Below are 55,611 nucleotides of genomic sequence, written 5' to 3' on the forward strand. Positions count from 1 at the left end.
GGGGGGTTGCCTGGAGGTTCGGTGGGTGGTCATGACTTCCTCCGCTCGCGGAACTCCAGGGCGGCTGCCACGTGGTCCGCGGTGGGGTGGCTCTCCTCCGACAGGTCGGCCAGGGTCCAGGCCACGCGGAGGCAGCGGTCGGCGCCCCGGCCCGTCAGGCTGCCCCTGGACAGGGCCCGGTCGAGGATGGATGTCGTGGGGCGGGGCAGGGCGAACTCCCTGCGCAGGGCCGGGCCGGGGACCTCGGCGTTGGTGAGCCAGCCGTGGTCGGCCCAGCGTTCCGCCGCCCTGGTCCTTGCCTTGTGGACCCTCGCGCGGACCGCCGCTGTGGGTTCCGGTGGCACGTCCACGGCGCCCATCGCGGTCAGGGGGCGCATCGGCACCCGCAGGTCGACCCGGTCCAGGAGCGGGCCGGAGAGCCTGGCCCGGTAGCGGCGGCGGGCTGCCGGCGGGCAGACGCAGTCGATCTCCTTCGGTGGCGCGCACGGGCAGGGGTTGGTGGCCATCACCAACTGGAAGCGCGCCGGGTAGCGGGCTATGCCGTCGCGCCTGGCCAGGCGCACCTCGCCCTCCTCCAGGACCGTGCGCAGCGCCTCCAGCTTCGCGGCGCCGAACTCGCACGCCTCGTCCAGGAACAGCACGCCCCGGTGGGCCCGGCTCACCGCTCCCGGTTTGGCCAGGCCCGCCCCGCCCCCGACCAGGGCCGCCGGGGAGGTGGAGTGGTGCAGGGAGATGAACGGCGGGGTGGAGACCAGCGGGGTCTCCGGGGTGAGCAGGCCGGCGATCGAGTGGACCGCGGTCACGCCCAGGGCCTCCTCCGGGGACAGCGGCGGGAGCAGGCCGGCCAGCCGCTGGGCCAGCATGGTCTTGCCGGTGCCCGGCGGGCCGGTGAGCAGGACGTGGTGACCGCCCGCCGCCGCCACTTCGAGGGCCCACCTCGCCTCCGGTTGCCCGATGACGTCGGCCAGGTCCGGGCCCGGCGGTGGCTCGATCGCCTCGGGCACGCCCGCCACCGGCAGGCAACCCTGGTTCGCGAGCCAGGCCAGCACCTCGGTGAGGGTCTCCGCCCCGTGCACGGCCAGGCCGGACACCAGGCCCGCCTCCGGTAGGCACGGGGTGGGGACGACGACGCGGGTGAGGTTCGCCCGGCGGGCGGCCAGCAGGGCGGGGAGCACTCCCCTGATGGCGCGGACGCGGCCGTCCAGGGCCAGTTCGCCCAGCAGGACCGTGCCGGCCAGGGCCTCGCCCGGGATGACCCTCGCCGCCGCCAGCACCACGCAGGCGATGGCCAGGTCGTAGCCCGAGCCGTTCTTCGGCAGGGTGGCCGGGGACAGGCCCAGGGTCACGCGCTGGCTCGGCCAGGCGTGGCCGCTGTTGCGCACGGCCGCCTTGACGCGGTCCTTCGACTCGTGCAGGGCGGCGTCCGGCAGGCCCAGCAGCTGGGTGTTCACCACGCCCACGCCCACGTCGGCCTCGATCTCGACGGGGACGCCGTCCACACCGAACAGGGCGACCGACCACGCTCGCGCGAGCGCCATCACACACCCCGCACGTGGCGCAGGTGGACCCGCCCGGTGGGCGGCCACTCGATGGCGACCACGTCGTAGCGGACCTCCACGCGGCCGATCCGCTGCACGGCCAGCCAGCGCAGGGCCGCCCGGCGGACGCGGGCCAGCTTGGTCTCCCCCACCGCCTCCAGCGGCGCGCCCCGGGATGTGCCGGAGCGGCACTTGACCTCGACCACCACCAGGCGGTCGCCGTCGGTGGCGATGATGTCCAGTTCGCCCTCGGGGCAGCGCCAGTTGCGCGCCAGGACGGACAGGCCCTGCCCCTCCAGGTAGCGGCAGGCCGCTTCCTCACCCCGTTTGCCCAGCTCCGTCGCGGTGCTCATGGTTCCTCCCCGGTTGTCGGTCGTGGGATCGACCTTGCCGGGGTGGGTGGGGGTGGGCCATGGGGGATTCGTGAACTGTGGACAACTCGCGGTGGGGGTGATGGATAAACCGGAATTGTCGGGGTGGTGGGGTAATGGGGCGCAACGCCGGAACGCGCCAGAGCGGTGGTAACGGGCCAGAGCAGCGGGCCGGGGTGGTGGATCGGGAGAGGGCGGGCAGGGGTGAGGTGGTGGAGATGCGACGGACTGGCGCAAATGCGGCAGAACCGGCCGGGGCGAACCGGCCGGACCACCGCGAACACGCCTCAACGCCGCGCAGGGGCCCACCGAACGGCGGACCCCTGCGACGTGACCGGTGTCAGGAGTTGAACGGACCGTCCTCGGGCAAGCGGAGGTCGGGCTTGTCCAGCTCCTCGACGTTGACGTCCTTGAAGGTGATGACCCGGACGTTCTTCACGAACCGGGCCGGGCGGTACATGTCCCAGACCCAGGCGTCGGACATCCGCACCTCGAAGTAGACCTCGCCGTCCGCGTTGCGGACCTGCACGTCCACCGAGTTGGCCAGGTAGAACCGCCGCTCGGTCTCCACGACGAACGAGAACTGGCTGACGATGTCGCGGTACTCCTTGTACAGCGACAGCTCCATCTCGGTCTCGTACTTCTCGAGATCCTCTGCACTCATTACGCCTCCGCGCGGGTGTTCATCTGATCCGCGCCCCTCCTCGTCGCGAGCCTGCCACCGCCGGACCGCGGGGGTGCTCCATTCTGGACCACACCGGCGGTCACGGCGCCGCGCGCCACCGGGTGCGGCGGCTCCAGCCCGTGCTTGCGAGCCGCAGCCGCCACATTCGCATACGACCAGCGGTGTTGCGCACTCGGCCCGTGCTCCAGCAGCGCCGCCGTGTGGTCGGCGGTGCTGTAACCCTTGTGCACGTCGAACCCGTAGACCGGCAATTCCCCGTGCAGCTCCGCCATGATCCGGTCGCGCGTCACCTTGGCCAGCACCGACGCGGCGGCCACGCACGCGGCCACCCGGTCGCCCTTGACCACCGGCACGTTCGGCGCGGTGAGCCCAGGCACGGGGAAGCCGTCGGTCAGCACGTACCCGGGATGTGCACCCAATCGGGCGACAGCCCGGCGCATCCCCTCGATGTTCGCCACGTGCACGCCGATGAGGTCGACCTCCGCGGCGGGGACCACGATCACCGAGTAGTCCAGCGCCCGGTCCAGCAGCAGGTCGTACATCCGGTCGCGGGCGGGCGCGGTGAGGAGCTTGGAGTCGGTCAGGCCCTCGAACCTCGCCGCGTCACCGGTCCTGAGCACGCACGACGCCACGACCAGGGGGCCCGCGCAGGCACCGCGGCCGGCCTCGTCCACGCCCGCGACGGGACCGAGGCCGCGCCGGTCCAGCGCGGCCTGGAAGGCCCACATGCCCGCGGCCTGCCGAACCTGCGCGCGGGGCGGCTTGCGGATCACCCCCCGACCCTATCCCAGCCCGGAGCGCCTCAGCCGCGCCCTCACCCGCCTGCCGACCAGCAGGACGGGCCACGCGGCCGCCAGGCCCGCACCGGCCGGCAGGGCGTCCTGCCACTCGGGCGCGCCGAGCACGACCGCCTGCGGGTCGTGGTCGCCCACGCCCTGCCAGCGCGACGGCGGCAGCACGACCACCCGCGCCTTGCCCACCACGTTGTCCACCGGCACCAGCCCGGCCTCGCCGCCACCGCCCTGGCACCGCGAGTCGCACGAGTCGTTGCGGTTGTCGCCCAGCACGAACAGGAACCCTTCAGGTACCCTGACCTCGGCGAACGACTCCTGCGCGGTGCTGCGGCCGGGCGCCCGGTACACGTACGGCTCGTCCAGCGGCCGGCCGTCCACCAGCACGCGGTTCTGGTCGTCGCAGCACTTCACGGTCTGCCCGCCGACCGCGACGACCCGCTTGACGAAGTCCTCCTCGTTCGCCGTGGGGAACCCCAGCAGCGAACCCGCGAACCGGACCGCCCTGGACACCGGGTCGGTGGGCTCCGGGGCGGTGAACTCCTGGTTGATCCAGCTGTCCGGCCCGTGGAAGACCACCACGTCACCCGGCTCGGGCTCGGTGAAGTCGTAGGTGAGCTTGTCGACCAGCACGCGGTCGCCGAAGCACTCGCCCGTGCAGCCGTGCAGCGTCTGCTCCATCGACTCCGACGGGATCATGTAGACCTTCGCCAGGAACGCCTGGATCAGCACCGCCAGCAGGACCGCCACACCGACGAGGATGGGCAGCTCCTTCCAGAAGGAGCCCTTCTTCGCGGCCTTGCGGCGGGTGCTCGCGCGCCAGCGCTCGACCTTCTCCTCGTGCTCGGGGTCCTCCCCGTCGGAGGGACCCCGGCCCGGTGCGACGTCTACCACCCGCCCAGCGTACCGATCAGGGCTGTGTGGCCCTGGTCAACCGCCTGCGCACCTTCCGGGTGAAGAACAGGAGCGGCCACGCCGCGGCCAGCCCCGCGCCCGCCGGGACGGCGCTCTGCCACGCGGGCGCGCCGATCGCCGCGGCCTGCGCGTTGTGGTCGCCGATGCCCTGCCAGCGCGACGGCGGCAGCACGATCACGCGCGCCTTGCCGATCACGTTGTCCTCGGGCACGGTGCCCGCCAGGCCGCCACCGCCCTGCTTGCGGGAGTCGGTGGAGTTGGTGCGGTTGTCACCCATCACCCAGAGCTGGCCCTCGGGCACCTCGACCGGCGCGAACGGCTCGTGGTTCTCGGGCGAGGTGCCGGGCTGCCAGTAGACGTACGGCTCGTCCAGCGGCTTGCCGTCGACCTTGACCCGGTGCTGGTCGTCGCAGCACTCCACGGTCTGCCCGCCGACGGCGATGACCCGCTTGACGAAGTCGCGCTCGTTCGGCGGCGCCAGGCCGACCAGGGACGCCACCGAGTGCAGCCCCCGGACCACCGGGTTGGCCGACTCCTCGGTGGTGAAGTCGTTCTGGCCCCACGACTCGGGGCCGCGGAACACCACGACCTCGCCCGGCTCGATGTCGGTGAAGTCGTAGACCAGCTTGTCCACCAGCACCCGGTCGTTGTTGCAGCCGGGACAGCCGTGGAGGGTCTCCTCCATCGACTGCGACGGGATCACGTACACCCGCGCCAGGAAGGTCTGGATCAGGACGGTGAGCACGAGGGCCGTCGCGCCGAGCACGAGGAGCTCGCGCCACAGCGGCGGCTTCTTCTTGCCCTCCGCGGTCTTGCCTCCCGCAGCCGCGTCCGGAGTGGACTCGACTGCGGGATCCTGACCGTCTTCGTCAGCGGAGCGGTGCACGGGATCTGCCACGTGGGCAGGCTACTGGTTCCGCGTGAACCTGCCGTCAGGAGGCCGGCTTGGGGTCGCGCTTCTCGCGGATCTTGGCCGCCTTGCCGCGCAGCTCGCGCAGGTAGTACAGCTTCGCCCGGCGGACGTCGCCGCGGGTGGCGACCTCGACCTCGGCGATGTTCGGGGAGTGCACCGGGAAGGTGCGCTCGACGCCGACACCGAAGGAGACCTTGCGGACGGTGAAGGTCTCGCGGATGCCACCGCCCTGGCGGCGGATCACGACGCCCTGGAACACCTGGACCCGCTCGCGGGAGCCCTCGATGACGCGGACGTGGACCTTCAGCGTGTCGCCCGGCCGGAAGTCCGGGATGTCGGAGCGCAGCGACTGGGCGTCAAGAGCGTCCAGGGTGTTCATCGGTGGTCCGTCCTCGTCCTCACGTGTATTGCGTACTCCCCCGGGGCGCGGTCCAGCCAACGTTTTCACACGCGCGGGGGCGGGCTCGGCGCACGCCGGATGAGTGAACCGGGTGCAGCAACCTGTCCAGTGTGCCAGACGCGGCCGGTCAGGACGAAATCGCCCCTGACCTGAGCTCGTCGAGCAGCTTGCGGTCGTGCTTGTCCAGGGCTTCGTCGGGCAGCGCGTCGACCAGCTCGGGGCGGCGCTCCCAGGTGCGGCGCAGCGCCTGGTCACGACGCCAGCGGTCGATCAGCCGGTGGTTGCCCGAGCGCAGCACCTCCGGCACGGCCAGCTCGCGCCAGACCTCCGGGCGGGTGTAGCTGGGGCCCTCCAGCAGGCCGTCGGAGAACGAGTCCTCGGCGGCGGAGCGCGGGTTGCCCAGCACGCCGGGCAGCAGCCGGGCCACGGCCTCGACCACGACCAGCACCGCCACCTCGCCGCCGACCAGCACGTAGTCGCCGATGGAGACCTCGTCCACGCGCATCCGGCGGGACGCGTCGTCGACCACCCGCTGGTCGATGCCCTCGTACCGCCCGCAGGCGAACACCAGGTGCTCCTCGCCGGCCAGCTCGCGGGCCATCGCCTGGGTGAAGGGCCGCCCGGCGGGCGTGGGCACGACCAGCCGGGTCCGCTCGGTGCAGACGGCGTCCAGCGCCGCGCCCCACACCTGCGGCTTCATCACCATGCCGGGACCACCGCCGTACGGGCTGTCGTCCACGGCCTTGTGCACGTCGTGCGTCCAGTCGCGCAGGTCGTGCACGCCGACCGAGATCAGGCCCCGGTCGACCGCCTTGCCGAGCAGCGCGGCCCGCAGCGGGTCGAGGTACTCGGGGAAGATCGTGACGACGTCAACGCGCATCGAGCAGGCCCTCGGGGGGGTCGAGCACCACCCGGCCGCCCGCGACGTCGACCGCGGGGACGATCTCCCGGACGAACGGGACCAGGGTCTCGTCGCCGGTCTCGCGCACGATCACCAGCAGCTCGCCCCCCGGCCCGTGCACGATCTCGCGGACGGTGCCGACGCGCGTGCCGTCGGCCAGCTCGGCGACCAGGCCCTCCAGCTCGTGGTCGTAGAACTCGTCCGGGTCGCCGGTGGGCGGCAGGTCCTCCGTCCCGGCCAGCAGCAGCGTGCCGCGCAACGTCTCGGCGACGTCGCGGGTCAGGACCTCCGCGAAACGCACCAGCAGCCGCCCGGAGTGGTTCCGGGCGGCTGCGACGGTGAGGTTGCGGGACGTCCCGTCACGCAGTTTGGCGGCCAGCACCGAGCCCGGCGCGAACCGGGTCTCGGGCAGGTCGGTGCGCAGGTCGACGGCCAGTTCGCCGCCGATGCCGTGCGCCTTGGCCACGCGGCCGACGACGACGTCCATCAGCGCGCTCAGCGATCGGTGTCGACCACGTCGACCCGCACGCCGCGACCGCCGATACCGGCCATCACGGTGCGCAGCGCGGTCGCGGTGCGGCCGGACCGGCCGATCACCTTGCCGAGGTCGTCCGGGTGGACGTGGACCTCCAGCGTGCGCCCGCGCCGGGTCGTGACCAGGTTGACCCGGACGTCGTCCGGGTGGTCGACGATGCCCCGAACGAGGTGTTCGAGGGCGTCAGCCAACAAGCTCACGCCTCGTCCTTGGCGGCCTCGGCGGCGGGCTCGGCGTCCGCCTTCTTCGCGTCGTCCCGCTTGGCGGACTTCTTCTTCGGCGTGGTGGCCTCGGTCGTCGGCGCGTCACCGGCGGCGGCCAGCGCCGCGGCGAACAGGTCCGCCTTGTTCGGCTTCGGCTCCTTGACCTTCAGCGTGCCCTCGGCGCCCGGCAGGCCCTTGAACTTCTGCCAGTCACCGGTGATCTCCAGCAGGCGCTGCACCGGCTCGGTCGGCAGCGCGCCGACGCCCAGCCAGTACTGCGCCCGATCGGTGTTGACCTCGATCAGCGAGGGCTCGTCCTTCGGGTGGTACTTGCCGATCGTCTCGATGGCCTTGCCGCTGCGGCGGGTGCGGGCGTCGGCGACGACGATGCGGTAGTACGGCTGACGGATCTTGCCAAGCCGCTGAAGCTTGATCTTGACGGCCACGGGTGTGGGTGCTCCTCGTGCTCTGATGTGCGTCAGGTTGGGCAGTCCTCACCCGAGTGGGGCACGGGTGGTGAAAGCCCAGGTGTCTGGGGCGCCACGGCACGGTGAGAGGGACCGACCTCGGCGAACAACCGTCAATTGTGCCAGACGACCCTAGCCGGCGGCGAACCGGCCCACCGGTGTGCCGCGCGACTCCAGTTCGGCGCGGATCCGCCGGGCGTGCTCGACCGCCCCCGGCGTGTCGCCGTGGACGCAGACGGACTCGACCTCGGCCCGCACGACGGTGCCGTCGACGGCCACCAGCTCGCCGTGCTCGGCCAGCCTGAGCACCTGCGCCAGGACGGCGTCCGTGCCGCTCAGGACGGCGCCGGGCGACCGGCGGGGCACGAGCGCGCCCTCCGGGGTGTAGGCGCGGTCCGCGAACGCCTCGCGCACGGGGCGCAGGCCGGCCCGCTCGGCGTGGTGCAGCAGCCGGGAGCCGGGCAGGCCCAGGACCGGCAGGTCCCCGAACGCCCGCACGCCGTCCACCACGGCCCGCGCCTGCTCCTCGTGGCGCACGGTGGCGTTGTAGAGCGCGCCGTGCGGCTTGACGTAGGACACCCGGGTGCCCGCCGCGCGGGCGCACGCGTCGAGCGCGCCCACCTGGTACAGCACCTCGTCGGCCAGCTCGGCCGGGTCGACGTCGATGAAGCGGCGGCCGAAGCCGGCCAGGTCGCGGTAGGACACCTGGGCGCCGACGGCCACGCCGCGCGCGGCGGCCGACCGGCACACCCGCCGCATGGTCGACGGGTCGCCCGCGTGGAAGCCGCAGGCCACGTTCGCGCTGGTGACGACGTCCAGCAGGGCGTCGTCGTCGCCCAGGCGCCAGATGCCGAAGCCCTCGCCCAGGTCGCTGTTCAGGTCGATCACGCGGGCATCACCCCGACGGAGACGAGCAGGAGGGTCAGGCCGGGCAGGAAGTTGTTGATCACGTGCGCGACCACGCTGGCGGTCAGCCCGCGGGTGATCAGCCTGGCGATGCCGATCGGGATCGCGATGACGATCAGCAGCGAGGTGCGCAGGGGCTCCAGGTGGCTGGCGGCGAAGATCAGGGTGGTCAGCGTGAACGCCGCCCAGCGGCTCCAGCGCTGCCGCTCGATCGCGCCCCAGAGCAGGCCGCGGTAGATGATCTCCTCGCAGACCGGGCCCAGGAAGCAGACGTAGCAGAACATCACCACGGCGGCCGTCACCGGCAGGCCCGCGCCGTCCACCAGCTCGCCGATGGCCGAGGTCGCGTTGTCGTCGCCCACCAGCCGCGACCAGACCACCGCGGCGACGTAGGTCATGACCAGGCCGAGCGCGCCCAGCTTCAGGCCGATCTTGACGTCGTCGCGGTTCCAGTCCAGGCGCAGGTCCTGCCACGGGCCGTTGCCGCGCACGTAGGTGACGACCACGGCGGCGGTCGCCGCGAGGACGGTGGGCACCATCGAGCCGACCAGGATGAACGCCACCGACGAGCCGAGGTCCGTGCCCGAGGTGCGGGCCAGCGCCGTGATGAACACGGCGCTGAGGATGAAGATCGCCTCGACCAGCAGGAAGGCGCCGAAGCCCCAGCGCTGGCCGGCGCGCTCCGGCGCCGGTTCCCGCCCGACCGCGCGGACGCTCGCGATCAGTCCCGTCGGGGGTTCGTCCGGTGGTTCCACAGCCATCCACCCTAGTCAGCCGGTGTACAGGTACACGGCGGGCAGCAGGTTGTTCGTCGCGTGGGCCACCACGCTGGACGCTGCCCGTCCGGTGATCATCCGGGCCGCGCCGATGGCGAGCCCCTGGGCGAAGAGGCCGAGCATCCGCCAGCTCTCCTCGTGGAGGAAGGCGAAGACCAGGGCGGTGAGGGCCAGGATCACGCCTTTCGGGATCCGGTGGTGCGCCAGGGCGTGCCACAGCGCGCCCCGGGTGAGCAGCTCCTCGGTCAGCGGCGCGCCGAGGAAGACGAACAGGGCGGCGGCGGCCAGCCAGACCGTGCGCCCGCCCGACAGCGCCCCGATCCGCTCCACCGAGGTGGTCGGGTCGGGGTTGATGCGCAGCAGGATCGTGCCCAGCAGCCAGGCGGCCAGCAGCGCCGCGCCGCCCATGGCCAGGCCCACCCTGAGATCGCGGGCGGTGGGCCACAGGCCGAAGTCGCGGTTCGGGCCGCGGCCCAGGCGCCACGACACCACGGCCGGCCCGAGGCCGAGCAGGACGTTGGGCAGGAAGATCAGCAGCAGCAGCGGGCCGAGCACCGGCGGGTCGGTGACGTCCACCTCGGCGAAGCGGTCGGCGGTCGCGGCGGTGAGGACCAGGGTGGCGAGGTAGTAGCCGCCCAGGCCGGTGAAGAACGCCAGGAACGCCCAGTGCCCGCGCCCGGTGTCCTGGATGTCCTGTTCCGCCACTCGTCCGAAATTACTGGTCCAGGGGCAGGAGGTGCCGCCCGAGTTCGGTCAAGATCACCCTGACGGCGGCACGCGCTCGTTCGGGGTGCCCACGCGAGCGGGAAGAATTCCACCGGAAGTGCGGTTTCGCCGGACGGTCGGCACCCGGCCGGAACCCGGTCGACCACGGCGGGCGACAGGGCCGGTCACCCGACCGTTCAGACGTGGATCCGACCCCGCAGCACCACCAGGCTCGGCCGGCGCAGCACGGCGAGGTCCTCGCGCGGGTCCGACCCGTAGACCACGACGTCGGCCGCGGCGCCCTCGGTGAGCGAGGGGAAGCCCAGCCACTCGCGGGCCGCCCAGGAGGCCGCGCCCAGGGCCCGCTCGGTCGTCATGCCGACCCGGTGCAGCGCCTCGACCTCGTCGGCGATCCGGCCGTGCGCGATGCCGCCGCCCGCGTCGGTGCCCGCGAACACCGGCACCCCCGCCTCCACGGCCTTGGCCACGGTTCGGGAAACGCGCGCGTGCAGGTCCCGCATGTGGGCCTGGTAGGCCGGGAACCGGTCCGCGCCCCCCGCGATCGACGGGAAGTTCTCCACCACGTTGATCAGCGTGGGCACCAGGGCGGTGCCGTTGCGCGCCATCAGCTCGATCGTGTCGTCGGTCAGGCCGGTGCCGTGCTCGATGCAGTCGATGCCCGCGGCGAGCAGCGCCGGGAGGGCGTCCTCGCCGAACACGTGCGCGGTGACCCGGGCCTTGCCCTCGTGGGCGACCTTGATCGCCTCGGTGAGCACGTCCTCGGTCCACAGCGGCGCCAGGTCGCCGGTGTCCCGGTCGATCCAGTCGCCGACGAGCTTGACCCAGCCGTCGCCGTCGGCGACCTGCTCGGCCACCGCGGCGGGCAGGTCGGCCGGGTCCTCCAGCTCGTGGCCCAGGTACCGGAGGTAGCGCTTGGGCCGGGCCAGGTGGCGGCCCGCCCGCAGGACGCGCGGCAGGTCCAGGCGCTCCTGGAGCGGCCGGGTGTCCAGGGGTGAGCCGCAGTCGCGCAGCAGCAGTGCGCCCGCGTCCCGGTTGGCCAGCGCCTGGTCCACGGCCTCGGGCAGGTCGACCGCGCCGCGCGGCCCGAGGCCGACGTGGCAGTGCGCGTCCACCAGGCCGGGCACGAGGTAGCCGCCGTCGGACACCGTGGTCGCGCCGGGCACCGGGCGGGTGCGGATGCGGCCGTTGACCACCCAGAGGTCGCGCGGCGCGCCGCCCTCGGGCAGCACCACGCCCCGCAGGTGCAGACCGGTCACTTGCCGAACTTCAACTTCGAGGGGTCGAAGCCGGGCGGGAGCTGGTCGAGCCCGCCGAGACCGGGCGGGAGCTCGGGCGCGCCGCCGGGGGGCACCATGCCGGGCGGCATCATCCCCGGGGGCATCATCCCGGGCACCATGCCGGGGAAGCCGCCGCGCACCTTCGGCGGCGTCGGGCCGCGCCCCTTGCCCTTCTTCCCCTTCTTGCCCTTGCCCTTGCGGTTGTTCCGGTTGCCGGCGCCGCCCGGCAGGCCGAACCGGCCCGCCATCTGGCTCATCATCTTGCGCGCCTCGAAGAAGCGGTTGACCAGGTCGTTGACGTCGCTGACCTTGACGCCCGAGCCGTTGGCGATGCGCAGCCGGCGGGAGGCGTTGATCATCTTGGGGTCGTCGCGCTCGGCCGGGGTCATGCCGCGGATGATCGCCTGGACCCGGTCGAGGTGCTTCTCGTCGAAGTTGGCGAGCTGGTCCTTCATCTGGTTCGCGCCGGGCAGCATCCCCAGCAGGTTCGCGATGGGCCCCATCTTGCGCAGGGCCAGCATCTGCTCCAGGAAGTCCTCCAGGGTCAGCTGGCCGGAGCCGAGCTTGACCGCGGCGGCCTCGGCCTGCTCGGCGTCGAACGCCTGCTCGGCCTGCTCGATGAGGGTGAGCATGTCACCCATGCCGAGGATGCGGCTCGCCATCCGGTCCGGGTGGAAGACGTCGAAGTCCTCCAGCTTCTCGCCGTTGGAGGCGAACAGGATCGGCCGGCCGGTGACCTCGCGGACGCTGAGCGCGGCGCCGCCGCGGGCGTCGCCGTCGAGCTTGGTGAGCACCACGCCGGTGAAGCCCACGCCGTCGCTGAACGCGGTGGCCGTGTTGACCGCGTCCTGACCGATCATCGCGTCGACCACGAACAGCACCTCGTCGGGCTGCACGGCGGCGCGGATGTCGATCGCCTGGCGCATCATCTCCTCGTCGACGCCCAGGCGGCCCGCGGTGTCGACTACGACGACGTCGTGCTGGGCCCGCTTGGCCTCCTCGACGCCGCGGCGGGACACGGCGACCGGGTCGCCGACGCCGTTGCCGGGCTCCGGCGCGAACACGGGCACGCCCGCTCGCTGGCCGACCACCTGGAGCTGGGTCACCGCGTTGGGGCGCTGGAGGTCGCACGCCACGAGCAGCGGCGTGTGGCCCTGGGCCTTGAGCCAGCGGGCGAGCTTGCCGGCCAGGGTCGTCTTGCCCGCGCCCTGGAGGCCGGCGAGCATGATCACCGTCGGCGGGGTCTTGGCCAGGTTCAGCCGGCGGGTCTCACCGCCGAGGATGCCGACGAGCTCCTCGTTGACGATCTTGATGACCTGCTGGGCCGGGTTCAGCGCCTGCGAGACCTCGGAGCCCTTGGCCCGCTCCTTGATGCTGGCGATGAACGAGCGCACCACGGGGAGCGCGACGTCGGCCTCCAGCAGCGCGACCCGGATCTCGCGCGCGGTGGCGTCGATGTCGGCGTCGGAGAGCCGCCCCTTGCCCCGCAGGTTCTGCAGGACCGAGGTGAGCCGGTCGGAGAGGGTGTTGAACACGGTGCCGCCAGACCTCGCACGTCGGATTCCGCCACTGGTCACCCGCCAGGGTAGCCGCTCACCCTTCGGCCACGGAAAGCCGCAGGCGGTCACGGCGGGTGAGCACGCTCAGGCCCTGCCAGCCGCGCGGCGGGGGGCCCGAGGTGAAGCGGGCGCGCAGCCGGGCGGCGCGGCGCACGTGCCGGGTGAACGACCGGGAGTTCAGCAGCCTGCCCCGCTCCACCTGGCCCGCCAGGGCCTCCTCGGGGCTCGCGTCGAGCCAGACGAAGTGCCGGGGCCGGTGGGTGAGCAGGCCGACCGCGACCAGGCCGGCCCGGGTGGTGGGGCGGGTGGACGGCTCGTGCACCAGCAGCAGGCTGCGGGAGGCGGTGATCGCGTACCAGAGGATGCGGCCGCGGTGCACGAGGTGCACCAGCGGGCGGTAGAAGCGGTAGGGGACGGCTTTCGGGAACAGCGCGACGAGGCGGTTCCGGACCTGGTCGGAGTCCAGCACGACCGCGGGCGCGCCGCCGGTGTCGGCGGCGGCGAGCAGCGTCGTCTTGCCCGCTCCGGGCAGGCCGGCCAGCACGACGAGGGAGCGCGGCCCCACGGCGACAGCGGTCATCGCATCCATACTAAAAAGACGTTTCGGACGCCGCCGAGTTCCGCGCCGACGCTTTCCGTGATCCACGTCCCGCGCGACCGGGTTCGCGCGGGGTGCTCCGGGAGCGGCCCAACCCCTCGATGAGCCGCTCCCGGACCACCCGGTGACGACACCCCCCGCCCCCCGGGGAGGAACCCCCACGTCGTCACGGCACCAAGCCTGCCCTGCCGGCGGGGTACCCGGCAGCGTGAGCACCCGCGGGGGTTGTGCGTAGACCTACGCAACCCACCCGGCGAAGACCCACCCGACGAGGACCCGGCGGGCGGTTCACCGGAGTGGTTCACCGGGTCGGTCCACCGGGACGGTTCACCGGGCGGCGAGCACCACCGCGCGTTCGACCTCCCGCCGGCGGGTCGCGTCCAGGCCGTCCGCCGCGGCGAGCGCGAAGGAGTCCACGACCGTGGAGCCCAGCGTGGACACCCGCGCCCACACCACGTCCACCCCGCACCGCTCCAGGGCGTCGGCGACGCGGTGCAGCAGCCCGATCCGGTCGGCCGCCCGCAGCTCCAGCACCACCGCGCCGGTCGACTCGTCGTCGAACCACAGCACCCTCGGCGGCGGCGGGTCCTGCGGCGGCCCGCCGTAGTCGCGCTCCTTGGCGGCGAGCTTGTCGGCCAGCGCCAGCGAGCCGTCCACGGCCCTGGTCAGCTGCTCGCGCAGCAGGGTCACGTCCGGCAGCGAGCCGAACCGCGGCGAGACGGTGAACACGTCCACCGCCGCCGCCCCGGTGGCGGGGTCGCCGTAGGAGCGCAGCGCGGCCGCGTGCACCTCCAGCGAGTTCAGCGCCAGCACCCCGGCGGCCCGGGACAGCAGGCCGGGGCGGTCCGGCGCGACGACCGTGACGACCGCGGTGCCGCCGCCGGCGTCCAGCAGCACGTCGGGCCGGCCGGCGGCGACCACCGCCAGGGCCAGGTCCCGCTGCCGCTGGTCGAGCGGTTCCGGCGCGGGCAGGGGGTCGCCCGCCATCGCGGTCCGGCAGCGGCCGACCAGGTCGTTGACCAGCGACGCCTTCCAGTCGGTCCACACGCCCGGACCGGTGGCCAGGGCGTCGGCCTCGGCCAGCGCGTGCAGCAGCTCCAGCAGCACCGGGTCGCCGCCGAGCGTCTCCACCACGCGGCGCACGGTCGCCTCGTCCTCCACGTCCCGGCGGGTCGCGGTGTGCGGCAGCAGCAGGTGGTGGCGCACCAGCGCGGTGAGCGTCGCCACGTCCTGCGGCCACAGCCCGAGGCGTTCGGCGATCTGCGTGGTCAGCGCCGCGCCGACCTCGGAGTGGTCGGCCTGCCTGCCCTTGCCGATGTCGTGCACCAGGGCGCCGAGCAGCAGCAGGTCCGGGCGCGAGACCCGGGTGACCAGCCGGGCGGCGTGCGCCGTGGCCTGCACGAGGTGGCGGTCCACGGTCCAGGTGTGGGCGGCGTCGCGCGGCGGCAGGTCGCGCACCGCGCCCCACTCCGGGAACAGCCGGCCCCACAGCCCGGTGCGGTCCAGCGCCTCCACCACGTCGATCAGGCCGGTGCCGCTGCCCAGCAGCGCCAGCAGCTCGTCGCGGGCCTCCCGGGGCCACGGCTGCCGCAGCTCGGGCGCGGAGTCGGCGAGCTTGGCCAGGGTGCCCGGGGCGATCGGGTGCTTGCTGCGCGCGGCGGCCGTGGCCACCCTGAGCAGCAGCGCCGGGTCGCGGCCGGGCACGGCGTCGCGGGCCAGCGCCACCTCGGCGCCGTGCAGCACGACGCCCTCGTCCAGCGGCCGCCGGGCGGGCGCGCGCCGCAGCGGGGACCGCGCGAACACGCCCAGCCCGCGCTTGGGCACCGCGGCCCGCGCCGTGCGCGTGGCCACGTCCACCGCGTACACGACGGTGCGCGCGGCCGACGACAGCGCCCGCGCCAGGGCGAAGCGGTCCGGCAGGCCCAGGGCCGCGGCCACCTCGTCGCCGTCCTGCGCGCGCAGCACGTCGCGCGGCCGGCCGGCCACCCGGCGCAGCTCCGTGCGCACGTCCAGCAGCAGCTTGCGCGCCTCCTCGACCTCCGCCGACGGCCGGTCGGTCAGCTGCGCGGCGCTCAACGCGTCCAGCAGCGTCACGTCGCGCAGCCCGCCGCGGCCGTGCTTGAGGTCGGGTTCCACGCGGTGCGCGATCTCGCCGCTGCGGGCCCACCGCCGCGAGGCCGACTCCGCCATCTCGTCCAGCCTGCCGCGCACGCCGGAGCGCCACGCCTGGCGCGCGTTGTCGCCCAGGCGCCCGCTGACCTCCTGGTCGCCCGCGAGGTGCCGGACGTCCAGCAGCCCCAGCGCGGTGCGCAGGTCGGACGCCGCGACGCGCAGCGCCTCGCCGACCGTGCGCACCGAGTGGTCGAGGCCGATGCCGGAGTTCCACAGCGGGTACCACAGCTTCTCGGCCACCGCGTCCACGCCCTTGTGCCCGTTGTGCACCAGGACGAGGTCGAGATCGGAGTAGGGCACCAGCTCACGCCTGCCCAGGCCACCCACGGCGGCCAGCGCGACCCCGCTGCCCGGCCCGCCCACACCCGCCTGCGCGGCGTGCGCGGTGAGCCAGAACTCGTGCAGGTCCACCAGCGCCTCGCGCAGCGACTCCCCCGTCAAACGGCGCCGACCCGGCGCGAGCAGCCGATCGCGTGCCCGCACCAGGTCGTCCGCCGTGACGACGGCCGTTCCGGTGTCGTCCATCCGGCCGTCTCCCCTTCCCCTACAGGGCGTCCGAGCCGCGCTCCCCGGTCCGGACCCGGATGACCGTGTCGACGGGGGTCACCCAGACCTTCCCGTCACCGATCTTGCCGGTGCGCGCGGCCTCCACGACGGCGTCGAGGACCTTGTCCACGGCCGCGTCGTCGATCAGCACCTCGATGCGCAGCTTGGGCACGAAGTCCACGGCGTACTCGGCGCCGCGGTAGACCTCGGTGTGACCCTTCTGCCTGCCGTAGCCCTGGACCTCGCTGACGGTCATGCCCAGCACGCCCAACTGCTCCAGCGACGCCTTCACGTCGTCCAGGGTGAAGGGCTTGATGATCGCGGTGACCAGCTTCATGACTTGTTGCTCCCCTCGAGGACAGCGGTGGCGCCGGCGGCGACGCTGGGCTTGCCCGCGCCGCGGGTGCCCAGGCCGCTGCCGAACTCGTAGGCGGTCTCCGCGTGCTCGGCCTCGTCGATGCCGCCGATCTCGGACTCCTCGTCGGCCCGGAAGCCGACGGTGACCTTGACCAGGTAGCCGAGCAGCAGGCTGAGCACGAAGGAGTAGGCGAGCACCGCGATCGCGCCCACGGCCTGGCGCCACAGCTGGTCGACGCCGCCGCCGTAGAAGAGGCCGTTGACGCCCGCCGGGGCGGCGTCGCTGGCGAAGAGGCCGATCAGCAGGGTGCCGGACAGGCCGCCGACCAGGTGCACGCCGACCACGTCGAGCGAGTCGTCGAAGCCGAAGCGGTACTTGAGGCTGACCGCCAGGGCGCACAGCGCGCCGGTGATCGCGCCGATCGCGATGGCGCCGAGCGGGGTGACCGACGAGCAGGCCGGGGTGATGGCGACCAGGCCCGCGACGATGCCGGAGGCGGCGCCGAGGGTGGTGGCGTTGCCGTCGCGGACGCGCTCCACCAGCAGCCAGCCGAGCATCGCGGCGGAGGTGGCGACCAGGGTGTTGACGAAGGTGACACCGGCGGTGGCGTTGGCGGCGACGGCGGAGCCCGCGTTGAAGCCGAACCAGCCGAACCACAGCAGCCCGGCGCCCAGGACGACCAGCGGGAGGCTGTGCGGCTTCATCCGGTCCTTCGGCCAACCGACGCGCTTGCCGAGGACCAGCGCCAGGGCCAGGCCCGCCGCGCCGGCGTTGATGTGCACCGCGGTGCCGCCGGCGAAGTCGATGGCGGCCAGCTGGTTGGCGATCCAGCCGCCCGGGTCGACGACGTTGCCCGCCTCGTCCTTGCCGTCGAAGTCGAAGACCCAGTGGGCGACCGGGAAGTAGACGATGATCGACCACAGGCCCGCGAACAGCAACCAGGGGCCGAAGCGGGCGCGGTCGGCGATCGCGCCCGAGATCAGCGCCACGGTGATGATGGCGAACATCGCCTGGAACGCGACGAACACCGTGGCCGGCAGCGTGCCGGACAGCGCGTCGGGCCCGAGCAGGCCGTCCAGGCCGAAGAACTCGAAGGGCGCGCCCAGCAGGCCGCCGCCGACGTCCTTGCCGAACGCCATCGAGTAGCCGACGAGCACCCAGAGCACACCGACCACGCCGATGGCACCCAGGCTCATCATCATCATGTTGAGCACACTCTTGGACCGGACCATGCCCCCGTAGAAGAAGGCGAGGCCCGGGGTCATCAACAGCACCAGCGCGGCACTGGTGAGCACCCAGGCGGTGTCCCCTGTATCCACTGTCGACCTCCACTGCACGTCGGTTGCAGGGAGCATCGATACGTCCTGTTTCACGCGGTTGCGCCGAAGGTTTCGCGGCGGTGAACTGTCCGGGCCCCGGTGTTACGGCCGCGTTTCGCGCGCTTGAAGGGAACGGTTCCGCCGGTGACCAGTCCGCTCCACCGTGGAATTTCCGGTGACGGATCGTGCGAGGACCCCTCGCTCCCGGGGTGAACCCCCCACCTCCGCCGGTGGCCTCCGCGACGGTGGGTCATGACCGCGCCGGTCGGGCCCGCCGGGCGCGGGTGGGCCGATCGGCGCACCCGCGACGGCACGAGCCGCCCTCGCCGAGGGGCGGCGGGGGCGGCTCGTGGACCCGGGCGCGGGGCTAGCCGAGCCAGCCCGGCACGCCGGGCGCCGGACCCGCCGGGAGCGGCCGCGCGTCGAGCGGCGCGACCGGCTCGGCCGGGGGTTCGACGCCGGGGCAGCGGGCGCCGTCGCGCGGCGTCCTGAGGTTGATCAGGTAGTCGTCCACGGCACCCGTGGTGCAGTCGCTGCGGCCGTAGACGCCGTGGCCCCAGCCCTCGTAGGTGAGCAGCACGGTGGTGTCGCGGCTCTGCCGGTGGGCGTTGGCCGCCCACGCGTACGGGGTGGACGGGTCGTGCAGGGCGTTGGTCATGAGGATCTTGGGCGCGTGGTCGATCCGCAGCCGGTGCTGCGGGTTGTTCACCCGCTCCGGCAGGCCGACGCAGCCCGTCGTCGCGCTGTGGCCCAGGGCCGAGCCGCGCATGTGCGGCGCGAGCCGGTTGTTCCGCTCGACCAGCGCGGAGAGCTCGCGGTGGTCCTTCACGCGGATCGCCCAGTCCTGGCAGAACACCGCGGGGAACGGGTTGTGCGCGGTCTCCTCGGCGGCGAGCGCCGAGGCGGCGGGGGCGCCCGCGCGCAGGTCGACGACCAGCTGGGCGAGGAAGGTCCAGTCCGGGCCGTAGAACGCGCTGAGCGCGATGCGGCTGATCTGCTGGGCGGTCACCTTCAGGCTCGGGTCGCCCGGCTGGCCGATCTCGCCGCGGTCGGCGCGGGCCAGCAGGTCGTCCCAGACCGCGGCCACGTCCTGGCCGTGCAGCGCGCACGACGGGGTGCGGTCGCACCACTCCACGAACTCGTGGAAGGAGTCCTCGGCGCCCACGGCCTCGGTCTCGTTGAACCGCCGGGTGCCGAGGCTGTGGTCCATGTTCGAGTCGAGCACCATGGCGCGGATGTCGCGGCCGAACTCCTCGGCGTACTGCTGGCCGATGAGCGTGCCGTAGGAGATGCCGTAGTAGCTGATCTTCCGCTCGCCGAGGGCCTTGCGCAGCGCGTCGACGTCCTTGACCACGGACAGGGTGTCGGCGTGGTCGTAGATCGGACCGGAGCGCTCGCGGCAGTCGGCGGCCAGCTCGCGGTTGTGGGCGGCCAGCGCGCGGAACCCGGCCTCGTCGGCGGGGTAGGCCGAGGGGGCCGCCCGCAGCAGCTCCAGCGAGCAGCGCACCGGTTGGCTGCGGGCCACGCCGCGCGGGTCGAAGCCGACGACGTCGAAGCGCTCCAGCACGGCCGGGCTGAAGTACCGGTCGGCGCCGAGCGCGAAGTCCACCCCCGAACCGCCCGGTCCGCCGGGGTTGACCACCAGCACCCCGACGCGCTTGGCCGGGTCGGTCGCGGGTCGGCGGGCCACGGCGAGGTCGAACCGCTCGCCGCGCGGGCGCGCCCAGTCGATCGGCAGGCTGAGCGCGCCGCACTCCACCTCGGCCGGTTCCTCGCACGGCGCCCACTCGACGCGTGCCGTGCCCGGCGGGTCCGCGAACGCGGGCGTCGCCGTCCCCAGGACGAGCGCGCAGGCGGCGGCAGCGCCGCCCAGCGCTCGGATGCTCGATCGCACAGGTTCCTCCCTAGTTCCTGTCACCCAATAGGGTGATCGCAGGCTGTCAGGGGCGTTGTGCGTCTCACAAGCAACTCAAGTCGTAGGCAAAATCAGCCCGAAGGCTGACAACGTCAGGACCCCCGGGTAACTGCCTGGTAGCGCTGGGTGAGCCCGTGCAGTCCCGCCGGGGTCAGTGCGCCGATCAGGCGAAGGCGGGCCATGCCGCCGTCCGGGTGGATGTCGAGCCTCGCGTGGGTGACCTCCTCGCCCCGCTCCACGCGGAAGCGGTGGCGGGTGTCGGGCTGCAACCGGGTCAGGGGCAGCAGGTCGACCCACCCGCCGTCGCCGCGCCGGCCCCGCACCGAGGCCCAGCCCGGCGCGTTGCCCTTGAAGTGGGTGGTGTCCAGCTCCGCCAGGCGGACCACGCCGGCCGCGGCGAGCGCGATCTCCACCCAGTCGTTGCCGTCGTCCCGGCGCCGCGCGGTCTCCCAGCCCTCCCCCATCACCCGCGCCTGACCGGGCGCGATCAGGTTGGCCGGCGAGCCGTAGAACATGTCGCTGCACCCGGTGACCGACGCGCCGTTCTCCAGCGCCGCCAGGTCCAGCGCCTCCGGGAGCACCAGCTCCGGGTCGACCACCGGCTCACCGTGCACGCGCAGCCGCGCCACCCCGCCGTCCGGGTGGATGGTCAGGCGGACGTGGGTCCAGCGGCGCCCGTCGGCCACGTCGAAGTGGTGCTTGCGGTCGCCGCCCAGGGGCGACCTCGGCACCAGGGTCTCCCAGCCGGTCAGCTCGTCCGGGGCCGGGTGGCCGCGCACGGCGGTCGCCTCCACCGAGGCGAACGGCGGGTAGTTGCCCGTGAAGAACGCCGTGTCCACCACGACGCCCCGGACCACGCCGGGCAGGCCGAGGCGCACCACCGCGTGGTCCACGCCCGGCTCCCGGCGGCGGCGCGTCTCCCACCCGTCGTAGACCTGCCCCTTGTGGCCGAACGTGTGCGGCCGGTACCCCGGCTCCGCCCGCTCGACCAGGTTCTCCCGCTCGGCGAACGACTCGTCGTTGGCCCACACCACGCCGCCGCCCACCGCCCGGCAGGCCAGGTCGGGCAGCATCGTCCAGGGTGTCCCGGTCATGCGTCTCCTCTGGTCAGCAACCGCCCGCGCGGTCGGTCGTCCACCGGCTGCCCGCGCAGCCACGTGCGCCGCACCACGCCGGACAGCGGCCGGCCGTGGTACGGGGTGACGGGGTTGCGGTGGTGCAGCGCCGCGCGGTCGACCACGAACGCCTCGTCCGGGGCGAACACGGCGAAGTCGGCGTCCGCGCCCGGCGCGATCCGGCCCTTGGCGGTCAACCCCACGAGGTCGGCCGGGTTGGTCGCCATCCACCGCACCACGTCGGTCAGCCCGTGACCGCGCCGCCGGGCCTGGGTCCAGACCGCGGGCAGGCCGAGCTGGAGGCTCGCCACCCCGCCCCACGCACTGGCGAAGTCGCCCCGCTTGAGCTCCGGCGTGCACGGCGAGTGGTCGGTCACCACCAGGTCGACCAGGCCCTCGCCCAACGCGCGCCACAGCTGCTCGCGGTTGGCCGCGTCGCGGATCGGCGGGCAGCACTTGAACTCCGTCGCGCCGTCCGCGATCTCCTCGGCGACGAACGTCAGGTAGTGCGGGCACGTCTCCGCGGTCACCGCCAGCCCGCGCCCCTTCGCCTCCCGCACCCGGTCGAGCGCCTGCCGGCTGGACACGTGCAGCACGTGCAGCCGGGCGCCGGTGCGGGCGGCCAGCTCCACCACCGAATCGACCGCCCTGGCCTCCGCGCGGTGCGGGCGTGAGTCCAGGAACGCCCGGTAGCCGGGACCGGGTTCGGTGATCTCGTGCGGGTCCTCGGCGTGCACGACGGTCAGCGCGCCCAGCGGCGCCAGCCGGTCGAGGGCCCGGCGCAGCTCGTCGGTGCTGACGTGCGGGAACTCGTCCACGCCCGAGTGCACCAGGAAGCACTTGAAGCCGAACGCGCCCGCCTCGTGCAGCGCGACCAGGTCGTCGGCGTTGTCCGGCACGATCCCGCCCCAGAACCCCACGTCCACGTGGACCCGGCCGAGCGCCGCCGCCCGCTTGACCGCCAGCGCCGCCGGCGTCGTGGTCGGCGGCAGGCTGTTCAGCGGCATGTCCACGATCGTGGTGACGCCGCCGGCCGCCGCCGCCCGGGTGGCCGTGGCGAAGCCCTCCCACTCGGCCCGCCCCGGGTCGTTGACGTGCACGTGGGTGTCCACCAGGCCGGGCAGCAGCACCTCGTCCGGCGCCAGCTCCACCACGGTGGCGGCGTCGAGGCGGTCGGCCACCGCGACCACGCGCCCGCCGGCCACGCCGACGTCGGCCGCGCGCTCGCCGTCCGGGGTGATCACTCGCGCCGCCCTCAGCACCAGGTCCATGGACCTCACCTTGGCAGCCGGGCGGGCGCGGCGGCAGCACCCCGGTGTTCCGGGATCGTGTCCGACCGGGGCGTCCCGGCACCGCGACGGCACGTCATTGACACGTCCGGGGGGCGCTCGTACCGTCCCGCCCAGGCGGAAACGCGATTCCGCGAGACGGAAAAGGGAGCGCCCGTGCCCGACCTGCCCGCGTTCAACTCGGCGCCCCCGGACGAACTCCGCCCCCTGCTCGCCGAGTGCCTCGCGGTGCCGCGCTGGGTGGACGCCGTGCTGGCCGGTCGGCCTTACGCGGACGTGGAGGCGCTGCTCGCCGCCGCGGACCGGGCCGCCGAGGAGCTGTCCGACGACGAGGTCCGCGCCGCGATCGCCGGGCACCCGCGCATCGGGGAGCGCGCGACGGGCGGTGGGCCGGGCGCGCGGTGGTCCGCCGACGAGCAGTCGGGCGTCGCCGCGGCCGCGGCCGGTCGGCTGGCCACCGCGAACGCCGCCTACGAGGAGCGCTTCGGGCACATCTACCTCGTGTGCGCGACCGGGTTGAGCGGCGAGCGGGTGCTGATCGACCTCGACGCGCGCCTGGGCAACCCGCCGGACGTCGAGCTGCGCGTGGTGAACCGGGAACTGGCCAGGATCGCCGCGCTGCGGCTGGGGAAGGTGCTGTCGTGACCACGCTGTCCACCCACGTGCTCGACGCGGAGGCCGGCCGGCCCCGGGTCGGCGTGCCGGTCCGGTTGGAGCGCGACGGCGAGGTGCTGGCCGCCGGCCGCACCGACGAGGACGGCCGGCTGCGGTTCGCCGAGGAGCTGTCCCCCGGCGTGCACCGGCTGGTGTTCGAGGTCGACACCCCGTTCTACCCGGAGGTCACCGTCACCTTCCGGGCCGCGGCGGGGCACCTGCACGTCCCGGTCCTGCTCAGCCCGTTCGCCTACACCACCTACCGAGGGAGCTGACCCGTGGCCATCGTCCTGGGGGACAACCAGTACGGGAAGGCGGAGAACCGCCTCGTCGTGGTGTCGCGCGACGGCGCCGTGCACCGGATCAAGGACCTCACGGTCAGCACCTCCCTGCGCGGCGACCTCGCCGACACCCACCTGACCGGCGACAACTCCAAGGTGCTGGCCACCGACACGCAGAAGAACACCGTCCACGCCTTCGCCAAGCAGGCGCCCGTGGGCGAGATCGAGGACTTCGCGCTGCGGCTGGGCAGGCACTTCGTCTCCTCGCAGGAGGCGATCACCGGCGCGCGGGTCCTGGTCGACGAGCACTCGTGGGAGCGGATCGAGGACCACGACCACGCATTCGTGTCGGGCAGCGCCGAGAAGCGCACCACCGCCGTGACCGTCGACGGCGACCGGGCGTGGGTGGTGTCCGGCCTGCGGGACCTCGTGGTGCTCAAGTCCACCGGCTCGGAGTTCCACGGCTTCCCGCGCGACGAGTACACGACGCTGCGGGAGACCGACGACCGCGTGCTGGCCACCTCCGTCACCGCCCGCTGGCGCTACCGGGGCGGTGACGTCGACTGGGCCGGGGCGCACGCCGCGATCAGGCGGCTGCTGCTGACCACCTTCGCCGGCAGGCACAGCCTGTCGTTGCAGCAGACCCTGTACGCGATGGGGGAGGCGGTGCTGCTGGCCCGGCCCGAGGTCGCGGAGGTGCGGCTGTCGATGCCGAACAAGCACCACTTCGCCGTGGACCTGTCCCCGTTCGGGCTGACGAACGACAACGAGGTGTTCCACGCCGCCGACCGGCCGTACGGGCTGATCGAGGGCTCCGTGCTGCGCGACGACGCCGAGGACCCGGGGCTCGCCTGGCACACCCTGCCGACGTTCTAGCGCCTCACCCCCACAGCGCCTCACCCCTCGTAGCGCGCCATCCGCTGGAGCCGCCAGGCGTGGAACAGGTCGGACTCCTCGTACCAGTCCACGGCGGTCGGGCGCCGCGCGGTGGCCAGGAACTCCAGCAGGAGCGCCCGGAACACCGGCAGCGGCACGCCAACGCCCGGCGGGAAGTCCGTGTAGGGCTCGTCCACGAACGGCGCGTCCGGGTCGCCCTTGGGCCAGCCGGTGAACTCGTCGTCGACGTAGTTCAGGTAGCCCCACCCGCCGCGGACGGCGAGCACCAGGTTGTGGTCGCTCTCGCCCTCGTCGTCGACGTCGCGGCCGAAGTGCTCCAGCATCGCGTCGTTGCACCCCGGCCGCGCCAGGGCCTCGACGAGCAGGTCCACGTCCGCCTCGCACGCCACCACCCGGTAGCGGAACTCGGCCCGTTCCAGGTCGGGCAGCCCCGTCCACAGCCCGGCGCGCATGGTCATGCACCCCACGATGGCGGCCGGCCCGCGGATCGGCCCGTCGAGCCCGCAGGATCACCCCATCCGGCGACGGGCCAGCCCGCGCAGCTCGGGCAGGCCCAGGCCGGTGGCTCGGCGGACCTCGTCCTCGGCCAGCGCGCCGCAGTCCAGCGCCCGCAGGAAGGACGCCGACAGCGCCTGGGCGGTGGCGGGCTCGTCCAGCACGGCCCCGCCGGCGCGCTCCACGTACGCCCGCAGCCGGTCGGCGTCGGCCGCCACGCCCTCCAGGTGGAAGGCGTGCACGGCCGCGTACCTGGTCACCAGCTGCGCCGGGTGCAGGTCCCAGCCCTGGTAAAAGCCGTGCGCGAGAGACCGGCGGACGAGGTCGTAGTGGGTGCGCCACCCCTGTTCCACCCGGTCGCCGACCGGCAGCACGTTGGTCGAGCCGTCGGACAGCTCGACGCCAGTGCCCGCCGCGGACACCTGCATGACGTGGCGGGCGAAGTCGCACGCCCCGTGCGCCAGGTGCTGGTGCGCCGCGCCGAGCCCGCAGCCCGCCGTGTAGTCGTAGGTGCCGAAGTGCAGGCCGCTGATCCGGCCCCGGCCCGCCTCGATGAACCCGGGCAGGGCCAGCCGCCCCCGCGGGTCGACGACCGACCGGGTCGTCTCGACCTGGACCTCGAACCGCAGCGGCAGCCCGAACAGGTCCAGCACCTCGCCGAACACCTCGACCTGCGCCACCGACGTGACCTTGGGGAAGGTGATCACCAGCCCGTCGGGCGCGCCGCCGAGCGCGGTCAGGAAGACGTCGAGGGTGCGCAGGCCGCGCTCGCGCAGCGCCGCCGTGTCGAACGACTTCATCCGCAGGCCGAAGCGCGGCGGCGCCACGCCCTCGTCCAGCCAGTCCCGCACCACCAGCGCGGTGCGCTCGGCGTCGGCGTCCTCCTCGTCGTCGGCGCGGGTGCCGTAGCCGTCCTCGAAGTCGATCCGCAGGTCCTCCACCGGCTCGGCGGCGAGCTTGGCCCGCACCCGGTCCGGCACGACCGCCGGCACGCCGAGCAGGCCGACCAGGTCGGGGCGCGCGTCCAGGGCCGCAAGCGCTTGCGCGCCCCAGTCCCGCACGGTCGAGGCGGTGACCCGGTCGGCGGGCGCGTAGCAGGTGTGCACGGGCTGCCTGCCGACCGGCCACCTCGGCTCCACATCGGACAGCCGCGCGGTGAGCGCCCGCACCGCACCCGGGTCGAGCGAGGTCCGGGGCACGTCAGCCGATCCGCTCGTAGGCGGGCAGGGTCAGGAAGTCCACGAACTCGTCGGCCAGCGCGACCTGCTCGAAGAGCTCGACGGCCGGGTCGAGGTGGTCGCCCTCCAGCTTCTCCCGCACCCCGGCCAGCACCTCCCGGACGAGGTCGGCGGTGACCGGCGTGCCGTCGTCGAGCACCACGTCGTTGTGCACCCACTGCCACAGCTGGGAGCGGGAGATCTCGGCCGTGGCGGCGTCCTCCATGAGGTTGTGGATGGCCGCCGCGCCGTTGCCGCCCAGCCACGACATCAGGTAGCGCACCCCGACGTCCACCGCGGACTCCAGGCCCGCGCGGGTCGCCGCGCCGCCGGTCGAGGCGAAGTCCAGCAGCTGCCCGGCGGTCACGGACACCTCGGGCCGCAGCACGTCGAGCTGGTTGGGCCGCTCCCCCAGCACCCCGTCGAAGATCTCCCGGCACACCGGCACGAGGTCGGGGTGCGCGACCCACGAGCCGTCGAACCCGTCGCCCGCCTCGCGGGTCTTGTCCGCGCGCACCTTCGCCAACGCGTTCCCCGTGACCTCGGGGTCGCGCCGGTTCGGGATGAACGCGGCCATGCCGCCGATGGCGAACGCGCCGCGCTTGTGGCACGTGCGCACCAGGAGCTCGGTGTAGGCGCGCATGAACGGCGCGGTCATGGTGATGCTGTCGCGGTCGGGCAGCACGGCGTCCGGGCCCGCGTCGCGGAAGTACTTGATGACGCTGAACAGGTAGTCCCAGCGGCCGGCGTTGAGGCCGGAGGCGTGGTCGCGCAGCTCGTGGAGGATCTCCTCCATCTCGAACGCGGCCGGGATGGTCTCGATCAGCACGGTCGCGCGGATCGTGCCGTGCGGGACGCCGAGCCGCTGCTGCGCGGCGGTGAACACGTCGTTCCACAGCCGGGCTTCGAGGTGGCTCTCCATCTTCGGCAGGTAGTAGTACGGCCGGCCGAGGGACGCGTTGTGGAAGAAGTGCAGGCCGAAGTCGACCAGGGCGCCGACGGCGGGCGCGCCGTCGACCTCCAGGTGCCGCTCGGGCAGGTGCCAGCCGCGCGGGCGGACCACGATCGCGGGGCGCTCCACGTCGTCGCGCAGGGCGTAGCGCTTGCCCTCCGGCGAGGTGAACCCGATGGTGCCCCGGGCGGCGTCGCGCAGGTTGACCTGGCCGGAGACGACGTTGTGCCAGTGCGGCGTGTTCGCGTCCTCCAGGTCGGCCAGCCAGACCCGCGCGCCGGAGTTCAGCGCGTTGATGGTCATCTTGCGCTCGGTCGGGCCGGTGATCTCCACCCGCCGGTCGCGCAGCGGCTCGGGCGCTTCGGCGACCCGCCAGTCCCCCTCGCGCACGGCCCGCGTCTCGGGCAGGAAGCCCAGGGTGCGGCGCTGCGCGCGGCGGCGCATCAGCGCGGCGTGCGCCGGCGCGAACGACCGGTGCAGACCGGCCACGAACTCCAGCGCGTCCGGGGTGAGGACCTCGTCCCCGCGCTCCACTTCGCCGCCGAGGACCCGGACACCGGACATGGAGGCCCACCTCTTTTCGCCTTGGTTTCTACTCAGCGGACTATAGTTTCCGCAAAGCGGAACAGCAATGAAGGAGTGGTGGCCGTGGCCCCGGAGTCCGCCGGCGGCGTCCAGTCGCTGCGACGCGCCTTCGACCTGCTGGAACGCCTGGCGGACGCGGGTGGCGAGGCGAGCCTGTCGGAGCTGGCGGCCACGACCGGGCTGCCGCTGCCGACCATCCACCGGCTGATCCGCACCCTGGTCGCGCTGGGGTACGTGCGGCAGAACAGCAACCGGCGCTACACCCTCGGCTCGCGGCTGATCAGGCTCGGCGAGACGGCGTCGCGGCAGTTCGGCCGGTGGGCGCGACCGCTGCTGGCGGAGCTGGTGGACCGGGTCGGGGAGACGGTGAACCTGGCCGTGCTGGACGGTGACGAGGTGGTGTACGTGGCGCAGGCGCCGTCGCGGCACTCGGTGCGGATGTTCACCGAGGTCGGTCGGCGGGTGCTGCCGCACGGCACCGGCGTGGGCAAGGCGATGCTGGCGCAGCTGCCCCGGGACGAGGCGCGGGCGCTGCTGGAGCGGACCGGCCTGCCCGCGTCCACGCCGAACACCATCACGGACGCGGCCGAGCTGCTGGCGTCGCTGGACCTGGTGGTCGAGCAGGGGTACGCGCTGGACGAGGGCGAGCAGGAGGTGGGCGTGCGGTGCGTCGCGGTGCCGCTGCGCGACGCGCCCGCGTTGGCCGCGGTGTCGGTGTCCGGGCCCGACAGCAGGCTGACCAAGGAGGCCGTGACGCGCATGCTGCCCGACGTGCTGCGGATCGCGGAGCGCCTGTCGACCGAGGCGACCAGGGCCTGATCCGTTCGGGCGAACGAAGCCGAACGAACTTGACGGCACCTCGCTTCGTGTATTTATATGCAAGTACATACAAATTAGTTGGGGGCCGATGTGGGTACCGGGACCGGGCGCAAGTTCCTGTTCGTGCTGGGCAGCGCGCGGCGCGACGGCAACACCGAGCAGCTGGCCAGGCTCGCGGCCGAGCAGCTGGGCGACGTCGAGCAGCGCTGGCTGTGGCTGGGCGACGTGCCGCTGGCGGACTACCGGGACGTCCGGTACCCGGTCAGCGAACGACCCGAGCCGACCGGCAACGAGGAGCTGCTGCTGGACGCGACGCTGGAGGCGACCGACATCGTGATCGCGTCCCCGACCTACTGGTACAGCGTGTCGTCGTCGACCAAGCGCTACCTGGACCACTGGTCGAACTGGGAGCGCGTGCCGGGCTTCGTGGAGGCCATGGCGGGCAAGCACCTGTGGGCGGTCACCGCGCTCGCCGAGGAGCCCCACCAGGCCGGCGCCCTGCTGGACGCGCTGGAGCGCGCCGCGGTCTACCTGAAGATGACGTGGCGCGGCGGTCTGGTCGGCGTCGGGAACCGGCCGGGTGACGTCCTGTCCGACACCACCGCCCTGACCACCGCAAAAACCTTCTTCACCGCCTAACCCCGCGAGTCGTACGTTCCGGTCGACCGTGTCGTACGTTCGCGACCCCCGAGTTCAACGTTCAGGACCCCCGAGTTCAGCGTTCGCGTCGGGCGGTTCTCGCCTGAACCCTGAATTCGGGGGTCCTGGACGTACGACACGGTGGGTCTGGACGTACGACTCGCGAGGAGTGGGTCAGCCCAGGAGGGCGTTGACGAAGGCTTGCGGTTCGAAGGGGGCCAGGTGGTCGGCGCCCTCGCCCAGGCCGACCAGCTTCACGGGCACGCCCAGTTCGCGCTGGACCTGGAAGACGATGCCGCCCTTGGCGGTGCCGTCGAGCTTGGTCAGCACGATGCCGGTCACGTCGACGACGTCGGCGAAGACGCGGGCCTGGGTCAGGCCGTTCTGGCCGGTGGTGGCGTCGAGCACGAGCAGCACCTCGTCCACCGCCGCCTGCTTCTCCACCACGCGCTTGACCTTGCCCAGCTCGTCCATCAGGCCGGTCTTGGTGTGCAGGCGGCCCGCCGTGTCGACGAGCACGGTGTCCACGCCCGCGTCCACGCCCCGCTTGACCGCCTCGAACGCCACCGAGGCCGGGTCCGCGCCCTCCGCGCCGCGCACGGTCGCCGCGCCCACGCGCGAACCCCACGTCTCCAGCTGGTCGGCCGCCGCCGCGCGGAAGGTGTCCGCCGCGCCCAGCAGCACGGTCCGGCCGTCGGCCACCAGCACGCGCGCAAGCTTGCCGGTGGTGGTGGTCTTGCCCACGCCGTTCACGCCGACCACCAGCACCACCGCGGGCTTGCCCGAGTGCGGCAGCGCGTTGACCGCGCGGTCCATCTCCGGGTGGAGCACGCTCACCAGCACGTCGCGCAGCATCGCCCGCGCGTCGTCGGACGTCCGCACGCCGCGCGAGGCGATCTGCTCGCGCAGCGCGGCCACCACCTCGTCGGTGATCGCCGAGCCGAGGTCGGCCATGAGCAGCGTGTCCTCGACGTCGGTCCACGAGTCCTCGTCCAGGTCGCCCGCGCCGAGCAGGCCGAGCAGGCCCTGGCCGAACGTGGACCGCGACCGCGACAGCCGTCCGCGCAGCCGCTCCAGCCGGCCCTCGGTCGGCTCGATCTCGTCGATCTCCGACGCCTGCTCGGGCAGGTCGACCTCGACGAACCCGCGCTTGACCGAGTCCCGCGGCACGGCCGCGTCGTCGCCGACGCCCGGCTGGCCGTCGACCTCGGTGCGGTCCGCCACCGGGTGCTCGACCGGCGGGACGGCGGGAGGCGTGGAGACGGGAGGCGCGGGGGGTTCGGCGACGGGAGGCGTGGCGGGGTCCGCGAGCGGAGGCGCGGGGGGTTCCGCGACGGGGGGTTCGGCGGTCGGGGGGCGGGAGACCGGCTTCTCGACCACCGGGGGGGTGGTGGGGGGCGCGGTCCTGTCCACCACCTCGGGCTCGGGCCGCTCGACCACCGGTGGCGGCGCGGGCGCGTTGAACGTGATCGCGCCGCCCGCCCGGTACCCCGTGGCGGGCTTGTCCTGCTCGGGCTCGGGCTCGGTGAGGCTGATCCGCCGCCGCCGGGACAGCACGACGCCCGTCACCAGGGCGACCAGGAGCAGTGCCGCGACGACGACGATGATCCAGATCAGGGTCGTGGTGGTCACCGGCCAATCCTCGCACGACCCGGCGATGTTGCCGATCGACCAACCACGTCGAGATCAGGCAACTTTCCCACCAGCACTCTTGCGCGCACCCTCGGCTGTGCAATAGACCACAGGCGTGAGGGTGATCGGGCTGATCTCAGGCACCTCGATGGACGCCATCGACGTGGCCGTGGCCGAACTGTCCCTGGACGGGCCCACCGTCCACCTGGAACCCGTCGAGCACGCCGAGCACCCGTTCCCCGAGGAGCTGCGCAGGCCGCCGAACTCCGCCGCCGAGCTGTGCGCGCTGGACACCGGGCTCGGGCGGGCGTTCGGCGACGTGGCGCGGCGGTACCGGGGCGACCTGGTGGCCTCGCTCGGGCAGACCGTGCACCACGAGGTCGCGGACGGCCGCTGCCTGGGCACCCTCCAGCTCGGCCAACCCGCGTGGATAGCCGAAGCCACGGGGCTGCCGGTGGTGTCCGACTTCCGGGCCCGCGACGTCGCCGCGGGCGGGCACGGCGCGCCGCTGGCGAGCACGCTGGACGCGCTCTGGCTGGCCGAGCTCGACGGCCCGGCCACCGCGCTGAACATCGGCGGCATCGCCAACGTGACCAGGGTTTCGCCCGGAGGTGTGGTGGCCTACGACACCGGACCCGGCAACGCGCTCATGGACGCGGCGATGACCGTGCTGACCGGCGGCCTGCGCACCCGGGACACCGACGGGGAGTTCGCCCGGCGCGGCCGCGTCCACGACGAACTGCTCGACCGCCTGCTGGCCGACCCGTACTACGCGCTCCCCGCGCCCAAGTCCACCGGCAAGGAGCACTTCAACCGCTCCTACCTGGACCGGGTCGCCGGAGGTCTGACCATCCAGGCCGAGGACTTCCTCGCCACCCTCACCGAGCTGACCGCCCGCACCGTCGCCGCCGAGTGCGAGGGCGTGGTCATCGGCTCGGGCGGCGGGATGCGCAACCCCGCCCTGGTCGAGTCGCTGCGGCGGCACGTGGACCTGCGCCCCAGCGACGAGTTCGGCCTCCCCGCCGACGGCAAGGAGGCGTACCTCGCCGCCCTGCTGGGCTTCCTGACCTGGCACGGCCTGCCCGCCAACGTGCCGTCCGCCACCGGCGCCGCCGGACCGCGACCGCTGGGGTCGATCACCCCCGGCCGCGTCCCGCCGCGCCTGCCGGAACCCGCGGTGACCGCCGTCCGCGGTCTGAGGATCGGCCGCCACCGGCGGCCCTGGGATGGAGGACCCCGTGCGCGCACTTGACGTCGGCATCATCGTGCTGTTCCTGGTGGGCATGCCGCTGCTGGGCGTGTGGATCGGCGGCAGGCAGCGGTCCGCCACCGACTACTTCGTCGGCGAGCGGCGCATCCCGTGGTGGGTGGTGTGCGTGTCGGTGGTGTCGGCGGAGACGTCGACGCTGACCGTGCTGAGCGTGCCCACGGTCGGCTACCTGGGCACGATGACGTTCCTGTCCCTGGCGATCGGCTACCTGATCGGCCGGGTCGTGGTGTCGTTCGTGCTGCTGCCGAAGTACATCGCGGGCGAGCTGATCACCGCCTACGGGTTCCTGGGCAAGCGGTTCGGCGCGGGCATCCAGGGCACCGCCTCGGTGACGTTCCTGGTGACCCGCCTGCTCGCGGACGGCCTGCGGCTGTTCGCCACGGCCATCCCGGTCAAGGTCGTGCTGGGCGCCTACGGCGTGGACGCCTCGTACTGGGCGATCGTGGCCGTGCTGGGCGTGGCGATGGTCGTCTACAGCTTCCTCGGCGGCGTGCGGGCCGTGGTGTGGGTCGACGCCGTCCAGATGCTCTGGTACGTCCTCGGCGCGGCCGCGGTGATCGCGGTGCTGAGCGGGAAGCTGCCGGACGGCTGGTTCTCCGGGGCCGCCGACGCGGGCAAGTTCCAGGTGCTCGACCTCGACTCCAACCCCCTGACCTCCCAGTACGCGATGGTGACCGCGTTCGTCGGCGGCGCGGTGCTGTCCATGGCCTCGCACGGCGCGGACCAGCTGGTCGTGCAGCGGCTGATGGCCACCAAGGACGTGCGCGCGGCGCAGAAGGCGTTGATCACCAGCGGCGTGGTGGTGTTCTTCCAGTTCGCGCTGTTCCTCTTCATCGGTGTGATGCTGTGGGCCTTCTACCGGGCCGCCGCGCCGGTCAAGGACCTCGGCCTGAACAACAACGACGAGCTGTTCGCGCACTTCATCGTCAACGAGATGCCGTCGGGGCTGTCCGGCTTCGTGATCGCGGGCATCCTCGCGGCGGCGCTGTCGTCGTCGCTGGGGGCGCTGGCCTCCTCGACCGTCACCGACGTGGTGCAGCGCGTGCGGCGGCAGCCGATGAGCGAGGCCGAGATGTTCCGGCAGGGCCGCATGTGGACCGTGGTGTGGGCGGTCCTGCTGATCGTGTGCGCCGGGCTGTTCGCCTCGCTGACCCGGCGCGGCAACCCGATCGTCGAGCAGGGCCTGTCGATCTCCGGGTTCACCTACGGCGCGCTGCTCGGCGCGTTCCTGCTCGGGCTGGTGTTCCGCCGGGCCCGGCAGGCCGACGCGATCGTGGCGTTCGCGGTGACCGTGGTGGTGATGGCGTTCGTGATCCTCGGGGTGAAGTTCGTCGGGCCCGACGCGCGACTGGTGATCGACTTCGCCGCGGCGGCGCCCGCCAACCGGGTCTTCGCGCTCGCCTACCCCTGGTACACGCCGCTGGGCGTGCTGGTCACGCTGGTCGTGGGCGGGCTGCTGTCGTTGCGGCACAGGGCGGACGACCCCGCTCAGGCCGCCTTGCCCGCGCGGTAGGCCACCAGCTCCACGTGCAGCCGGAAGCCCAGGCGCTCGAACAGGCGCCGGGACGACCGGTTGCCGGCCAGGATCGCGGCGGCGGCCTGGGGACGGGCCCCGGACCTCTCGGCGAGCTTCCAGATCAGCTCGGTGACCAGGGCCGCGCCCACGCCGTTGCCGCGCACGTCCGGCTCCACCGCGACGAAGTCGAGGTAGAACTCGGCGGGGTCGGCCTTGCCGGAGGCGTAGCCCAGCACCCGGTCGCCGTCCATGGCGACGACGACGGTGTGGCCGCGGCTGCCGTCCACCAGCGTCCGGCCGGAGAGGTGGGTCTTGGGGAAGCACCGCTCGTGCAGCACCGCGACGGCCTCGTGCACCGCGGGGTCGGTGGGCAGCACGCGCATCTCGCGCGCCGGGCCGGTGCGCGGGCAGCCCGCCTCGCGCAGCAGCAGGTTGCGCAGGTCGTCGCCGGTCAGCGTGTGGATGCCGCACGGTCGGGCGGCGGCGAAGCCGTGCCGCTCGGCGAACGCGGCCAGCCGCCGGTGACCGGTGTGGCCGAGCAGCTCGCGGTCGGTGACGCCCCCGAGCAGCGGGGCCGCGGCGGCGTAGAGGGCGTCGGCGGTCTGGTCCCAGATGCGGCTGCCCGCCGGGTGGTTCACCGGCACGTCCACGAACGGGCCGTGCAGGAACGCGCGGCCCAGCTCGGCGTCCACCTCGACGCTGAGCGCGCCGCACGCGCGGTCGGAGTCGTCGACGGCGACCACGGTGCACGAGGGCCAGTCGGGTTCGAACTCGGCCAGCTCCTCGGCCACCTCGCCGAGCGTCTCGCCGAGGTAGCCGATGTGGTGGGCGTCGTCGGTCTGCAACCGGAGCACCAGGGCGGTGACGGCGTCCAGGTCGGCCTGGGTGGCGGGACGGATGTCGTACATGTCTGAGATGGTCGCTCGCGGGTCTGACGAACGCGAGGGAGTTTTCCGGCCGTGGACGCGAAGGACGTGACGGAGGTCGCGGCGCACTGCGCGGCGTTCCTGGACGGGGTGGTCGAGGCCGACTGGGCGGCGGTCGTGCCGGGGATGGGCTGGACGGTGGCCGCGACCGCGGCGCACGTCTCGGACTGCCTGCTCTGGTACGCCACCGACCTGGCCGCGGGGCCGGTGGAGCTGAGCACGGCGGAGGTGGCGGTGCGGCCGGGCAGCCCGCCCGGTGAGCTGGTGCGGACGCTGGAGACCTTCGCGTCGGTGCTCGCCTCAGTGGTGGCGGCGGTGCCCTCGGGCTCGCTCGGGTGGCACCCGTGGGGACTGGCGGACGCGGCCGGGTTCGCCGCGATGGCGTGCGACGAGATGCTGGTGCACACCCACGACGTCGGGCGCGGGCTGGCCGTGGCGTTCGAGCCGCCGTCCCGGTACGCGGAAAAGGTGGTGGCGCGGCTGTTCCCGGACGCGCCGACCGGCCACGACCCGGTCGACACCCTGCTGTGGGCCAACGGCCGGGTGCCGCTGGCCGGGCTGCCGCGGCGGGAGGGCTGGCGCTGGCGCTGCGCGCCGCTCGACTCCTAGCGCGCCCGGCTCCTAGCGTCGGGGGCATGACGGACAGCGCCACGACCCCCGGGAACCCCACCGACGACGTCCTGGACATCCCCTTCCCCGACGCCTTCGCCTTCGACCCCTCCCCCACCTGGGCCCGGTTGCGGGAGGAGGCGCCCGCGGTCCGGGTGCGCACCCTCGCGGGCGCGCTGGTGTGGCTGGTGACCCGCTACGACGACGTGCGGCTGGTGCTGGCCGACCCGCGGTTCTCGCGGGCGGGCGTGGTGGCGCCCGGCGCGCCGCGGGTCGGCGTGTCCAGGCCGCTGCCGGGCACCCTGCCGACCACCGACCCGCCCGAGCACACCCGGCTGCGCAGACTGGTGTCCGGTGCGTTCTCGCCGCGGCGGGTCGAGGCGACCAGGCCGTGGGTGCGCGGGCTGTGCGAGGAGCTGGCCGACGGCCTGGCGGAGGGCGGTGACCTGCGGCAGGTGTTCGCGCTGCCGCTGCCGATCCAGGTGATCTGCACGCTGCTCGGCGTGCCGTACGCGGACCGGGAGCGGTTCCGCGAGTGGGTGGAGCTCGCCTACAGCCTGGAGGTGTCCGAGCGGCCGCGGGTGGAGGAGGCCATGGCGGGCCTGCTGGAGTACGTGGGCGGGCTGGTCGCGCGGAAGCGGCGGGCGGGGCGGGCGGACGACGTGCTCGACGAGCTGTGCGCCACCCCGCTCACCCACGACGAGCTGGTCGCGTTCGCGGTGAACCTGCTCGTCGCCGGGCACGAGACCTCGGCCAACCAGATCACCAGCTTCGTGGCCACGCTGCTGCGCGACCGGCGGCACTGGGAGCGGCTGGTGGCCGAGCCGGGACTGGTGCCGGCCGCGGTGGAGGAGCTGATGCGGTTCACGCGGCTCAGCGACGTGGGCCAGCTGCGGGTCGCGCTGGAGGACGTGGAGGTCGCGGGAGTGGTGGTGCGGGCGGGCGAGGGCGTGATGGCGTCGATCGGCTCGGCCAACCGCGACCCGCGGGCGTTCCCGGAGCCCGACGAGCTGGACCTGACCCGCGCGCCCAACCAGCACCTGGCGCTGGGCGTCGGCCCGCACTTCTGCCTGGGCGCGCAGCTGGCGCGGATCGAGCTCCAGGAAGCCCTGTGGGCGCTGCTGCGGCGGTACCCGGGACTGCGCCCGGCGCGCCCGGTGGATGAACTGGTGTGGCGGCGGGTGCTGGTCAGCGGTCTGGCCGAGTTGCCGGTTGTGCCGGAGTAGGTGTTGCCGCGCGTGGTGCGGTGGGGAACCCTGGGAGGGTGAGTGAGGAAACGATCCAACTCGAACTCAACGACAGCGGGGTTGCGGTAGACCTCCCGATGCCCTCCAACCGGCGCGACAAGGTGCAGGAGGTGCCCTACCGGCCGGTCGAGTTCAGCGATGACGACCTGCCCAGCGCGTTGGAGCGCGCGGCCATCTGGCTGCGGCAGACCCAGGACTGGCTCGGCGAGGCGGTCGACGTGCTCGCGGTGCACCTGGACTACGACGACACCAAGGGCTCGCCGTACTACAACCTGAAACTGCTGTGCAACGAGGAGGACCTGGCGGGCGTGCCGAAGATTGTCCGCGAACACTCGTCCAGCACAACTACTGACGAGTAACGTACTCTGGGCGCCATGCCTGATCGCGTGTACCCGCCGGTGATCGCCGCGTGCAAGTTGATGTTCCGCGTGCTCGACCTGCGCATCACCCGGGACGGCACCGACCACGTGCCGACCACCGGCGGGGCCGTCATGGCCTCGAACCACGTGTCGTACCTGGACTTCATCTTCGCGGGCTTCGGGGCCCTGCCCGCGAAGCGGCTCGTGCGCTTCATGGCCAAGCACGAGGTGTTCGAGAACCGGATCTCGGGCCCGCTGATGCGCGGTATGCACCACATCCCGGTGGACCGCAGCGCCGGGCAGGCGTCCTACCAGCAGGCGCTGGCGGCGTTGCGGGCCGGCGAGATCGTCGGGATCTTCCCCGAGGCGACGATCAGCCGGTCGTTCACGGTCAAGGAGGTCAAGAGCGGCGCGGTGCGGTTGGCCGCCGAGGCCGGCGTGCCGCTGCTGCCGACGGCGCTGTGGGGCACCCAGCGGCTGTGGACCAAGGGCAAGCCGAAGAACCTGACCCAGCGGCACGTGCCGGTGACGATCGTCGTGGGGGCGCCGATCGAGCCGACCACCGACGAGGCGCTGCGCACGCGGGTGCGGGAGCTGCTGGACGAGGCCCAGCGGCGGTACCCGGAGTCCGGCGAGGGGCAGTGGTGGCAGCCCGCGCACCTGGGCGGGACGGCGCCGACGCCGGAGGAGGCGGCCCGGCTGGACGCGCGCCGGTAGGCCGTCCGGGGTTCCGCGAGCGGACTCCACCACCACGGCAGTCGGAAGACCGGAAGAATGGTGATCCCGATTTCCGATCGGGATCACCCGACCACACCGGGTCACAGCACGAAAAACCTCGCGAAGTCCCCCACTTCGGCATCGGGGTGCACCAAAGCCCAGCGCATTGCGGGGCGAGCGAGCCGACTGCTACCTTCATGACCAGGAGTACCTGGAGCTTCCGGCCGCTCCCGTGATTTCGCGCGGTAGCCGGCGCCCTCGAATTCCAGCCGAGACAGAAAAGGCGCCGCCCCGGTGGGGGCGGCGCCTTTCGGCGATAACTCAACCGAAGTGGTCTAGCCAGTCTGAAGCAGACAACCAGGGACCGCTCAACGGCCTTCGGTCCGACTGTAACCCCGGGAAGGCGGAAAAGCAACATGAAGCCCATGCAGAGCATCGCGGAATTGATCAGCCTGCCGCGCTTGAGGTGCTACCTCGACCACGTCCACGGTGACCTGGAGGCCGCCGTGGAGCTGTACGCGTGGAACGCCCGCGTCAGCGCCGCCTTCGGCGAGACGTCCGGCATCCTGGAGGTCGTCCTGCGCAACGCCCTGGCGAAGCAGATGAACGCCCGCCACATACGTGGACGACATCCAGGCTCCTGGCTGGACGACCACGCCCGGGAGCTGACCCCGCAAGCCCGTGCCGACATCGCCAAGGCGCGCAACCGGGTTGAGCGGACCGGGAAACGGGCCGTCGACGACCAGGTCATCACGCAACTCGGGTTCGGCTTCTGGCGCTTCCTGGTGATCAAGCGGTACAGCTCGACCCTGTGGTTGGACCTCCAGTACGCGTTCCCCCACGCCCCGAAGCGCAACCGCAGGTACGAGGTCGAGACCCGGGTGGCCGCCCTGCACGAGTTCCGCAACCGGATGGCGCACCACGAGCCCGTGTGGAACAAACCCCTGAAGGCCCGCTTGAGCGACCTCCGCGACGTCGTGAACTACGTCAGCCCGGAGATCGGTGACTGGTGGAACCAGGGTTACTGCTCGATCAGCCAGGTGCTGGACACCTGCCCCGTGTCCCGCCCGCACCCCTGACCGCCGTGAACCCCCGGCCCCGGGAGCGTCGACCGCCGCTCCCGGGGCCGGGCGGGTGGACCCGCGTCAGGCCGGCCCGGCGCTCCCCGGCGCCGGTTCCGCCTTGGGCTTGGCCGCCCTCGGCTTCTCCTCGCGCCCCCGCAACCGCTGCGAGATCACCTGGCTGATCCCGTCACCGCGCATCGACACGCCGTACAGCGCGTCGGCGATCTCCATGGTCGGCTTCTGGTGCGTGATGATCAGCAGCTGCGACCTCTCCCGCAGCTGCTCGAACAGGCTGATCAACCGGTGCAGGTTGGTGTCGTCCAGCGCCGCCTCGACCTCGTCCATCACGTAGAACGGCGAGGGCCGCGCCCGGAAGATCGCGACCAGCATCGCCACCGCCGCCAGCGACTTCTCGCCGCCCGACAGCAGCGACAGCCGCTTGACCTTCTTGCCCGGCGGGCGGGCCTCCAGCTCGATGCCGGTGGTCAGCATGTCGCCCGGCTCGGTCAGCACGAGCCGCCCCTCGCCGCCGGGGAACAGGACCTTGAACACGACCTCGAACTCGCGCGCGACGTCCTCGTAGGCCAGCGTGAAGACCTCCAGGATCTTGTCATCGACCTCCTTCACCACGGTGAGCAGGTCGCGCCGGGTCGCCTTGATGTCCTCCAGCTGGTTGGACAGGAACTTGTACCGCTCCTCCAGCGCCGCGAACTCCTCCAGCGCCAGCGGGTTGACCTTGCCCAGCAGCGACATGTCCCGCTCGGCCCGCTTGGCGCGCCGGGCCTGGGTGTCGCGGTCGTACGGCATGGGCTGCGGCGCGGTCACCGCCTCACCGCGCTCCCTGGCCGCCTCGTACTCGGCCAGCTCCTGCGGCGACGGCGGGATCGGCACGTCGGGCCCGTACTCGCCGACCAGGTCGTCCAGGCCGATGCCGAAGTCCTCGGCGACCTTGGTCTCCAGCTGCTCGATGCGCATCCGCTGCTCGGCGCGCAGCACCTCGTCCCGGTGCACGGCGTCGGTCAGCTTCTCCAGCTCCACCGACATCTCCCGCACCAGGCTGCGCACCTGCGCCAGGTACGCCTCGCGGCGGGTCCGGCGCTCCTGCGCGGCGTCGCGCTCACGAGCGGCGCGGTCCAGCGACCCGGCGATCCGCTCCAGCGCCGCCTCGCCGCCGCGCACCACGGCCTTGGCCACGACCGCCCCCCGCGCCCGGGACGCCTGCGCGCGCTGGGCGCGTTCCCTGGCCTCGCGCTCGGCGCGGGCGGCGCGGCGCAGGCCGTCCGCCTTGCCCTGCAACGCCCGCGCGCGCTCCTCGGCGGTGCGCAGCACCAGGCGCGCCTCGACCTCGCCCTGCCGGGCGGTGGCCAGCTCGGCGGCCAGCTCGTCGCGGTGCGCGGTGTCCGGCTCGTCGTCCAGGTCCTGCTCCTCCTGCGCGACGAGCAGGCGCTCCTCCAGCTCCGCCAGCCTGAGCAGGTTCTCCTCGCGGGCCGCCTCGACCTTCGCGCGCTGCACGCGGGCGCGCTCGGCCTCGGCCTCGGCGGACCGCACGGCCGCCGCCAGCCGGTTGAGCCGCTCCGAGGACCTGGCGCGCCGCACCTTGGCCTCGTTGAGCTGCTCCTTCACCTCGGCCACCTCGGCGCGCCTGGCCTGCTGCTCGGCCCGCGCGCCCTCCAGGGAGGCCGCGGCCTGCTCCAGCGCGCGTTCGGCCAGCGCCAGCGCCTCGGACGCCTCGTCCACCGCGGCCTGGATCTCGATGACGCTCTGGCTGCGCCCGGCCGCCCCGCCGACGGCCCAGTCCCGCCCGAACACGTCGCCCTCGCGCGTCACCGTGCGCACCGACGGGTGCCCGGCGACCAGCGCCCGCGCCCCGGCGAGGTCGTCGACCACGGCCAGCCGGTCCAGGGCCCGGTGCAGGGCGGGGCGCAGCGCGTCGGGCGCCTGCACCAGCTCCACCGCCCACCGACCGCCGGGCGGCAGCGCGGGCCACCCCGACCGGTCGAGGTCGTACCCGCCGCCGATCAGCACCCCGGCCCGCCCGGCGTCCTGCTCCTTCAGCAGCTCCAGCGCGGCCGCCGCGTCGGACCCGGACGCCACCGCGACCGCGTCCGCGACCGGCCCGAGCGCCGCCGCCAGCGCCACCTCGAACCCCGGCGCCACGGTCAGCAGCGCCGCCACCGAGCCGAGCAGCCCCGGCAGCCGCGACGCCAGCAGCGCGCCCGCGCCGTCCTTGCGGGTCAGGCCCAGCGACAGCGCGTCCACCCTGGCCTGCCACGAGGCGATGTCGCGCTCCGCCGCGCGCTCGGCCCTGACCAGCTCCTCCACCCGCGACCGCGCCGCGTCGTTCGCCTCCACGGCCAGCCGGTGCCGGTCGTCGAGGCCCACGTCGTCCTCGTCCTCGGTGCCGGTCACCTCGCGGGCCTCGGCCAGCTCCCGCGCCGCGAACTCGGCGCGCTCCACCGCCTCGGCCAGCGAGGCGGACATGCGCTCGATCTCCTCGGCGGTCGCGCTGGTCTTCGACCGCAGCGCCTCCACCTGCCCGGACAGCCGGGCCAGTCCCTCGCGCCGGTCCGCGATCGCCCGCACCGCGGCCAGGTGCGCCTTCTCCGCCGCGGACACGACCCGCTCCAGCTCGGCCCGCGTCTCCACGGCCTCGGCCAGCCCGACCCGGGCGTCGGTGACGCCGTCCTGCAACTCCTGCTCCAGCACCGCGGTCTGCTCGGCCTCGGCCTCCAGCTCGTCGGGGTCGCGCCCGCCGCGGGGCGCCTCCACCGCCGCCGACAGGTGCCGTTCCCGCTCCACGGCCAGCCGCACCGTGCCGCGCAGCCGCTCCTCCAGCGCCGACAGCCGGTACCAGGTGTCCTGGGCCTGCTGGAGCTTCGGCGCGTCGGCCGCGACCTGGTCCTCCAGCTCGTTCTGCTGGAACTGCGCCTGCTGGAGCGACTTCTCCACCTCGGCGCGGCGGGCGCGGGCGGCGGCCTCGTCGCGCTCCTCGCGGGCCAGCGCCTCGCGCCGGGTGACCAGGTCGTCGGCGAGCAGGCGCATCCGCGCGTCCCGCAGCTCGGACTGCACGACCTGGGCGCGGCGGGCGATCTCGGCCTGCTTGCCCAGCGGCTTGAGCTGGCGGCGCAGCTCGGCGGTGAGGTCGGTCAGGCGGGTCAGGTTCGCCTGCATCGCCTCCAGCTTCCGCAGCGCCTTCTCCTTGCGCTTGCGGTGCTTGAGGACGCCCGCGGCCTCCTCGACGAACGCCCGGCGCTCCTCCGGCTTGGACTCCAGGATCGCGGCGAGCTGGCCCTGGCCGACGATCACGTGCATCTCGCGGCCGATGCCGGAGTCGCTGAGCAGCTCCTGGATGTCCATCAGCCGGCAGGAGCTGCCGTTGATCTCGTACTCGGTGGCGCCCTCGCGGAACATCCGGCGGGTGATCGACACCTCGACGTAGTCGATCGGCAGCGCGCCGTCGGAGTTGTCGATGGTCAGCGTCACCTCGGCGCGGCCGAGCGGCGCGCGGCCGGACGTGCCGGCGAAGATGACGTCCTCCATCTTGCCGCCGCGCAGGTCCTTGGCGCCCTGCGTGCCCATGACCCAGCGGAGCGCGTCGAGCACGTTCGACTTGCCGGACCCGTTGGGGCCGACCACGCAGGTGATGCCGGGCTCGAAGCGCAGCGTGGTAGCCGAGGCGAAGGACTTGAAGCCCTTCAGCGTCAGGCTCTTGAGGTGCACGCCGGGCAGACTACCCGGCGCCCACCCGCACCCCGCGCCGACGCGCTGACCTGCGCTATTCCGGTCGCACGGACACGAGCACCCGCTTGTCCACCACGACGTCGAGCCGCTCGATCTCGTCGACCCGGAACGAGGTCGAGCCGGGGATGCGCTCGTCCTCGGGGTGGTCGGTGCCCCACCAGCCGCCGATCTCGGTGCGCCCGGCCCGGTCGTGGACGACCAGCGCGCAGCGCGCGTTCGCGGGCAGGTCGCGCAGGGTCATCCACAGCTCGGTGCCCCAGCTCCTGGTGACCAGCTGGACGTCGGCGCCCGCGCCGGACGCGGTGCTGGTGGCCCGCCAGGTGGGCCCGGCCGGGTCGTCGTCCAGCAGCCGGGGCACCAGCAGGACCCCGCCGAGCAGCACCAGGACCAGCGCGGCGGCCCCGGCCAGCACCGGCCACCGCAGCCGCCACCGCAGCAGCCGCAGCCGCCACCGCCGGCGGTCGGGTTCGGGCGCCGGTCCCGGCTCGGGGGGCAGCGGCCACAGCGCGGGCTCGGGCTCCGGGTCGTCGAACGGCAGCTCCAGGTCCTCCAGCCGCACCTGGCCCAGCAGCCCCGGCAGCGGCGCGAGCCGCACCATCTCCCGGCGGCACGTCCCGCAGCCGGACACGTGCCGCTCGAAGACGGTCCGCTCCGCCGGGTCGAGCGAGCCGAGCAGGTAGGCGCCCAGCGCGACGGTGTACGTGCAGCTCACGACCGGGTCACCCCCCGCTCCTCCAGCGCGTCGCGCAGCGCCCGCAGCGCGTAGAAGCAGCGCGACTTGACCGTGCCCGGCGGGATGCCCAGCACCACCGCCGCCTCGGCCACCGACCGCCTGCGGTAGTACAGCTCGACCACCACGTTCCGGTGGTCGGGGGTGAGCACGCGCAGCGCCTCGGCGACCTGCCAGCTCTGGAGCACGTGGTCCACGGCGTCGGCCACCGGCGGCAGGTGCTCGGCCTCGATCGGCACCTCCGCGTGCTTGCCGCCGCGCTTGCGGAAGCCGGAGATGACCAGGTTGCGCGCCACCGTGTAGAGCCAGGGCCCGGCCTCGGCCGGGGTCAGCCGGTCGGCGTGCCGCCAGGCCCGCAGCAGCGTCTCCTGGACCACGTCCTCCGCGTGCTGGTGGTCGCCGCCGACCAGGCGCAGGACGTAGCCGTGCAGCGGGCCGCGCCAACGGCCGTACAGCTGCCTGACGACATCTTCGCCACGGTCCACATCGGTGTACTACGCCACCGGCTCCCGGCGCGTTCAACGTTCCGCGAAACCCGTGGTGCCGTCGCGCGCCTCCGACCAGCGCTCCACGACCGAGTCCACCCGACCGGGGGTGGTGCCGGAACGCAGAGCGACGAGCAATTCCCGGCAGGCGGACTCCGGCCCCTCCGCGTTCACCTCGACCCGGCCGTCCCGCAGGTTGGCCGCGGAACCGACCAAGCCCAGCTCAAGGGCCCTGGACCGGGTCCACCACCGGAACCCGACGCCCTGCACGCGACCCCGCACCCACGCGGTGAGACGCACGGTCCGTTCTGCTTCACCCACGACTTCACCCACGACAGCCATCCTGTTCCTTCACTCTTTAGTGGTACGGTGCGCGACCGTGAGTGCACGTCGCGGTAATCGATCCGTGATCGGCGGACTCGTCGGCCTGCTGCTCGGCGCGGCCGGGGCGACCGGCGTCGCCTTCGCCGGCCCGGAGCAGCTGGCCCCGTTCGTCGGGGACACCGCAGCACAGGGCTCCGCCCCGGACAACCGGACCGGTGTCGGCGGCGTGGGCGGCATCGGCGAGCCCGCGCGCACCGACGAGCCCGTGGTCCTGCCCACGACGACGGGGACGACGTCGACCGGGACCACGACCACCACGACGACGACCACCACCGAGCCGACGACCACCACGACCGGCGCCACGACGACCACCACGACCAGCGAGCCGTCGACCGCGCCCACCACGACCACCGGGCCCGCCGAGGTGTTCCCGGAGGACGAGGTCGTCACCCTGGTCAACGAGGCGCGCGAACTCGCCGGCTGCGCGCCGCTGGCCGTGGACGAGCGGGTGGTCGAGGCGGCGCGCAAGCACAGCACCGACATGGCGGAGCGCGGCTACTTCTCGCACACCACCCCCGACGGCGTGGACTTCGCCCAGCGGATGCGGACCGAGGGCTACCCGAACCCCGGCGGCGAGAACATCGCCAAGGGCCAGCGCTCGGCCAAGCAGGTCATGAACTCCTGGATGAACTCCGACGGGCACCGCCGCAACATCCTCAACTGCGGGTTCACCACCATCGGCGTCGGCCTGGACACCCGCGGCTGGTACTGGACCCAGAACTTCGGCTGGTAGACCACCTCCGAACGACCCTTGGGAGCACCGTTTGTACGAGACCCCGGAACCCGACCGCCCACGCCTGCGCGTGTCACCGCACGTGCTGCTGGCCGCGTCCGGTGTCGTCGTGTCGACGGTCTTCGCCGCGCTCGCCTCCCTGGCGGGCCCGACGACGGAGGCCGCCTCCACCGGTGCCACGCCGCGCGAGGACGTGGTGTCCCGCGACGTCCTCACCACGGTGCCCTCCAGCGGGACGTCGTCCTCGGTGGCGACGACGACCACGGCGGGGACGACCACCACCACGGCCGAGTCGCCGACCGCCACCACGACGACCACCCCGCGCCGCACGCGCGTGACCACGGTGACCCGACCGGACGGCACCACCACGACCACCACGGTCGAGGACACCCAGCCGCAGCAGCCGACCGGCAACCCGGGCCCGACGCAGACGACCACCGTGCCGCCGGTCACCACCACGACCACCACGCAGCCCACCACCACGACCACCGTCCCGCCGGTCACCACGACGACCACGACCGCGAGCGGCGGGACAGAGGGCCTGTAACGACCCCCTCCGCTTCCGGTTGCGGCCCACCACACGATCGTGTGGTGGGCCGCTCGAACGATGAGGTGGCCGCGGTGAGCCGCCGATAACCCGAGCACCTGACCATCCGACCGGGTTCCCACAGGGAGATGGTGTGTTCGAGGAAGCTCGTCAAGCTCCGCCGGGGCCGGAGGCGCCGAGGCCGAAGAAGAAGTACGCCACGGTGGCGCTGCTCGCCGCCGGCGGCGCCGTCGTCGCCACCGTGATCGCCGCCCTGGCGTCGGTGCTGGCCTCCGGCGGCCCGGAGGCCGTTCCCCCGGAGCCGAGGGCCGAGGTGAGCACCGCGGTGGAGACCTCGGTGGCGATCGCGCCGGACGGCAGCACGTCCACGGTCTTCGTCACCGTCTCCACCCGCGTGCCCGCGACCCAGCGCCGCGAGGCGGCCGGCCCGCCGAAGCCGGAGCGGCACGACCAGGCGCCGACGCGCGGGCCGGAGCGGACGAGCGCCGCGCCGTCGCGGCCGCAGGCGACCCCGCAGCCGCCGAGCAGCCCGCCGAGCGACCCGCCGTCGTCCGCGGACCCGTCCCCGTCGTCGTCCTCCGCGGTCTCGTCGACCCCCGAGCCGACGACCACGACCACCGGGGCCGCCTAGCTACCAGACGTCGCCGGCGCGCCAGTCGCAGGTGAGGTCCGCGAACAGGTCGACCGGCCGCACCGGCAGGACGAACACCCCGTCGTCCTCGTCCTCGGTGCGCCGGACGCCCTCCGGCGTGAACGCGAACGTCCTCCCCCGCCACGGCTGCCACCCGCGCGCCGCGTAGAGCCCCAGGGCGTCCTCCGACGCGCTGAGCGCGCCGAGGTCGTACGCGCCGCGCAGGACGTCCTCCAGGGCCGCCATCACCAGCCCGCCGACGCCCCGGCGGCGGTGGGTGGCCCGCACCGCGACGCCCTCCACGTACCCGACCCGCAGCACCCGCCCGCCGACGACCATCCGGCGCTGCACCACCGCGCCGTGCCCGATCAGCCCGCCGTCGTCCCGCACGAGGGCGTGCACGCCGCCCAGGGCGTGCTCCCAGTCCTCGTCGGAGAACTCGCCGTCGAACGCCTCGTCGAGCAGGGCGCGGGCGGCCGCGCGGTCGGCCTCGGGCAGCTGCCAGGTGTGGACTACCGAAACAGGTGACACGCCTCACACCCTATGCGCGTCACGTCCCGCCTCCCCACCTCGCTCCAGGTGCGACGGGAAGGACGGGGGACATGGCAGAGCACATCGTGGTGATCGGCGCGGGGTACGCGGGGCTGGCGGCGGCCAAGCTGGCGGCGAGGTGGACCGACGCCCGGGTCACCCTGGTCAACGAGCGGGACCGGTTCGTCGAGCGGGTCCGGCTGCACCAGCTGGCGGCCGGGCAGCGGTTGCGCGAGCTCCCGCTCGCGGACCTGCTCGGCGGGACGGGCGTGGAACTCGTGGTGGACCGGGTCACCGGCATCGACGCCGACACCCGGCAGGTGCGGCTCACCGGCGGCGCGCTGACCTACGACCGGCTGGTCTACGCGCTGGGCAGCCGGACCGATCTCGGCGTCCCGGGCGCCGCCGAGCACGCGCACTCGGTGTCGACCGCGGAGGACGCGGAGGCGCTGGCCGGCGCGCTGCGGACCGCCCGCGCGGTGACCGTGGTCGGCGGCGGGCTGACCGGGATCGAGGCGGCCGCGGAGCTGGCCGAGTCGCGGCCGGACCTGGCCGTGCTGCTGGTGACCGGCGGCCGGTTCGGGGCGGCGCTGTCGGTGAAGGGGGCGCGGCACGTGCGCGCCGCGTTCGACCGGCTGGGCGTCCGGATGCGCGACCACGCGACCGTGGCCGAGGTCCGCGCGGACGGCCTGCTGCTCGGCACCGGCGAGCACCTGCCGGCCGACGCGGTGGTGTGGACGGCGGGCTTCCGGGTGCCGGAGTTGGCCCGCGAGGCCGGGTTCGAGGTGGACGCGCACGGGCGCCTGGTCGTCGACGAGACCCTGGCCTCGGTCTCGCACCCCGAGGTCGTCGGCGTCGGCGACGCGGCCGCGATCCGGCGGCCGGACGGGCTGGAGCTGCGCATGGCGTGCGCGACGGGGTTGCCGACCGCCCAGCAGGCCGTGCGGGCGCTGGCGAGCCGCCTGGCCGGCCGGGAGCCGCGACCGGTGCGCTTCCGGTACGTCAACCAGTGCGTCAGCCTGGGCCGCCGGGACGGGCTGATCCAGTTCACCCGCGCCGACGACAGCCCGGTCGAGCGCGTGCTGACCGGGCGCGCGGCGGCCCGCTACAAGGAGCTGGTGGTGCGCGGCACGGTCCTGTTCGAGCGGCACCCCGTGCTGCCCGTCGGCTGAGGGCCCCGGCTCAGGGCTCGAAGCGGTAACCCATCCCCGGCTCGGTCACCAGGTGCCGGGGGTGGGCGGGCTCCGGCTCCAGCTTGCGGCGCAGCTGCGCCAGGTACACGCGCAGGTAGTGGGTCTCCCTCGCGTACTGCGGCCCCCACACCTCCTGGAGCAGCTGCTTCTGCGCCACCAGCCGGCCCCGGTTGCGGGCCAGGATCTCCAGCAGGCCCCACTCGGTGGGCGTCAGGTGCACCTCGACGCCGCCCCGGAGCACCTTCTTCGCCGCCAGGTCCACGGTGAACGACGCCGTCTCCACGACCGCGTCCTCCCCCTCCGCGACCGCGGCGCGCCGCACCGCCGCCCGCAGCCGGGCCAGCAGCTCGTCCATCCCGAACGGCTTGGTCACGTAGTCGTCCGCGCCCGCGTCGAGCGCCTCGACCTTGTCGGTGGAGTCGACGCGGGCGGACAGCACGATGATCGGCACGGTCGTCCACCCGCGCAGCCCGGCGATCACCTCGGTGCCGTCCACGTCGGGCAGGCCCAGGTCGAGCACCACCACGTCCGGCTTGCCCTCGGCGGCCACCTTGAGCGCGGCCGTGCCGTCGTGCGCGGTCAGCACCGCGTAGCCGCGCGCGGACAGGTTGATCCGCAGGGCCCGCACGATCTGCGGCTCGTCGTCGACCACCAGCACCTTGGTCACGCTGAGACACTACGCCGGGCAATCGGCGGGACGCCGGGCACGATCACCCACCGCGCACTTCCTGATGCGCTCTTGACGCCCCCTGCTGTGCTGTTTATGCCGTTTTGACGCTCCGGTCTCCGCATCGGTGCGGACACCGTGAGTACATCCGGGTGCGAATGAATTCATTCTCTGGACAGCAGTAGTGCGATAGTGCGAATGTCCTGTCCGAATTCGGACACTTGCTCACAGACGGTGAGCCGCGAGGAGGTCTTTGATGACCACCAGTGTGACCAACCAGAGCGTAACCAATCAGGACGCCTTACAGCTCGTGGTCGCCGTTCACCGGCTGATCCGCAGCCTGCGCCAGTCCGCTTCCGTCCGGCGGCTCCAGCCCACCCAGCTGCTCGTGCTGGCGGAGCTGGCGTCGCAGGGCCCGATGCGGATCGGCGAGATCGCGGTGCGGGCCCTGTGCTCGCAGCCCACGGCGACCACGGTGGTGACGGGCCTGGAGTCCAACGGGCTGGTGCGCCGCGAGGCCGACCCCGCCGACGGGCGGGCGACCATCGTCGAGCTGACCGTCCTCGGCCGGGACACCATCCTGTCCCTGGCCCACGGAGAAGCGGAACTGCTGTCCGAGCGGCTTTCCCGGCTCACCACCGAAGAACGGGAAAGCCTGCGGTCGGTCACCCCGTTACTGCGAAGACTTGCCGATCCCGCCCGGTGAGGCCGGACCCGACCGGTCAACCCCGCGGGCGCGGTTGACAGCGGGGGCACGAATACGAGGAACGGTTCATGAACGGCTCCCGCCTGACCGCCGTGCCGCACCGCCGGCACGGCTCGCCCTCGCGCCCGTAAACGGCCAGCGACCGGTCGAAGTAACCCGACTGGCCGTTCACGTTGACGTAGAGCGCGTCGAACGAGGTGCCGCCCTCGCCCAGCGCCTCGTGCATGACGCGGGTGGCGTGCGCGAGCAGTTCGGCGGTCTTCGGCCGGCTGAGCTTCTCCGCGGCCCGCAGCCCGTGCAGGCGGGCGCGCCACAGCGCCTCGTCGGCGTAGATGTTGCCCACGCCCGACACCAGGGTCTGGTCGAGCAGGGCGCGCTTGACCTCGGTCCGCCGCCGGCGCAGCGCGGACACCGCGGCCTCGGCGTCGAACGCCGGGTCCATCGGGTCGCGCGCGATGTGCGCCACCGGCTGGGGCAGCTGCGCGCCGTCGACCTCCACGATCTCGGCCAGCGCGAGCCCGCCGAACGTGCGCTGGTCCACGAAGCGCAGCTCCGGGCCGCCGTCGGCGAACCTCAGGCGCACCCGCAGGTGCTTCTCGTCCGGCGCGCCGACCGGCTGGACCAGCATCTGGCCGCTCATGCCGAGGTGCGCCAGCATCGCGTCGCCGCCCGAGAGGTCGACCCAGAGGTACTTGCCCCGCCGGCGCGCGGCGAGCAGGGTCTGCCCGGCCAGGCGCACGGCGAAGTCCGCCGCACCGGGCAGGTGGCGGCGGATCGCTCGCGGGTGGAGGACCTCGACCGCGGCGACGGTCCTCCCGGCGACGTGCTCGTGCAGACCTCGGCGGACGACCTCGACCTCGGGCAGCTCGGGCACGGTCGGTCGGTCAGTCCTCGGACTCGCGCGCGGCGGCCTCGGCCTGCTCCTGCTCCAGCTCCTCCAGCCGCTCGTAGGCGGCGGCCTGCGGCTTGGTCGGCTTGAGCATCCAGCCGCCCTTCTGGGCGGTGTCGCGCACCAGCACCAGGCCCTGGATACCACCGTTGCGGGAGGCGTTCAGCGGACGGGCCGGGCGGGTGTGACGCGCGCGGCGGTTCGTCCGGACGTTCGTGGCATACATTTCGGCGTCAGTCTTCCTGAGTAGGTGAAGCCTGCGTGTTCGCCGAGTCGGGAACGTGGCCGTTGCCGGTCGTCGTGGGTTCCTGCTCCACGGCGACCCGCTCGTGCAGCACGCGGTAGGCGGCTTTCGCCGCTTTCTGCTCGGCTTCCTTCTTCGTGCTCCCGTCACCGGTGCCGTGCGGTCGACCACCGACGTACACCGTGGCGGTGAACTCCTTGCGGTGGTCCGGGCCCTGGTCGTCGACCCGGTACTCGGGCACGCCCAGGCCCTCCGACGCGGTGAGCTCCTGGAGACTGGTCTTCCAGTCCAGGCCCGCACCGCGACGCGGCGCCTCGACGAGCAACGGGTCGAACAGGTGGTGGACCACCGTGCGCGCGGTGTCGATGCCGAACTGGAGGTACACCGCGCCGATGACGGCTTCCAGGCCGTCCGCGAGGATGCTGGCCTTGTCCCTGCCGCCGGTCAGCTCCTCGCCGCGACCGAGCAGCAGGTGGCCGCCCAGCCCGTCCTCGCCCAGACCCCGGGCGACGCCGGCCAGGGCGTGCATGTTCACCACGCTCGCGCGGAGCTTGGCGAGCTGACCCTCGGGCAGGTCCGGGTGCGTGCGGTACAGGTGGTCCGTGACGACCAGGCCCAGCACCGCGTCACCGAGGAACTCCAGCCGCTCGTTGGGCGGCAGGCCACCGTTCTCGTACGCGTACGAGCGGTGCGTCAAGGCGAGCGTCAGCAGCTCGGCGTCCAACGGGACGCCGAGCGCTTCGAGCAACGGGGCGCGGTCGGCGGACCGACCGCGCGACGACCGACTACCCCCCACGATTCGCCGCTTACCTTCGCCAGAGGGGATCAGGCCGGCTGGACGACCTGGCGGCCGGCGTACTGGCCGCAGTTCGAACAGGCGACGTGCTGCGGCTTCGGCTGGCGGCAAGCCTTGTTCTGGCAGGCCACCAGGTGCACGGCAGCGGTCTTCCACTGAGCGCGGCGCGAGCGCGTGTTGGAGCGCGACATCTTCCGCTTCGGGACGGCCACGACTAGTTCTCCTCTGGATTGTCACGAGTCCCGCCGAACCGCTCGTGAAGAGCCGCCCAGCGGGGGTCAATCGTCTCATGCCCGTGATCGGGGCCGAGATCAGCCAGCTTCCCGCCGCAGTCGACGCACAGCCCGGGGCAGTCCGGCGAGCACAGCGGCACCTGCGGCAGCGCGAGCACCAGGGCGTCGCGCACCACGGGTTCGAGGTCGATCAGGTCGTCGCGCAGACGGCTGACCTCGTCCTCTTCGGTGGTCTCGTCGGTGGTGCTGTCCGGGTAGGCGTACAGCTCGGTCAGCTCCACCTCGACCTCGGCCGACAGCGGCTCCAGGCAGCGCGAGCACTCCCCTTCGACCACCGTCCTGGCCGTGCCGGTCACGAGCACACCCTCGACCACCGATTCCAGCAGGAGGTCGAGTTCGACCGCACCCCCCGCCGGCACCGCGATCACGTCCCGGAGGCCGAGGCCCTCGGCGGGCACCGACCTGCTGGTCCTGCGGCTGGAGCCCGCACGACGTCCGAGGTCCCTGGTGTCGATGACCCAGGGCCCGGTGGCTGTGGAACGCGCGGAGGCGTGACGATGCTCAGACATGGTGTTTGGTGTGCTGTCGCGGACCTACCGCAACCAGCCGGTCAAGGGTACGGGACAACCGGCGCGGAGGCGAAATCGGCAGGTGGGACATCGTCCGTTCGGAGGTCTGGTGGGTGGACCGGGCCCGGTCGGGCGCCGGTCTAGTCGCGGTAGTCGAAGGGCGCGGCGGCGCTGGCCACGACGGGACCGCGCAGGTGCGAGCGCCCCTTGCCGACGCTGCGCAGGGTGTGCGCGAGCAGGTCCTCGAAGTCGGCGAGCTTGCCGTCCACGTACGCGTCGCACTCGCTGCGCAGCCGGACCGCCTCGGTCTGGGCGGCCTCCAGGACGCGCGCGGCCTCGTTGTGGGCGGCCTGCACGACCTCGGTCTGGGTGACCAGGCGCGACTGCTCCGCCCGGCCCTCCTCGATCGCGCGCTCGTAGTTGGCCCGGCCCGCCTGGACCATGCGGTCGGCCTCGGCGTGGGCGCGGCCCACCAGGTCCTCGTACTCCTTGCGGCCCGCGGCCACGGTGCGGTCGGCCTGGTCCTGGGCCTCGGCCACCACCCGCTCGGCTCGGGCCCGCGCCTCGGACAGCATCCGCTCGGCCTCGTGCTGGGCCTCGGCCACCATGCGCTCGGCGTCCGAGCGGGACTTGCTCACGTTCTGCTCGGCGTCGTGCTGGGCCTTGCCGACCAGCTCGTCGCGGTGGTCGAGCACGTCCTGCGCGTCGTCCAGCTCCGCGGGGATGGCGTCGCGCACGTCGTCGAGCAGTTCGAGCACGTCACCGCGCGGGACGACGCACCCGGAGGTCATCGGCACGCCGCGCGCTTCCTCGACGATCGTGACCAGCTCGTCGAGGGCCTCGAACACCCGGTACACGTCACACTCCTCGCGCCCACAGCAGTACCCGTACCAGTGTGCCCTGCCGCTCGCGATCGCGCCGGGAGATCCCCCCAGCGTGTCCGACCACCCCGCGAGTCGAACACCCGGAACGACCGTGTCGAACGCTCAGGACGGGTGAGTTCTACGTTCAGGGCGGCCGAATCGCGCACCCCGCTGCGCCGAACGGTCCTTCGGGACACCGAAATCGAACGCGAGTGTCGAACTCGGGTGTCCCGGGTGTTCGACACGGTGGGCGCGGGTGTTCGACTCGCGAGCGCGTCAGCGGCGTTCGGCCAGGCGGGCGAGCAGGCGGTCCTTGATCGACGGCGGGAGCAGGCTCGACACGTCGCCGCCGTAGGTGGCCACGTCCTTGACCAGGGAGCTGGCCAGGAAGCTGTAGATCGGGTTGGTCGGCATGAACAGCGTCTCCACCCCGGTGAGCTGGTGGTTCATCTGCGCCATCTGCAACTCGTAGTCGTAGTCGCTCACCGCGCGCAGGCCCTTGACGATGGCCTGGATGTCGTTCTCCCGGCAGTAGTCGACCAGCAGGCCGTGCCAGGCGTCGACGCGGACGTTCGGCCACTGCGCGGTCACCTCGCGCAGCATCTCGGTGCGCTCCTCGACCGAGAACAGCGTCTTCTTGTTCTTGTTGATCATCACCGCGATGACGACCTCGTCGAAGAGCTTCGCCGCTCTGCCGATGATGTCCAGGTGTCCGTTGGTGGCCGGGTCGTAGGAGCCGGGGCACACGGCACGCGTCATGGTTTCGGACCGTAGCACCCGATCGGACGCACCCACTCAGGGCGTGGTCCGCATCACCCGCCGGCGTCGACGTGTTCGGCCCAGTGCAGGGCCGTGTCGCCATAACGCTTGCCGCGCAAGGATTCCACGGCGGGCGGCCAGACCGGTTCGGCGCCCCGCGCGTCCCGCTCCACGACCACCAGCGTCCCCGGCGCGGTCCACCCGTTCTCCACCAGCGCCGACAGCACCCGGTTGAGCTGGTCGTCGCCGACCGCGTACGGCGGATCGGCGAACACCAGGTCGCACGGCGCTTCGGGCGGCGTGCCCACGACGGCCTCCGCGGTGCGGTTGAGCACCACCGCGCCGGGCAGCCCGAGCGACCTCGCGTTGCCCTTCAGCACTTCGGCAGCCCGCTTGTCCGATTCCACGAACGTGGCCCGCGCCGCGCCGCGCGACAGCGCCTCGAAGCCGAGCGCGCCGGAGCCCGCGTACAGGTCGAGCACCACCGCCCCGTCGAGGCTCGCGAAGGACTCCAGCGAGCTGAACAACGCCTCGCGCACGCGCTCGGAGGTGGGTCGGGTGACGCGCGGCGGCACCCGGAGCCGGCGCCCGCCCGCCACACCCGCGACGATCCTGGTCACCCGGTCATCGTCCCAGGCGCGCGCCGCCGGCGGCGGCCGGCACCCGGCGAGGCGGGGAACGTCACGTCGGCGGCCGGGCCGGCGCGCCCGTCGGCGGTCCGGGCCGTGCCGCGGCCGCCCGTCACCACCGCGGTTCCCGTCAGGCGAGCGCCTGCCACCACCCGTCGACCGAAGGGGGCTCGTCGACGTTGATCCGCTCACCCGGACGGGGGACGGCGAGCGGGACGCCGTGGGCCTTGGCCTCCCGCCACACCCGCTCCACGGGCTCGGACCAGTCGTGGAGCGCGAGGTTGAACGTGGCCCAGTGCACCGGGACCAGCAGCCCGCCGCGCACGTCGCGGTGGGCTGCCACGCCCTCCTCGGGCGTCATGTGGATGTCGGGCCAGCCGGGCCCGTACGCGCCGATCTGGACCAGCGAGGCGTCGAACGGCCCGTGCTCCTCGCCGATCCGCCGGTAGCCGTCGAAGTAGCCCGTGTCGCCGCTGTAGTAGACGCGGTGCCGCGGCCCCTTGAGCACCCACGAGGCCCACAGCGTGTTGTCCCGGTCGAAGCCGCGGCCGGAGAAGTGCTGCGCGGCGGTCGCGACGAGCGTGATCCCGGCGACCTCGTGCGACTCGTCCCAGTCCAGCTCCACGATCCGGTGCTCCGGCACCCGCCAGCGGCGCAGGTGCGCGCCGATGCCCAGCGGCACCACGAAGACCGCCTCCTGGTCCCGCGTGAGCGCCCGCACGGTGGCCAGGTCGAGGTGGTCGTAGTGGTCGTGCGAGATGACCACCGCGTCCACCCGGCCGACCTCGTCCAGCCGGTGCGGCACCGGGTGCAGCCGCCGCGGGCCGACCGCCTGGGACGGTGAGCAGCGCTCGCTCCACACCGGGTCGAGCAGCACCCGCGCCCCGTCGATCTCCACGAGCGTGGACGCGTGCCCGTACCAGGTGAGGTGCAGGCCGTCGCCGGCCGGCCCGAGCCCGACGGGCGGCACCAGCGGCACCTCGCCCACCGGCCGCCGCCGCTGGCCGCCGAAGAACATCTCGCGCACGGTGCCCGCCGCGGCGTCCGGCGGCATGGTGCTGGTCCGGTGCGCGTTGTGGAACTTCCCGTCGCGGTACCGGGGCGACCGCCGCACCCGCTCGTCGCCGGGCCTGCCGCCCAGCGCGACCGGCACGTCCCGCGCGGCCCACGCGAGGGCGCCGGCGGAGAGGGCGAGCAGTGCGGCGGTGACCTTCTTCATGGAGCCTCCAACGCGAGGCCGGAGCACTCGGTTCCCCGGCGGGCCGTGACCGGCGCCACCCGGAGGGGAACCGGGGTCGGGCGCGTGCCCGACCCCGGCCCGGCTCACTCCAGCACGATCAGCAGGTCGCCGCCCTCCACCTGCTGCACGCCCCGCACCGCCAGGCGCTTGACCCGACCGGCGCGCGGCGCGGTGATCGCGGCCTCCATCTTCATCGCCTCGATGGTCGCGACCGTCTGCCCGGCCTCGACCGCCTCGTCCTCGGCCACGCTCGGCGTGACCACGCCCGCGAACGGCGCGGCGACGTGGTCGGGGTTGCCGCGGTCGGCCTTCTCCGCCACCGGCACCTCGCTGGCCACCGACCGGTCGCGCACCTGGATCGGCCGCAGCTGGCCGTTGAGCACGGCCATGACCGTGCGCACCCCGCGCTCGTCGGCCTCGCCGATGGCCTCCAGGCCGATCAGCAGCCGCACGCCCGGCTCCAGGTCGACCTGGTACTCCTCGCCCGGCTTGAGGCCGTAGAAGAAGTCCTTGCTGCCGAGCACGCTGGTGTCGCCGTACGCCTCCCGGTGCGCCAGGTACTCCTTGGTCGGCCCGGGGAACAGCAGGCGGTTGAGCGTGGCGCGGCGGTCGGTCTCCAGGCCCTTCTCGTCCTCCTCGGTGAGGTCCGCCACGCCCTTGGGCGCGGGCCGGCCCTGGAGGGCCTTGCTGCGGAACGGCTCGGGCCAGCCGCCGGGCGGGTCGCCCAGCTCGCCGTGCAGGAAGCCGATCACCGAGGCCGGGATGTCGAAGCGGCCCGGGTCGGCCTCGAAGTCCTTCGGCTCCACACCCGCGCCCACCAGGTGCAGCGCCAGGTCGCCCACGACCTTGGACGAGGGGGTCACCTTGACCAGCCGGCCGAGCATCCG

61 protein-coding genes (1 of these 61 only partly in view) are annotated in these 55,611 nt (G+C 73.5%); 16 read left to right on the top strand and 45 right to left on the bottom strand.

The features are described 5' to 3' along the window. Positions 1-29 precede the first annotated feature (29 nt). From Q5530_RS27625 to allB, 23 genes are all read right to left on the bottom strand, one after another. A complete protein-coding gene (locus tag Q5530_RS27625; protein ID WP_415365731.1) occupies positions 30-1,538 on the bottom strand; it encodes a YifB family Mg chelatase-like AAA ATPase in 1,509 nt (502 codons plus the stop codon). Then, positions 1,538-1,891 (bottom strand): YraN family protein, encoded by a 354-nt coding sequence (locus tag Q5530_RS27630; RefSeq protein ID WP_415365732.1) that lies wholly within the window; start codon positions 1,889-1,891, stop codon positions 1,538-1,540. The genes Q5530_RS27625 and Q5530_RS27630 overlap by 1 nt, the downstream gene beginning before the upstream one ends. 358 nt (positions 1,892-2,249) lie before the next feature. After that, positions 2,250-2,573, bottom strand: coding sequence for a DUF2469 domain-containing protein (locus Q5530_RS27635; protein WP_015104440.1), 324 nt, complete (start codon positions 2,571-2,573; stop codon positions 2,250-2,252). Further along, the gene (locus Q5530_RS27640; protein WP_415365976.1) at positions 2,573-3,322 is read right to left on the bottom strand and encodes a ribonuclease HII; all 750 of its coding nucleotides are present in this window, start codon (positions 3,320-3,322) and stop codon (positions 2,573-2,575) included. The genes Q5530_RS27635 and Q5530_RS27640 overlap by 1 nt, the downstream gene beginning before the upstream one ends. Before the next feature lie 54 nt (positions 3,323-3,376). After that, on the bottom strand, positions 3,377-4,279 hold the full coding sequence (gene lepB, locus Q5530_RS27645) for a signal peptidase I (protein WP_415365733.1): 903 nt from the start codon (positions 4,277-4,279) through the stop codon (positions 3,377-3,379). 16 nt (positions 4,280-4,295) lie between these two features. Beyond that, complete coding sequence (lepB, locus tag Q5530_RS27650) at positions 4,296-5,198, bottom strand: signal peptidase I (protein ID WP_415365735.1); 903 nt, start codon at positions 5,196-5,198, stop codon at positions 4,296-4,298. 34 nt (positions 5,199-5,232) lie between these two features. Beyond that, positions 5,233-5,592, bottom strand: coding sequence for a 50S ribosomal protein L19 (gene rplS / locus Q5530_RS27655; protein WP_380633257.1), 360 nt, complete (start codon positions 5,590-5,592; stop codon positions 5,233-5,235). Positions 5,593-5,740: 148 nt separating this feature from the next. Beyond that, complete coding sequence (trmD, locus tag Q5530_RS27660) at positions 5,741-6,493, bottom strand: tRNA (guanosine(37)-N1)-methyltransferase TrmD (protein ID WP_415365736.1); 753 nt, start codon at positions 6,491-6,493, stop codon at positions 5,741-5,743. Beyond that, positions 6,483-7,001, bottom strand: a complete 519-nt coding sequence (rimM, locus tag Q5530_RS27665) for a ribosome maturation factor RimM (RefSeq protein ID WP_380633260.1) — start codon at positions 6,999-7,001, stop codon at positions 6,483-6,485. The genes trmD and rimM overlap by 11 nt, the downstream gene beginning before the upstream one ends. A gap of 8 nt (positions 7,002-7,009) precedes the next feature. Then, entirely contained in the window at positions 7,010-7,249 is a 240-nt protein-coding gene (locus Q5530_RS27670; RefSeq protein WP_015104447.1) for an RNA-binding protein, read from the bottom strand. Then, on the bottom strand, positions 7,246-7,698 hold the full coding sequence (rpsP, locus tag Q5530_RS27675; protein ID WP_380633262.1) for a 30S ribosomal protein S16: 453 nt from the start codon (positions 7,696-7,698) through the stop codon (positions 7,246-7,248). Before rpsP ends, Q5530_RS27670 begins: the two co-directional genes overlap by 4 nt. A gap of 153 nt (positions 7,699-7,851) precedes the next feature. Beyond that, positions 7,852-8,607, bottom strand: a complete 756-nt coding sequence (locus tag Q5530_RS27680) for a LamB/YcsF family protein (RefSeq protein ID WP_415365737.1) — start codon at positions 8,605-8,607, stop codon at positions 7,852-7,854. Beyond that, positions 8,604-9,386: a lysostaphin resistance A-like protein gene (locus tag Q5530_RS27685; RefSeq protein WP_415365738.1), complete on the bottom strand. Its 783-nt coding sequence runs from the start codon at positions 9,384-9,386 to the stop codon at positions 8,604-8,606. The genes Q5530_RS27680 and Q5530_RS27685 overlap by 4 nt, the downstream gene beginning before the upstream one ends. A gap of 9 nt (positions 9,387-9,395) precedes the next feature. Next, complete coding sequence (locus tag Q5530_RS27690) at positions 9,396-10,106, bottom strand: lysostaphin resistance A-like protein (protein ID WP_415365739.1); 711 nt, start codon at positions 10,104-10,106, stop codon at positions 9,396-9,398. A gap of 197 nt (positions 10,107-10,303) precedes the next feature. Beyond that, entirely contained in the window at positions 10,304-11,383 is a 1,080-nt protein-coding gene (locus tag Q5530_RS27695) for an amidohydrolase family protein (RefSeq protein WP_415365740.1), read from the bottom strand. Further along, positions 11,380-12,939: a signal recognition particle protein gene (ffh, locus tag Q5530_RS27700; protein ID WP_415365741.1), complete on the bottom strand. Its 1,560-nt coding sequence runs from the start codon at positions 12,937-12,939 to the stop codon at positions 11,380-11,382. Before ffh ends, Q5530_RS27695 begins: the two co-directional genes overlap by 4 nt. 58 nt (positions 12,940-12,997) lie before the next feature. Then, entirely contained in the window at positions 12,998-13,543 is a 546-nt protein-coding gene (locus Q5530_RS27705; protein WP_415365742.1) for an AAA family ATPase, read from the bottom strand. 345 nt (positions 13,544-13,888) lie between these two features. Then, positions 13,889-16,258 (bottom strand): [protein-PII] uridylyltransferase, encoded by a 2,370-nt coding sequence (locus Q5530_RS27710; RefSeq protein WP_415365743.1) that lies wholly within the window; start codon positions 16,256-16,258, stop codon positions 13,889-13,891. 19 nt (positions 16,259-16,277) lie between these two features. Then, on the bottom strand, positions 16,278-16,616 hold the full coding sequence (locus Q5530_RS27715; RefSeq protein ID WP_344035194.1) for a P-II family nitrogen regulator: 339 nt from the start codon (positions 16,614-16,616) through the stop codon (positions 16,278-16,280). Next, entirely contained in the window at positions 16,613-17,956 is a 1,344-nt protein-coding gene (locus tag Q5530_RS27720) for an ammonium transporter (RefSeq protein ID WP_415365744.1), read from the bottom strand. The genes Q5530_RS27715 and Q5530_RS27720 overlap by 4 nt, the downstream gene beginning before the upstream one ends. A 367-nt stretch (positions 17,957-18,323) precedes the next feature. Continuing rightward, positions 18,324-19,850 (bottom strand): alpha/beta fold hydrolase, encoded by a 1,527-nt coding sequence (locus tag Q5530_RS27725; protein WP_415365745.1) that lies wholly within the window; start codon positions 19,848-19,850, stop codon positions 18,324-18,326. A gap of 113 nt (positions 19,851-19,963) precedes the next feature. Then, complete coding sequence (gene alc, locus Q5530_RS27730; RefSeq protein WP_415365746.1) at positions 19,964-20,965, bottom strand: allantoicase; 1,002 nt, start codon at positions 20,963-20,965, stop codon at positions 19,964-19,966. Further along, on the bottom strand, positions 20,962-22,257 hold the full coding sequence (allB, locus tag Q5530_RS27735; RefSeq protein ID WP_415365747.1) for an allantoinase AllB: 1,296 nt from the start codon (positions 22,255-22,257) through the stop codon (positions 20,962-20,964). The genes alc and allB overlap by 4 nt, the downstream gene beginning before the upstream one ends. A 174-nt stretch (positions 22,258-22,431) precedes the next feature. Between allB and uraD the strand changes: the two genes are divergently transcribed. Genes uraD through pucL form a run of 3 tightly spaced genes read left to right on the top strand, consistent with a single transcriptional unit; the run spans position 22,432 to position 24,086 of the window. Further along, positions 22,432-22,920, top strand: coding sequence for a 2-oxo-4-hydroxy-4-carboxy-5-ureidoimidazoline decarboxylase (uraD, locus tag Q5530_RS27740; RefSeq protein WP_415365748.1), 489 nt, complete (start codon positions 22,432-22,434; stop codon positions 22,918-22,920). Then, positions 22,917-23,204 (top strand): hydroxyisourate hydrolase, encoded by a 288-nt coding sequence (locus Q5530_RS27745; protein WP_415365749.1) that lies wholly within the window; start codon positions 22,917-22,919, stop codon positions 23,202-23,204. Before uraD ends, Q5530_RS27745 begins: the two co-directional genes overlap by 4 nt. 3 nt (positions 23,205-23,207) lie before the next feature. Then, positions 23,208-24,086: a factor-independent urate hydroxylase gene (gene pucL, locus Q5530_RS27750; RefSeq protein ID WP_415365750.1), complete on the top strand. Its 879-nt coding sequence runs from the start codon at positions 23,208-23,210 to the stop codon at positions 24,084-24,086. 20 nt (positions 24,087-24,106) lie between these two features. On the opposite strand, the gene Q5530_RS27755 is transcribed toward pucL, so the two are convergent. From Q5530_RS27755 to aceB, 3 genes are read right to left on the bottom strand one after another with little or no spacing between them, the layout of a single operon-like run. After that, positions 24,107-24,565, bottom strand: a complete 459-nt coding sequence (locus Q5530_RS27755) for an Imm1 family immunity protein (RefSeq protein ID WP_415365752.1) — start codon at positions 24,563-24,565, stop codon at positions 24,107-24,109. A gap of 51 nt (positions 24,566-24,616) precedes the next feature. Beyond that, complete coding sequence (locus Q5530_RS27760; protein WP_415365753.1) at positions 24,617-25,801, bottom strand: DUF6986 family protein; 1,185 nt, start codon at positions 25,799-25,801, stop codon at positions 24,617-24,619. A gap of 1 nt (position 25,802) precedes the next feature. Continuing rightward, positions 25,803-27,335, bottom strand: coding sequence for a malate synthase A (gene aceB, locus Q5530_RS27765; RefSeq protein ID WP_415365754.1), 1,533 nt, complete (start codon positions 27,333-27,335; stop codon positions 25,803-25,805). Between the two features lie 84 nt (positions 27,336-27,419). On the opposite strand from aceB, the gene Q5530_RS27770 reads away from it, so the two are divergent. Both Q5530_RS27770 and Q5530_RS27775 read left to right on the top strand, forming a co-directional pair. Beyond that, complete coding sequence (locus tag Q5530_RS27770) at positions 27,420-28,175, top strand: IclR family transcriptional regulator (RefSeq protein ID WP_415365756.1); 756 nt, start codon at positions 27,420-27,422, stop codon at positions 28,173-28,175. Between the two features lie 90 nt (positions 28,176-28,265). Next, a complete protein-coding gene (locus tag Q5530_RS27775) occupies positions 28,266-28,814 on the top strand; it encodes a flavodoxin family protein (RefSeq protein ID WP_380633291.1) in 549 nt (182 codons plus the stop codon). 174 nt (positions 28,815-28,988) lie between these two features. Here Q5530_RS27775 and ftsY read toward each other — a convergent pair whose 3' ends face one another. Then, entirely contained in the window at positions 28,989-30,446 is a 1,458-nt protein-coding gene (gene ftsY, locus Q5530_RS27780) for a signal recognition particle-docking protein FtsY (RefSeq protein ID WP_415365757.1), read from the bottom strand. 115 nt (positions 30,447-30,561) lie between these two features. Here ftsY and Q5530_RS27785 point away from each other — a divergent pair, with 115 nt between their 5' ends. Together Q5530_RS27785 and Q5530_RS27790 are read left to right on the top strand one after the other, a co-directional pair. Further along, complete coding sequence (locus Q5530_RS27785) at positions 30,562-31,698, top strand: anhydro-N-acetylmuramic acid kinase (protein WP_415365758.1); 1,137 nt, start codon at positions 30,562-30,564, stop codon at positions 31,696-31,698. Continuing rightward, entirely contained in the window at positions 31,685-33,229 is a 1,545-nt protein-coding gene (locus tag Q5530_RS27790) for a sodium:solute symporter (protein ID WP_415365759.1), read from the top strand. Before Q5530_RS27785 ends, Q5530_RS27790 begins: the two co-directional genes overlap by 14 nt. Here Q5530_RS27790 and Q5530_RS27795 read toward each other — a convergent pair. After that, entirely contained in the window at positions 33,205-34,140 is a 936-nt protein-coding gene (locus Q5530_RS27795; RefSeq protein WP_415365760.1) for a GNAT family N-acetyltransferase, read from the bottom strand. The genes Q5530_RS27790 and Q5530_RS27795 overlap by 25 nt on opposite strands. 51 nt (positions 34,141-34,191) lie before the next feature. Between Q5530_RS27795 and Q5530_RS27800 the strand changes: the two genes are divergently transcribed. The 5 genes from Q5530_RS27800 to Q5530_RS27820 all read left to right on the top strand — a co-directional run bounded on the left by Q5530_RS27800 (position 34,192) and on the right by Q5530_RS27820 (position 38,169). Continuing rightward, complete coding sequence (locus tag Q5530_RS27800; RefSeq protein WP_415365762.1) at positions 34,192-34,767, top strand: maleylpyruvate isomerase N-terminal domain-containing protein; 576 nt, start codon at positions 34,192-34,194, stop codon at positions 34,765-34,767. Between the two features lie 26 nt (positions 34,768-34,793). Further along, positions 34,794-35,993: a cytochrome P450 gene (locus tag Q5530_RS27805; protein WP_415365763.1), complete on the top strand. Its 1,200-nt coding sequence runs from the start codon at positions 34,794-34,796 to the stop codon at positions 35,991-35,993. A 38-nt stretch (positions 35,994-36,031) separates the two neighbouring features. After that, positions 36,032-36,373 carry a hypothetical protein gene (locus Q5530_RS27810; RefSeq protein WP_415365764.1) on the top strand — a complete coding sequence of 114 codons (342 nt, stop codon included), beginning with the start codon at positions 36,032-36,034 and terminating at the stop codon, positions 36,371-36,373. 15 nt (positions 36,374-36,388) lie between these two features. Then, positions 36,389-37,090 carry a lysophospholipid acyltransferase family protein gene (locus Q5530_RS27815; protein ID WP_415365765.1) on the top strand — a complete coding sequence of 234 codons (702 nt, stop codon included), beginning with the start codon at positions 36,389-36,391 and terminating at the stop codon, positions 37,088-37,090. Between the two features lie 425 nt (positions 37,091-37,515). Further along, a complete protein-coding gene (locus tag Q5530_RS27820) occupies positions 37,516-38,169 on the top strand; it encodes a hypothetical protein (protein ID WP_415365766.1) in 654 nt (217 codons plus the stop codon). A gap of 66 nt (positions 38,170-38,235) precedes the next feature. On the opposite strand, the gene smc is transcribed toward Q5530_RS27820, so the two are convergent. From smc to Q5530_RS27840, 4 genes are read right to left on the bottom strand one after another with little or no spacing between them, the layout of a single operon-like run. Continuing rightward, on the bottom strand, positions 38,236-41,874 hold the full coding sequence (gene smc / locus Q5530_RS27825) for a chromosome segregation protein SMC (RefSeq protein WP_415365767.1): 3,639 nt from the start codon (positions 41,872-41,874) through the stop codon (positions 38,236-38,238). A 55-nt stretch (positions 41,875-41,929) separates the two neighbouring features. Further along, positions 41,930-42,607 carry an anti-sigma factor family protein gene (locus Q5530_RS27830; RefSeq protein ID WP_415365768.1) on the bottom strand — a complete coding sequence of 226 codons (678 nt, stop codon included), beginning with the start codon at positions 42,605-42,607 and terminating at the stop codon, positions 41,930-41,932. Then, complete coding sequence (locus tag Q5530_RS27835) at positions 42,604-43,110, bottom strand: sigma-70 family RNA polymerase sigma factor (RefSeq protein WP_415365769.1); 507 nt, start codon at positions 43,108-43,110, stop codon at positions 42,604-42,606. Before Q5530_RS27835 ends, Q5530_RS27830 begins: the two co-directional genes overlap by 4 nt. A gap of 33 nt (positions 43,111-43,143) precedes the next feature. After that, complete coding sequence (locus Q5530_RS27840) at positions 43,144-43,452, bottom strand: acylphosphatase (RefSeq protein ID WP_415365770.1); 309 nt, start codon at positions 43,450-43,452, stop codon at positions 43,144-43,146. A 64-nt stretch (positions 43,453-43,516) separates the two neighbouring features. Here Q5530_RS27840 and Q5530_RS27845 point away from each other — a divergent pair, with 64 nt between their 5' ends. Together Q5530_RS27845 and Q5530_RS27850 are read left to right on the top strand one after the other, a co-directional pair. Beyond that, positions 43,517-44,227 (top strand): CAP domain-containing protein, encoded by a 711-nt coding sequence (locus Q5530_RS27845; protein WP_415365771.1) that lies wholly within the window; start codon positions 43,517-43,519, stop codon positions 44,225-44,227. 31 nt (positions 44,228-44,258) lie between these two features. Further along, positions 44,259-44,774 (top strand): hypothetical protein, encoded by a 516-nt coding sequence (locus Q5530_RS27850; RefSeq protein WP_415365772.1) that lies wholly within the window; start codon positions 44,259-44,261, stop codon positions 44,772-44,774. A 150-nt stretch (positions 44,775-44,924) separates the two neighbouring features. Here Q5530_RS27850 and Q5530_RS27855 read toward each other — a convergent pair whose 3' ends face one another. Continuing rightward, a complete protein-coding gene (locus tag Q5530_RS27855) occupies positions 44,925-45,392 on the bottom strand; it encodes a hypothetical protein (RefSeq protein ID WP_415365773.1) in 468 nt (155 codons plus the stop codon). A gap of 13 nt (positions 45,393-45,405) precedes the next feature. Further along, complete coding sequence (locus Q5530_RS27860; RefSeq protein WP_415365774.1) at positions 45,406-45,936, bottom strand: GNAT family N-acetyltransferase; 531 nt, start codon at positions 45,934-45,936, stop codon at positions 45,406-45,408. 71 nt (positions 45,937-46,007) lie between these two features. On the opposite strand from Q5530_RS27860, the gene Q5530_RS27865 reads away from it, so the two are divergent. Next, positions 46,008-47,108, top strand: coding sequence for an NAD(P)/FAD-dependent oxidoreductase (locus Q5530_RS27865; RefSeq protein ID WP_415365775.1), 1,101 nt, complete (start codon positions 46,008-46,010; stop codon positions 47,106-47,108). A gap of 10 nt (positions 47,109-47,118) precedes the next feature. Here Q5530_RS27865 and Q5530_RS27870 read toward each other — a convergent pair whose 3' ends face one another. Then, complete coding sequence (locus Q5530_RS27870) at positions 47,119-47,796, bottom strand: response regulator (protein WP_380633326.1); 678 nt, start codon at positions 47,794-47,796, stop codon at positions 47,119-47,121. 256 nt (positions 47,797-48,052) lie between these two features. Between Q5530_RS27870 and Q5530_RS27875 the strand changes: the two genes are divergently transcribed. After that, positions 48,053-48,502: a MarR family winged helix-turn-helix transcriptional regulator gene (locus Q5530_RS27875; protein WP_380633328.1), complete on the top strand. Its 450-nt coding sequence runs from the start codon at positions 48,053-48,055 to the stop codon at positions 48,500-48,502. A gap of 16 nt (positions 48,503-48,518) precedes the next feature. On the opposite strand, the gene mutM is transcribed toward Q5530_RS27875, so the two are convergent. The 10 genes from mutM to Q5530_RS27925 all read right to left on the bottom strand — a co-directional run. Further along, positions 48,519-49,376, bottom strand: coding sequence for a bifunctional DNA-formamidopyrimidine glycosylase/DNA-(apurinic or apyrimidinic site) lyase (gene mutM, locus Q5530_RS27880; protein ID WP_415365776.1), 858 nt, complete (start codon positions 49,374-49,376; stop codon positions 48,519-48,521). 10 nt (positions 49,377-49,386) lie between these two features. Continuing rightward, a complete protein-coding gene (locus Q5530_RS27885; protein ID WP_415365777.1) occupies positions 49,387-49,617 on the bottom strand; it encodes a hypothetical protein in 231 nt (76 codons plus the stop codon). Positions 49,618-49,624: 7 nt separating this feature from the next. Next, positions 49,625-50,431 (bottom strand): ribonuclease III, encoded by an 807-nt coding sequence (gene rnc, locus Q5530_RS27890; protein WP_380633333.1) that lies wholly within the window; start codon positions 50,429-50,431, stop codon positions 49,625-49,627. A 29-nt stretch (positions 50,432-50,460) separates the two neighbouring features. Further along, positions 50,461-50,643 (bottom strand): 50S ribosomal protein L32, encoded by a 183-nt coding sequence (gene rpmF / locus Q5530_RS27895; RefSeq protein ID WP_380633335.1) that lies wholly within the window; start codon positions 50,641-50,643, stop codon positions 50,461-50,463. A 2-nt stretch (positions 50,644-50,645) separates the two neighbouring features. Further along, complete coding sequence (locus Q5530_RS27900; RefSeq protein WP_415365778.1) at positions 50,646-51,233, bottom strand: YceD family protein; 588 nt, start codon at positions 51,231-51,233, stop codon at positions 50,646-50,648. 140 nt (positions 51,234-51,373) lie between these two features. Further along, on the bottom strand, positions 51,374-52,090 hold the full coding sequence (locus tag Q5530_RS27905; RefSeq protein ID WP_415365779.1) for a DivIVA domain-containing protein: 717 nt from the start codon (positions 52,088-52,090) through the stop codon (positions 51,374-51,376). Between the two features lie 282 nt (positions 52,091-52,372). Next, positions 52,373-52,855: a pantetheine-phosphate adenylyltransferase gene (coaD, locus tag Q5530_RS27910; protein ID WP_380633340.1), complete on the bottom strand. Its 483-nt coding sequence runs from the start codon at positions 52,853-52,855 to the stop codon at positions 52,373-52,375. Between the two features lie 53 nt (positions 52,856-52,908). After that, on the bottom strand, positions 52,909-53,475 hold the full coding sequence (gene rsmD / locus Q5530_RS27915) for a 16S rRNA (guanine(966)-N(2))-methyltransferase RsmD (RefSeq protein WP_380633342.1): 567 nt from the start codon (positions 53,473-53,475) through the stop codon (positions 52,909-52,911). 139 nt (positions 53,476-53,614) lie between these two features. Next, on the bottom strand, positions 53,615-54,703 hold the full coding sequence (locus Q5530_RS27920; protein WP_415365780.1) for an MBL fold metallo-hydrolase: 1,089 nt from the start codon (positions 54,701-54,703) through the stop codon (positions 53,615-53,617). Between the two features lie 104 nt (positions 54,704-54,807). Next, positions 54,808-55,611, bottom strand: the 3' portion of a protein-coding gene (locus tag Q5530_RS27925) for a pyruvate carboxylase (RefSeq protein ID WP_415365781.1). It continues 2,574 nt past the right edge of the window; 804 of the gene's 3,378 nt are visible here — the last part of the coding sequence; its start codon lies beyond the right edge, outside the window — the gene reads right to left on this strand; its stop codon occupies positions 54,808-54,810.

It is taken from the genome of Saccharothrix sp. BKS2, assembly GCF_047689505.1.
In the GTDB taxonomy this organism is placed as follows: Bacteria; Actinomycetota; Actinomycetes; order Mycobacteriales; family Pseudonocardiaceae; genus Actinosynnema; species Actinosynnema lopnurensis.

Excerpts from the sequence above, each read along its gene's own strand:
- Q5530_RS27715 (WP_344035194.1), bottom strand. The coding sequence starts at position 16,616 with ATGAAGCTGGTCACCGCGATCATCAAGCCCTTCACCCTGGACGACGTG.
- Q5530_RS27635 (WP_015104440.1), bottom strand. The coding sequence starts at position 2,573 with ATGAGTGCAGAGGATCTCGAGAAGTACGAGACCGAGATGGAGCTGTCG.
- Q5530_RS27815 (WP_415365765.1), top strand. The coding sequence starts at position 36,389 with ATGCCTGATCGCGTGTACCCGCCGGTGATCGCCGCGTGCAAGTTGATG.
- Q5530_RS27885 (WP_415365777.1), bottom strand. The coding sequence starts at position 49,617 with ATGTATGCCACGAACGTCCGGACGAACCGCCGCGCGCGTCACACCCGC.
- Q5530_RS27685 (WP_415365738.1), bottom strand. The coding sequence starts at position 9,386 with ATGGCTGTGGAACCACCGGACGAACCCCCGACGGGACTGATCGCGAGC.
- aceB (WP_415365754.1), bottom strand. The coding sequence starts at position 27,335 with ATGTCCGGTGTCCGGGTCCTCGGCGGCGAAGTGGAGCGCGGGGACGAG.
- Q5530_RS27705 (WP_415365742.1), bottom strand. The coding sequence starts at position 13,543 with ATGACCGCTGTCGCCGTGGGGCCGCGCTCCCTCGTCGTGCTGGCCGGC.
- Q5530_RS27710 (WP_415365743.1), bottom strand. The coding sequence starts at position 16,258 with ATGGACGACACCGGAACGGCCGTCGTCACGGCGGACGACCTGGTGCGG.
- Q5530_RS27840 (WP_415365770.1), bottom strand. The coding sequence starts at position 43,452 with ATGGCTGTCGTGGGTGAAGTCGTGGGTGAAGCAGAACGGACCGTGCGT.
- Q5530_RS27625 (WP_415365731.1), bottom strand. The coding sequence starts at position 1,538 with ATGGCGCTCGCGCGAGCGTGGTCGGTCGCCCTGTTCGGTGTGGACGGC.
- rplS (WP_380633257.1), bottom strand. The coding sequence starts at position 5,592 with ATGAACACCCTGGACGCTCTTGACGCCCAGTCGCTGCGCTCCGACATC.
- Q5530_RS27900 (WP_415365778.1), bottom strand. The coding sequence starts at position 51,233 with ATGTCTGAGCATCGTCACGCCTCCGCGCGTTCCACAGCCACCGGGCCC.
- alc (WP_415365746.1), bottom strand. The coding sequence starts at position 20,965 with ATGACCGGGACACCCTGGACGATGCTGCCCGACCTGGCCTGCCGGGCG.
- trmD (WP_415365736.1), bottom strand. The coding sequence starts at position 6,493 with ATGCGCGTTGACGTCGTCACGATCTTCCCCGAGTACCTCGACCCGCTG.
- Q5530_RS27755 (WP_415365752.1), bottom strand. The coding sequence starts at position 24,565 with ATGACCATGCGCGCCGGGCTGTGGACGGGGCTGCCCGACCTGGAACGG.
- Q5530_RS27795 (WP_415365760.1), bottom strand. The coding sequence starts at position 34,140 with ATGTACGACATCCGTCCCGCCACCCAGGCCGACCTGGACGCCGTCACC.
- Q5530_RS27805 (WP_415365763.1), top strand. The coding sequence starts at position 34,794 with ATGACGGACAGCGCCACGACCCCCGGGAACCCCACCGACGACGTCCTG.
- rimM (WP_380633260.1), bottom strand. The coding sequence starts at position 7,001 with ATGGACGTCGTCGTCGGCCGCGTGGCCAAGGCGCACGGCATCGGCGGC.
- Q5530_RS27820 (WP_415365766.1), top strand. The coding sequence starts at position 37,516 with ATGCAGAGCATCGCGGAATTGATCAGCCTGCCGCGCTTGAGGTGCTAC.
- Q5530_RS27630 (WP_415365732.1), bottom strand. The coding sequence starts at position 1,891 with ATGAGCACCGCGACGGAGCTGGGCAAACGGGGTGAGGAAGCGGCCTGC.
- Q5530_RS27875 (WP_380633328.1), top strand. The coding sequence starts at position 48,053 with ATGACCACCAGTGTGACCAACCAGAGCGTAACCAATCAGGACGCCTTA.
- Q5530_RS27865 (WP_415365775.1), top strand. The coding sequence starts at position 46,008 with ATGGCAGAGCACATCGTGGTGATCGGCGCGGGGTACGCGGGGCTGGCG.
- Q5530_RS27920 (WP_415365780.1), bottom strand. The coding sequence starts at position 54,703 with ATGAAGAAGGTCACCGCCGCACTGCTCGCCCTCTCCGCCGGCGCCCTC.
- allB (WP_415365747.1), bottom strand. The coding sequence starts at position 22,257 with ATGGACCTGGTGCTGAGGGCGGCGCGAGTGATCACCCCGGACGGCGAG.
- coaD (WP_380633340.1), bottom strand. The coding sequence starts at position 52,855 with ATGACGCGTGCCGTGTGCCCCGGCTCCTACGACCCGGCCACCAACGGA.
- Q5530_RS27640 (WP_415365976.1), bottom strand. The coding sequence starts at position 3,322 with ATGTGGGCCTTCCAGGCCGCGCTGGACCGGCGCGGCCTCGGTCCCGTC.